The following is a 55,829-nucleotide window of genomic DNA, read 5'->3' on the forward strand; positions in this document are numbered from 1 at the left end:
ATGGAATCATGCGTCATCACATAGATGACACGCTGTCCCATGAGCGCGGAAAGCCGCATAGCGCCGCGTGCGTAGTCCGAGAAGACCAGAAACGTGCCGCCATAAGGAACCGCTCCACCATGCAGCGCGATGCCGTTCATCGCCGCCGCCATGCCGTGCTCGCGTATGCCGAAATGAATGTAGCGGCCACTGTAGTCACCAGCCGAGACCGGTCTCAAGGTCTTGGTGATCGTCAGATTGGAGTGGGTAAGATCGGCCGAGCCGCCGACGGTAATGTCCGTCGCAGCATTGATGACTTCCAGCGCCATCTCGGATGCCTTGCGCGTGGCGACCTTCGTCGCCTGCTCGCCATGCGTCATCCGGAAATCCGCCAGTGCCTCGAAAACCGTTTCTGGCAGCGAGCCGGCCATCGCCTCTTCAAAGGCGGCACGGCGGGGATAGGCCTCAAGCCGCGCCTGCCACTCACGCCGGGCTCGCGCGCCCCGCGCCGCCACTTCCTCCCAACTGGACTTCACCGTCTGAGGGACGGTGAAGGGTGGAAATACCCAGCCGATATTGGCACGCGTGGCGGCGATCTCATCCTCTCCGAGCGGAGCGCCATGCGTCTTTTCGGAACCTTCGAGATTGGGCGCACCCTTGCCAATCTTGGTTCTGCAGGCAATGAAAGAGGGCCTTTTCGACTGCTGGGCCCGCAGGATGGCGGCGGCAACCATTTCGAGGTCGTGGCCATCGATGCTGCACGTCTCCCAGCCGGCCGCCTCGAAACGCTCGAGCTGATCCATCGAGGTTGACAGCGACGTCGGCCCGTCGATCGAGATCGCGTTGTCGTCCCACAGCACGATCAGGCGCGATAGCTTCAGATGGCCGGCAAGGTCCACCGCCTCATGGCTGATGCCTTCCTGCAGGCAGCCGTCGCCAGCGATAACATAGGTGAAATGATCGACCAGTTCGGCGCCGAAACGGGCGGCCATCATGCGCTCGGCGAGCGCCATGCCCACCGCCGTCGCGATGCCCTGCCCTAAGGGCCCGGTCGTCGTTTCGATGCCGGACGCATGTCCGTATTCAGGGTGCCCCGCCGTCCGGCTGCCCAACCGCCGGAACCGCTTCAATTCTTCAATCGGCATGTCTTCGTAGCCAAGGAGATGATGCAGCGCATATTGCAGCATCGAGCCGTGCCCGGCTGACAGCACGAAGCGGTCGCGGTCCGGCCAGTTCGGCATCGACGGATCGAGCTTGATGAAGCGGTTGAACAGAACGGTCGCCGCGTCGGCCATGCCCATCGGCATGCCGGGGTGGCCCGACTTGGCCTTCTGGACGGCGTCCATAGCCAGCGCACGGATGGCATTCGCCATTTGCCGTTCAGACGCAACGTCCTCACGCGTCATTGGTCTCACAGACTCTTGAATATTCATGGCATCCTCCTCATGACATGCGGCGCTTGCGCTCGATCAGCTGAAGGATCAGCGGCGTGAGAATGAGTTGCATCGCGAGATCGAGCTTGTTGCCCGGCACGACGATGGAATTCGCCCGCGACATGAAGGAGTTGTGGATCATCGATAAGAGGTACGGAAAATCGATGCCGCGCGGGTTGGCAAAGCGGATGACGAGCATCGATTCATCCGAGGTCGGGATCCACCGGGCGATAAACGGGTTCGACGTGTCGACGATCGGCACGCGCTGAAAGTTGATGTTGGTCTGCGAGAATTGCGGGATGATGTAGCGGACATAGTCCGGCATCCTGCGCAGGATGACGTCCATGATGGCTTCGGTCGTATAGCCACGGGTGGAACGGTCACGATGGATCTTCTGGATCCATTCAAGATTGATGACGGGGACCACGCCGATTTTCAGGTCCGCATGCTGCGCGAGGTTCACCTTTTCGGTGACGGCGCAACCATGCAGCCCCTCGTAAAAGAGGAGATCACTTTCGGGAAACGTCTCCCATTCGGTGAAAGTGCCGGGAGAGGCGCCGTACTGTTCGGCCTCCTCCTCGTCGTGCACATAGTGCCGAGTCCGCCCGGTGCCCTTGCGGCCATACTCTTCGAAGACAGATTCCAGTATTTCCAGTTCGTTTGCCTCGGCATGGAAATGCGTGAAGTTCGGGTTCCCCTTTTCCTTCTCCTCGGCGACCTTGATCTTCATCGCTGCACGATCGTAGCGGTGAAAGGCATCGCCCTCGATGAAGGCCGCCCGGACCTTTTCCCGGCGGAAGATCTGCTCAAAGATGCGTTTGACGGACGTCGTGCCCGCCCCTGAAGAACCGGTGATGGAAATGATCGGGTGTCTGGCGGACATGAAGTGTCTCCGTCCTAAACGCGAAACAGGCTGCGATGACCGAAGAGCGGCGCACGCTCGCCGATCATGCTCGGCTCGGTGTGATAGCGACCGATTTGCTCGACCTCCTTTGCCGCACCGAAGACCAGCGGCACGCGTTGATGCAGGTCGATGGGGGTGAGATCGAGGATGCGGCCGACGGTGTCGGTCGCCGCGCCGCCTGCCTGCTCAATGAGCATCGCGATGGGGTTGGCCTCGTAGACCAGGCGCAACCGGCCACGGGCATAGCCTCTGCGCGCATCGGCGGGGTAGAGGAACACGCCGCCGCGGATCAGTATGCGGTAGGCCTCGGCCACCAGCGAGGCGATCCAGCGCATGTTGAATTCCTTGCCGCGCGGCCCTTCCGAGCCCTTCAGGCAATCGTCGATGTAGAGGCGAACTGCTTCGTCCCAATGCCGGTAATTCGAGGCATTGATGGCGAACTCCTGCGTCTTTTGGGGAATGCTCCGGCTCTCGTGAGCCTGAACGAAGGTTCCGAGCCGTGTGGAGTACACGAAGACGTGGGTGCCGCTGCCACGGGTAAAAACGAAGGCAAGTTGCGGTCCGTAAATGAAGAAGCCTGCCGCAAGTTGCGCGCTCCCCGGTTGAAGAAACGTAACCTCCGGCGTTCGGGCGGCGTCGCCGACGACCGGCAGAATCGAGAAAATGGTGCCGATCGAGACATTGGTGTCGATGTTGGACGAGCCGTCCAGCGGATCGATGGCAAGGGCGAGCGCGGCTCCGCCGTCAAGGAGAACAGGGCTGTGGCTCTCTTCCGACCCGTAAAGGGCCACCGGTGCATGGCGCACGGCCTCCAGGAACACCTCGTTGGTATGAACGTCGAGATTGCGCTGGTAGTCACCGTCGGCGTTGCTTCTGCCGTTCAGTCCCGCGAACGAAACGCCGAGGGTTCCGTAGTTGATTGTGGAATGGATTGTTCTCGCCGCAAGCGCCAATTGCCGGACGGTTTCACGAACCGCTGTGTGCAGGTCGTCTCTTTCACCTACGTGGGATGCCAGAAATGCCTCGAGCGTCGGAGCAGTCATCGTTTCCTCCCGCCGGCAAGCCGGCCTTCCCTCCTGGAAGCCCAGGCGGCAGGGGTATAGTGACCGCCTGGGCGATTTAGTAAATTTTATTGTATTTACATACTTGCTAAGAATTTTTAATGTCTACCCATGCTCAACGTCACTTTAAGACAGCTCCGCGCGCTTCAGGCGATCTACTCGTCGGGGAAAATATCCAGCGCTGCCAAGGAATTAGGGCTGACGGCGCCGGCTGTCACACTGCAGCTCAAGCAGATGGAGGAAGAGGCCGGAACGGTGCTCTTCGACCGGACTGCCGATGGCATGCGTCCGACTGACGCAGGACTGGCCTTCATCGATGCGGCACAGGCCATTAGCGAGCGGCTGCGCCTTCTCCAGGACGAGGTCGACGCGATAAAGGGTATTCGGAAGGGAACCCTCAGGCTCGGCGTCGTATCGACGGCGAAATACTTCGCGCCCCAGTTGATGGCCGGCTTCATGAAGGAATTTCCCGATATCGAGATGACTTTGGCGACGGGCAACCGGCAGGAGACCATTGCCAACCTGAAGAACCACGCGGTCGATATCGCGCTCATGGGCCGCCCGCCGAAGGATGTGCCGGTCCGCGCCATGGTCTTCGGCGACCACCCTCTCGTCATCGTCGCGCGGCCGGACCATCCGCTGGCTGGTCTCCGCGACATTTCCAAGAAACGGATTGCCCAGGAGCATTTCCTCATCCGCGAACGCGGGTCGGGGACGCGTGTATCGTTGGAGATCTTTCTAGGCGAGATACCAGGCCGTCTCGACAATCTTGGCACGGAGATGGGCTCGAACGAGACCATAAAGCAGGCCGTGATGGCGGGTCTGGGCATTGCTTTCATTTCCGCACATACGGTCGCTTCCGAACTGGAAACCGGGCGGCTTGTCATCCTGGACGTCGTTGGTATGCCGATCAGGCGGCAGTGGTTCTCGATCAGCCGCTCGGATCGAGTGAAGTCTCCCGCCATGTCCGTCTTCGAGAGTTTTCTTCTCGATAAGGGCGCGATGTACCTGCCCCTCTTGAGCACGCTTTACCCCGATGCCGCTTATGAGAAAGACGGCACAACCCGGTAGACCTCGCGGCCTGCCGGGCTGCGTCGTACGCGCCTGGAGGAGAAGCAGCAGATGTCATTCTGCCTGGACAGGCTCTCCACTGGCCGCCCAGCCCGGATGCCGCGGCAGCCCGTCCTCGGGGATTGTCAGCATGGGATGCTTGGAGTTGACGAAGACCCAACGGTCCGGCTCCGCTCCAACCTCCGCATCGCGATCCAGCGTCGGGACGTGGATAAGGAGGTGATCTGGGAAGGCGTCCACATAAAGAAACATGTGGCAGCCGCAATCTTTGCAGAAACGGCGGTGACAGGTTGGTTTCGTGTCGTAATTGCGGACTTTCTCCTCGCCTGCCGTTATCCTGAACGCGCTGCGTTCCACCACCGCGATCAAGGCAAGCGCACCTCCGCAAGTATCGGTACAGTCGGTACAAAGGCAGTAGTGAACTTCGGCGGGCGTGGCATTGTATTCATAACGCACCGGATTGACATCACACCGGCAGCCACCTTTCGCTAGAATAGCCATGTTTCCTCCCTACACTCGATAGCGTGAACGATTTTCAGAGCCAAAGAGCGGCCTCCCCCCGCATTGGCAAATCTTTCTCGCCCGGGCGTGAATTTGAATCCGAGCAATTTGATTTATGCCAATACACAGCCCTCATCACGACAGCGCCGTGAATCTAGAAGCTTTTTCTCTTATTAAATCTGATCGATGTTAGGAGAATGCTATTCTCCCTGATTTTCTTCAGCAATAGTACTTAGGTGCCTCGCTAGGCATGAAGGCCGCGGCTTTCGTGAGCCGCATCTGGCTGTCTTCTCCAGTCCATTGCATCAGGGGCGCGGGCTGCTCGAGGTCGAAGTAGGGCCGGCCTATGAGAGCGTTGACGATGACCGCGCTGCGCCAGGCCATCAGGCTCAGTTGCGGCTCGGGTCAAGCCCGAGGATGACGAATAGCTGACAAGTGGCGGCAAGACGCCAACGTTGGTGATTAGCGCAGCCATCTCCCCCTTCGTCATCCTCGGGCTTGACCCGAGGAGCCATGCCGTGACTCGTCCACATTCCGGAATGGGTCCCGGACAACCGCAGCTCACGCTCCGGCTTCCGGGATGACGCGCGCGTTTGAGGGGGACGCTCGGCCTCCTCTGCTAGGAGGGGCATGCGAAGGCGCTGGTGTCTTCGCCCCCTACAGATTGCGGATGAAATCCGCCACTTCCGCCTCAAGCTCCCTCGCCCTGGCTTCCGCTTCACGCCGGCGGTCCGTCAGATCGGCGATCTGGTTCTCCTCCTCTTCGAGCATGGAGACGTAGCGCTGGCCGAGGGTGCTGTCGGCGGGGACGGCGGCGAGGTTGTCGCGGATGCGGGCCTGGCTGTCGGCAGCGCGTTTGAGGTCGCGCTGGATGTCGTCCACCTCGCGCGCGGCCTGGGCAGCCTGTTGTCTCAGTTCGGCGAGATCGGCGAGTTTCGATGCCGTGTCCGGGTCGGCGGCGGCGCCCGACCAGCCGAACAGCGCATCGGCATCGGCATCGAGGAGGGCAAAGATTTCCGTGTCGCTTCGCTCGGCGGTGGCGACGACCTCGGCCTTGCCTCCGGCGGCGATTTCCACTCGCAGCCGGTGATGGGTCGGGGTGGCGCTTTCCAGGGCCTCGGAGGAGAAGCGCCAGCCGTTGCGGCGGGGGTGCTCGATGATCAAGGTGCGTGGCGCGTCGGCAGCGCCCTTAACGGAATAGGTGGTGACCAGGCGGGAAAGGCGGGTGGCGCGCACGGTTCCGTCGACGAGAGAGATCCGGCTGACGGTCTCTTGCGGCCGCGACTGGGTGGTTACTTCCACCTTGCGGTCGGCGGCGAAGCTCGCCATACGGCTTTCGCCGGCGGGCAGGCCGGTGAGCTGAGCGTCGCCGATATAGCCGTCCCGGTCGTCATAGACGGTCAGGAGGCCGGGCGGCAGGCTAGCGGCGGTGGCATTTTCCAGAAACAGGGCAGCGACGGGATGGCTTTCTTCTCGCTCGGGCTGGAAGACAGAAACCCGCTCGGCCGGCACCTCTTCGTCGACGAAAGGCACGGAGAGGGTCTGACCGGCGGGAAGATCGACGAGAGAAGGCAGGCGATAAGTTGCCGTCGTTTCGCCTTCCTGCGCCACGGCGCGGCCTCTTGGGGCGGATGCTGGCATCTGGGGCGCCATGGCGGCTTCGGGCGCGGCCAATGCGTGCTGCCGCATGTCGAAGCCTGCGGCCCCGTCTTCTTCGGCCATGGGTATGGCCTTGGCGGTGTCCGGCCGCGGCGGCGTGGCGCTTCCCGCCGCGACAGGAACCTCCGGCCTCTGGTGCCAATAGCGCTGGTGCAGGCGCTGAGCGAGCGTGACCGGGGCGCCAGAAGAGAGGGTGAGTGCGACGTCCTGCCAGTCCTCGCCGGTGGCGTTCTCCACCACCGCCCAGGCCTGCAGGCGGGCGGTGCCGTCCCCGCCGGTCACCAAACGGTAGGCGGTCTTCCACACGGGCGCGGGCACGACATAGGAGAGGCCGACGGCGCGATCGCCCTCGCCCGACAACTCGATCGCGATCGAACGGATGTCGTCGGTGCGGCCGCGGCCGCTGACGCTTGCAGCCTCGCGCACCTTCTCGCGCATCGCCTCGTCGAGGATGTCGAGCACGGAGTCGGTGCCCAGGTTCAGGACTTCGATGTCGCCGGAATCGGTCATGACGGACAGGATGCGCTCGGTGCGGAACGAGTCGCCCTCCCCGGCCTGCCGGGTGCCGACGCCGAGAACGACGCCTTCAACCGTGCGACCGCCCGAGGATGCGCGGACGTGAACGCCTTGCAGGGACGCCGCAAGATCGGGAAGCGACCCCATCTCCTCCGGCGTGAAGGGCAGGCGCCGGAACGTCTCCTCGACCGGCGACAGGCCATCCAGCGTCACCGCGCCGATGGTACCGGCCGGATCGCGGACAACGAGGCTTTTCAGGATGTCGTCGACCTGCTCGAGGGGGACGTCTATGCGCAAGGTGTCCGAGCCGTCGACGGGCGCGCTGCGGTGGATTTCAGCCAGGCCGCCGGAGGAGAGTGTGATGGCCTCGATCCGGCTGGCGGATGCCTCGGCTGCCATTAGGGGCGGGGTGAGCGCCAGTAAAATGGCGGTGGCGCCCACCATGAGCGGCCGTGCCGCCGGCGTAAATGGGCTTTCCAGCTTTCTCATCGTCTCCTCCTTGGCTGATGCCGGGTTTATTTAGTTGACTTGCATCGATTAGGCACTCTCCCCCCGCGAATGCCGTCTGCCTGTTCCCACAGATGATATTGGTGGGGATTTTTTGAGACAGGCGGCGAGACAGAGGAGGGGTGAAAGCGTCAGTAGGTGGTGCGGCCGCCGGAGAGGTCGAAAACGGAGGCGGTGGTGAAGCTGTTTTCCTTGGAGACCAGCCAGGCGACCATGGCGGCGGCCTCGTCCACTTCCAGAAAGCGGCCGCGCGGAATACGCACCAGCATGTATTTGATGAATTCCTTGGTGAGCGTGTCGAGGATGCGGGTGTTGGCGGTGGCCGGTGTGATGGCGTTGACGGCGATGTCGTGTTTCGCAAGTTCCTTGCCGAGCGACTTGGTGAGGCCGATGACGCCGGCCTTGGCGGCCGAGTAGGCGGAAAGATTGGGATTGCCTTCCTTGCCGGCGACGGAGGAGATGTTGACGATGCGCCCGTAGTTGCGCGCCTTCATGGAGGGGATCACCACCTTGTTGACGTAGAAGGTGCCGTTCAGGTTGATCTCGACCACGCGGCGCCATTCATCCGGGTCGTAGTCCTCCAGCGGTGCGTTGCCGCCGGCGATGCCTGCGGAATTGACCAGGATGGAGACCGGGCCGGCCTCTCTCTCCACCTCGGCGTGGACACGCTCCAGGGCCGGAAGGTCTGTGATGTCGACCCTCTTACTTGATGCTGAGGGACCCAGTGCCTTCGTCGCCTCTTCGAGCAGATCGGCGTTCAGGTCCCATAAGCTCACGCGGGCGCCGGAATCGATCAGCCTTTTGGCGATGGCGAAGCCGATCCCTTGCGCGCCGCCCGTTACCACGGCCACCTGGCCTTCGAGGTCTATTCTGTTCATGTCTTTTCCGTTCGATGGGTACTGAATTCAGGCGAAGTGAGGTCGCTTCCTATTCCAGATGAAACATTTTCCGGAGGGGCACCTGAACCGGCTCGTTGTCGGGCAGGGTCTCCATGATGTCGGCCATGTGGTCCCACCAGCGGCGCACGATCTCGTTCGTGGGCAGGGTGTCCATGGTGTGACCGTCGGTGCGCGTCAGGATGGCGAAGAGGTGGTGGGTCTCTTCATCGAGCCAGATGGAATAGTCCGAGACGCCGGCCTCGCGCAGGAGGGCGGCCAGCTCCGGCCAGATCTCGTCATGGCGGCGTTTGTATTCAGCGGCCTGGCCGGGGTTCAGGTTCATGCGAAAGGCGAATTTCTCGGGCATCCGCTTCCTCCCTGTTGCAGATATCGATGAGCGGCGCGGCACCGGACAGGCCGAGACCCTGGAGCCTTTCATGCCACCGGTTTGCCAGCTTGGCAAACGCGTTGGCCTTCGTGCGCGTGCCCGTCGGGATGACGCATCGACGCTGTGCACTGTGGCCTTGTGGGCATAGTGCATCCATCAGGAAGGCGTTATGGTGCGCGGCGATGGCGGAGAGCCACTGTGTGGGGCAGAAGAACGTCATACCGCCAGAGAAGGACCGGAAATGAACCAAAACTACGATGCATATGCCGTTGCCATCATCATTGCTTTCGGCGCGCTCATCATCGGCGGGCTAATGGCCGCGGCGATGGCCTACGGGCAGCGCGACGCCTTCTTCTTCGCGCTCGGCGCGGCCGCGGCGGCATGGATATCGGGTTATGCGGTGTTTCTGGACCGGCCGCGCACCTTCATGACGCTGGTGGGGCTGTCGGTGGTGATGGCGATTGCTTCGACGCTGGTGTTGGCCTTCTGACAAACCGCGTAAGATCGGATCATCGTTTCGCGGAATCGATGACCCGATCCGACCCTTTGCTTTGTAGCAATTCCGAACGGAAAGCCGGTTCCCACTTTTCTGGAATTGCTCTAGCGCGGGGAGATGACCGGCTGCACGAGGTTGGCCATGAGGCGGAAGGCGCCGGGGACGAGCTTGTCGAGCTGGTGGTGTAGGGCGAGGCTCGTGTGGGTGTGCTGGCCGTCGTCGACGCGGGCGGTCAGCAGCGAACCCTTCAGCGGCGCCTCGCCGGCGTCGTGCATGGCCAGGAGCGGCGTGTAGGCGCCGTCCCATTCGGAGGCGAAATAGAGGCCGCGCTCCTTGTCCCAGCCTGCAAAATCTTCCGCATCGATGGTGTTGGGGCCTTGCAACAGGCTGTGATCCGGGGCGAGGAACGCGACGGGCGAAGCCGGCTGGGTGACGCGCCAGCGTAGCGACGGCGTGCCGATGACGAGGCGGCGCGGCGGGGTTCTGTCGGGCAGCCAGCCGTCGCGGGGGCGGTGATAGAGGGTGACGAGATGGCCGCCCCCTTCCACCCATTCGTGGAGCCGCCGCGTGGCGGCTGCGAGGTCGGGGCGCAGTCCGAAGGCGAAGATACCGACGACGATGGTGGTGAAGCGGCCGAGATCGCCGCGGAGGGCCGCCTCGTCCAGATCGGTCACGTCGAGCCCCATGCGCTTCAGCCAGAGGCCGACGCGGTCGGCGCCGCCGCCCACGTAGCCGATCCGGGCGCCTTCCGGCAGCCGCAGGTCGAGCGCCAGGACATCGAGGTTCTGCGGAGCGATGAAGCGGGTGCGGCCGATGTGAGGATAGGTGATGGGGGTCTGGCGCCAGGCCTGGGCGCCGTTGACGGTCGCCGGGAGGGTGTAGCGGCCGGGGCCAAGGTTTGGGGCGATGTCGATCTCCAAGCCGTCGGCGGTCGGCGTCGCTGCGATGCCGGGGAGGCTTGCCAGATCGAGCCAGGCTTCGACGCCTTCGACGCGGGCGCGAATGGTGGCCCGCTCCGGCGCGGCGTGGGTGGAGACGACCAGCGCATCGGGCGACAGGACCAGCGAGTGGGCGGGCACGATATCGAGCGGCTGCTCCGGATCCATGAAGATTTTTATGTTGCGGCCGCCAATTTCGGCGGTGAGCGCGACGCGGGCCGTGCCGCCTCCCAGAAGGCTGGAGAAGGCGGGCGGATAGGCATTGGCGACCGGAGCGTCCGGCGAAACCTTCAGCGGGAAGCAGGTGACGGGACCCTGGCGCGCCGGAGTGCCGCTTGAGATGTGGTCCGGCAGGACGGGGGTGATGTCGACGGCGCTGGGCACTTCGGTAGGCGTGAGATGCACGTGGAGGGTGCCGCAGCCGCCGGGGGTGAGCGCAGCGGGTTCCGCCCATACGGTGGCCGTTATGCCGGCCGCGACAGCGAGTGCGGCGTCGATCTCGGCAAGCTTGCGGGCCAGGCGGTGGCCGATGCGCTCCTTCTCCTCTTCCGAAAGGCGAGCCTGGGCAGTCTCGATGTGGCGTGCGGCGGCGGCGAGGGCCGGGATGATCCCAGCCTGGCGCGGGAAGGCTTCAAGCGCTTCGTCGATGCGGGCCCGGGCGGCGCGAAGCTCGGCTCCGGTTTCCCTGCCGAGGCCGGCGGCGAGGTCGGTGAGCGTTGCCGGCAGATGGTCGCGGATGTCGGTCTCGGTGCCCTTACCGCCGCGCTTCAGGTGCAGGGACCACGTGCTCTGCGGCTCGGGGCGCCACTCGCCCATGCCCTGGGAGGCGTGGCAGGCGCGTGACCATTCGCCGATCTCGTCATAGGCGGCACCCGTTGCCATATCGACGCCAGGGGCGCTGACGGTGACGGTTGCACCCGGCGGCGGGACCTCGTCATCGTAGGTGCCGCCGCCGCCGGACCAGGCAGGGAGGTAATATTTGCCGACTTGCCAGGGGGTGAGGCCTTCGGCCAGATGCTCCGGATAAGCATTCGGGTCGGCGGCGCGTTTGACGGCTTCTTCCGCGGCTTCGGTCATGGCGCGGTGGTGGCCATGCTGGCCGGGCACGTCGAGGAAAGTGGGGATGACGATGTCGGGCCGTTCGGCGCGGTAGGCGCGCACCAGGCGCTCGACGATGCGCTCGCGCCCCCAGCGCGAAAGCGTATCCTTGCCGTTCTTGGAAAAGCCGAAGTCGTGCACCGGGTCGTCCGGGCCGTGGCCGAGCCACACGATGTCGCCGTCCAGCGTGCGTGCTGCCTCCTCCATCTCGCGGGTACGCAGGACGCCCAGCGCGCCCGCGCGCTCCAGCCCAAGTCTATTCTGACCGCCCTCGCCGCGCGTCGAGCAGGCGACGATGACGCGCATGCCGAAGGCGAAGCGAAATGCCGCCAGCATGCCGCTTTCCTCGTCGTCGGGATGGGCGCCGGTATTCATGACGGTGAGCGTTGAGGTTAGCCGGCTCAAGGCGCGGTGCAGCTCGACCAGGGCAGGACGCTCTTTCCGTCGTTGCAGGCGCTCGCGGGCGGTCAGCATGGGGGCGTGTCCTCGTGTTGCGGGTGTTGAGCGACGCTCAGATGCGGTGAGACGGTGTCGAGCAGCGGCAGGGCGGCGGCACCGAGGGCGGCCGTCAGCTGCCCGGTCTGACCGCGGATGACGCGCGGCAGCGCGCGCGCGCTGCGCGTGGCGACGGAGACCGGCAGCGGCTCCAGCGCTTCGATCACCGCGTCGAGCACGGCATCGGGAAGGCCGCCGCCGAAGATGATGGTCTCGGGGTCGAAGATGTTTTCCAGCATTGCCACGGTGGGTGCGAGATAGTCTGCGGCCTCGGCAATCCAGTCCATCATGACCGGGTTGCGGGTGTCATAAAGGTCTTGCAGCGCATCGATGGTTGCCGCCTCGTGGCCGGCCGCGGCCAGGCGCTCGCGCAGGGCGAAGACGGAAGCGAAGCGCTCCAGCGCGCTGTCGGGGCCGTAGGTGCCGTGGCGGTTGCGCGGGGCGATGCCGATGTGGCCGATCTCGCCGGCATTGCCGAAAGCGCCGCGCAGCGGCCGGCCATCCTGGATAACGCCGAGGCCGAGACCGACGCCGAAATAGAGGTAGCAGAAATTGGTGATCTGGCGTCCGGCACCGTAAAGCCGCTCGCCGACGGCGGCGGCGGTGGCATCGTTGTCGAAGGACACCTGCTCACCGGTCGCCTGAGCGATCAGCGGAAGGGGGTCGACGCCGGTCCAGCCGGGTAGCGTGGCCGGACCGACGGAACTCATGCCTTCGATCTCAAAGGGACCGGGCATCACCACGCCGATGCCCAGCAGGCGCTGGGTCGCCCTTCCCAGCGTGCCGCGCAGGCTCTCGATCTCCCGCGCGACCCGGCCGGGGACATGCCCCGGATCGGTGTGCTCCAGCGGGCTGATGGACTGGGCCTTGAGGCCGCCCGACAGGTCTAGCAGGACGGTGACGATATGATCGGCGGCGACCTCGACCCCGGCGGTCAGCGGGCCGTCCGGGTTGACGGCGAACTGAATGGGCGGCTGTCCGCGCCCGGTGCGCAGGCGGCCCAGCTCGATCAGCAGGCCTTCCTCGGTGAGTTCCTGGACGATATTGGCCACCGCCTGCGGCGTGAGGTGCGCGTGGCGGGCGATCTCGGCGCGGCCGAGGTGGCCGTTGGTGCGGATCACTTCCAGCACCACGCGCCGGTTATGCGCACGGTTGCGCTCGGGATTGCTGCCGATCGCCCCGCGCCGGCGATGGATGCCCTTTCGCCGAATGTCCATGCGACGCTCTCCGAGGCTTCAACTCCACCGGCAGGCTATTTTCCCCGATAGAATAACTCAAGTAGATTATTTTATTGACAAGCACGGCTTGCTGCGATGACCTTGAGGCTTGGAACGGCCGGACTGCCGTTTCGAAGGGGAATAATCCGCCGCGGCCGATGGGAGTCGACGGCGAGCACAAGGAGGATTGTAATGCGCAGCAGGACAAGGCTCGCCGGGCTCGTTGCCGGCATCAGCTTGCTGGCCATGGGTTCGGCACAGGCGGTCGAGATCGAATATTGGCAATACGTCTTCGACAGCCGGGTGAAAGCGATGGACCAGCTCATCGCCAATTTCCAGGAAGCCAACCCGGATATCACCGTTAAGCACGTCACCTTTCCTTATGCCGACTACCAGACGCGTGTCGTGGCGGCGAAGGTTGCCGGGCAAGGCCCGGACGTGGTGCAGCTCTTCTATGGCTGGCTCGATAACTTCGTCGCCGGCGAGCTGATCCAGCCGCTCGACCCGGAAGTCTTCCCGCACGAAGAAATCGAGAGCGAGTTCTTTCCTATCGTCTCGGCGATGAAGCGCGACGGCGACTATTACGGCCTGCCGACGGCCGTGCGCTCGCTGGCTCTGTTTTACAACAAGGCGCTGTTCGAGGAAGCTGGGCTCGACCCGAACAAGCCGCCGCAGACGCTCGATGAGCTTGTCGAGGCGGCTAAGGCCACCGTCAAGCACGACGGCAGCGGCAACATCACCTCCGAGGGCATCACCGTCGAGATGGGCGGGCAAGACCACCATTGGTGGCGTGAGGTGCTGGTCCGTCAGTTCGGCGGTGAGCCCTATTCGGAGGACGGCACGAAGGTCGCCTATGACGACGAGGCAGGCCTTGAGGCGCTGAAGTTCCACAGCGGTCTGCAGACCGAGCTCAATGTCGGCCAAAACGGCTTCATGGACGAAGGCCAGGCCGCCTTCCGCGCCGGGCTCGCGGCCATGACCATCGACGGCACTTTCCGTCTCGGCTCGTTTGCCGAAAACCCTTTCGAATGGGGCGTGGCCGAACTGCCCGCCAATGCCGACGGCATGCGCTCCAACTATTCGAGTTATTTCGCCAATGCTATCGGCGCTCTTGCCGAGGGTGAGGAGCTGGAGGCCGCGCAGAAATTCCTCGCTTACATCTCCTCGCCGGAGGCGATGGAAATCTGGCTGGAGACCGTGGGCGAGCTACCGGCGCGCAAGGAGGTGGCGCTGACGGAGGAGAATCTTTCCGATCCCACCTACGGGCCGTTCCTGCAGGGACTGGAATACGCCCACACGACGCGTTTCGTCGATGAAGCCGCGCAGCGCCAGGCGATGATCGACATGGAAAACCGCATCTTCCTCGAAGGGCAGGATCCGGCGGAGGCGCTGGCGCAGGCCGCGAAGGAAGAGCAGGCCATCCTCGACAAGTTCTACAACAAGTAGAGCCACAGAGGCCGTGGCCATGACATCGGTCGCCACACAGCCAGGCCCGGCGCCTGACGCCGGGCTTTGGGACCGCCTATCGATCCGTACCAAGCGGGTGCTGTGGGCCTGGGCCTTCCTCACTGTGCCGATCATCTTTTATGCCGGCATCCGGTTCTACCCCACATTCCAGGCCTTCTGGCTGTCGCTGACGGACTGGGACCTGTTGAGGCCGGCGAGCTTCATCGGCCTTGACAATTACAAGACGCTTTTCTCCGACCCGCTGTTCTGGCGGGTCTTCCGCAACACCTTCGCCTACCTCATCATCGGCACGCCGGCGAGCCTGGTGATCGCCTTCGTGGTCGCCTACTATCTCGACCGAGTGCGCTTCATGCACGGCTTCATCCGGGCGCTCTATTTCCTGCCGTTCCTGACCACCGCTGCAGCGATGGCCTGGGTGTGGCGGTGGTTCTACCAGCCGGTGCCGATCGGCGTGATCAACGGATTTCTGCAGACGGTGGGCCTCCCCGCGCAGCCATTCCTGCGCTCGGTCGACCAGGCGCTGCCGGCCATCATGGTGACGGCCATCTGGGCGGGGCTCGGCTTTCAGATCATCATCTTCATGGCTGGCCTGCGCGCCATTCCCACGACCTACTACGAGGCAGCGCGCATCGACGGTCTAGGGGAATGGGCGATCCTGCGCAAGATCACGCTGCCGCTCCTCAAGCCCACAACGGTGTTTCTCGTCGTCTTCTCCTCGATCGGCTTCCTGCGCATCTTCGATCAGGTCTATAACATGACGACCAACGACCCCGGCGGGCCGTTGAACTCGACCAAGCCGCTGGTGCTGATGATCTACCAGACGGCGTTCTCGTCCTACGACATGGGCTATGCAGCCGCGCAGACGGTGGTGCTGTTCACCATCCTGCTCGTCGTCTCGCTCATGCAGCTCTGGGTGCTGAGGAACCGCGCATGAGCACGATGGCCGTCCCCACTACCGAGCTTGCCGCCAACCGGCGCGACATTCGCCCCGGCCGCATCATCACCTGGACGCTGCTTCTGATTGGCGGCGTCCTTATGGTCACGCCGCTCCTCTACATGTTTTCGACTTCGCTGAAGTCGGCGGGGCAGGTCTACGACCTGCGCCTCATCCCAGCGCAGCCGACGCTCGACAACTATATCGAGGTGCTCTCCGACGGCCGCTTCCTGCGCTGGTTCGTGAACTCGACGCTGGTGGCGGCGGCGGTCACGCTCTCCAACGTCTTCTTCGATAGCCTGGTGGGCTATACGCTGGCGAAGTTTAAGTTCCGCGGCCGCTACTTCATCTTTCTCGCCATCCTTTCGACGCTGATGATCCCGACCGAGATGCTCGTCATCCCGTGGTATCTCATGTCGAGCCAGCTCGGATGGCTCGACACCTACTGGGGTATCATGTTCCCCGGCATGATGACGGCCTTCGGCACCTTTCTGATGAAGCAGTTCTTCGAGACGGTGCCGGACGACTTTCTGGAAGCGGCGCGCGTCGACGGGCTCAACGAGTTCACCATCTGGTGGAAGATCGCCATGCCGATGGTGACGCCGGCGATCTCGGCGCTTGCCATTTTCACGTTCCTGGGCAACTGGACCGCCTTCTTCTGGCCGCTGATCGTCACCACCAGCCGCGAGCTCTACACGCTGCCGGTGGGGCTTTCGAGCTTTGCGGTCGAGCAGTCGATCCAGTGGGAGATGATCATGACGGGGGCCGCACTTGCCACCATTCCCACGCTCATCGTGTTCCTGGTGCTGCAGCGGTATATCGTGCGCGGTGTCATGCTGGCGGGGCTGAAGGGCTGAGATGAGCGACGACCCGCGCAAGACCGACAAAAGCAGCTTCCCCGATCCGGTCTACAAGGAGACGGTGCTCAAGCCTCTCTTTGACGGCGCCAAGGCGCATCATGTCGAAGGCTTCCGCGCCATCGACCGGGCGCATCTCGTGATGCTGTCGGAGACGGGGATCCTGAGCGACGAGCAGGCGGCGGCGATCGCCAAGGCACTGATTGAGATTGACCGCGATGTCGACGTCTCGAAACTCGCCTACACTGGCGAGGTGGAGGATTTCTTCTTCCTGATCGAGAAAGAGTTGAAGGCGCGGCTGGGACCGGATTTAGCCGGCCGGCTGCATACGGCGCGCTCGCGCAACGACATCGACCACACGCTCCTCAAGCTGGCGCTGAAGGAGCGGATCGATGTGCTGCTGGACAAGGCGCAGGCGCTGCTGGAGGCACTGATGGAGGCGGCCGAGCGCGAGAAGGAAACGCTGATCGTTGCCTATACCCATGGGCAGCCGGCGCAGCCAACGACCTTTGGCCACTATCTCTCGGCCGTCATCGAGGTGCTGACGCGCGATATAGAGCGCGTGCACGAGGCGCGGAAGATCGTCGATCTGTCGCCGATGGGGGCGGCGGCCATCACCACGTCGGGCTTTCCCATTAACCGGGCGCGCGTGGCGGAATTGCTGGGCTTTTCCGCGCCGCTGGAGAATTCCTATGGCTGCATCGCGGCGGTGGACTATGCAACCGCCACCTATGGAGCGCTGGAGCTGATGTTCCTGCATCTCGGCCGGCCGATCCAGGACTTGCAGTTCTGGACGAGCTTCGAGGTGGGGCAGGTCTATGTGCCGAATGCGCTGGTACAGATCTCCTCCATCATGCCGCAGAAGCGCAACCCGGTGCCCATCGAGCACCTCAGGCACCTGGCGAGCCAGACGTTCGGGCGGGCGCGGGCAATGCTCGACGTGATGCACAATACACCGTTCACCGACATGAACGATTCGGAGGGCGAGACGCAGGCGATGGGGTACCAAGCCTTCAAGAGCGGGTATCGGGTGCTCGACCTTCTCGCCGCCGTCGTTTCGCAGATCAGGATCGATCCCGCGCGGGTTGAGACAAATATCCGCCGCTCCTGCATCACCGTCACCGAGCTTGCCGACAGTCTGGTGCGCCGGGAGGGATTGTCCTTCCGCGAGGGGCATGAGATCGCGGCGGCGGCGGCGCGCGCGGTGGTGGCCGTGGATAGGGATTTGGCGGCGGACGGTTATGCGGCTTTTGCCGAAGCCTTCGCCAACGCGACGGGGCGGGCGACGGCGATTGATGAAGTGATGTTTGCCGAGCTGGTCTCGCCCGATTATTTCGTCGCCGTTCGCACCCGCTTTGGCGGGCCGGCGGCCGAGCCGCTTGGTAGCGCGTTGGCTGGATACCGGGAGAAGGCGCGGGGCTTTGCCACGCGGGCGCGGGAGAACGCCGAGCGGCAGGCGGAGGCGGCGCGGCGGTTGCAGGAAGAGTTCACCGCATTGACGGAGCGAAGCTGATGGCGCGGATCGAGCTTAACGGTCTCACCAAGAAATACGGTCAGGTGCTCGCCGTGCAGAGTATCGATCTTGCCATCGACGATGGCGAGTTCGTCGTCTTCGTCGGCCCGTCGGGCTGCGGAAAGTCGACGACGCTGAGGATGATCGCCGGGCTGGAGGATATTTCCAACGGCGTGTTGAGGATCGCTGGCGAGACGGTGAACCAGCGCGAGCCCAAGCAGCGCAATGTGGCGATGGTGTTTCAGAACTACGCCATCTATCCGCATATGACGGTCGGCCGGAACATCGGCTTCGGGCTCTATACCTCGAAGCTTTCGAAGGCAGAGAAGCAGGAGCGCATCCTGGAGACCGCGCGCATCCTGGGGCTCGAGGACCTGCTCGACCGGCGGCCGGCCGCGCTTTCCGGCGGTCAGCGCCAGCGCGTGGCCATCGGGCGGGCGATGGTGCGCGATCCGGTGGCGTTTCTGTTCGACGAGCCCTTGTCCAACCTCGACGCGCAGCTGCGCTCGGCGATGCGTATCGAGATCAAACGGCTGCACCAGCGGCTCGGCACCACGGTCGTCTATGTAACGCACGACCAGGTGGAGGCCATGACCATGGCCGACCGGATCGTCGTGATGCGCGACGGGCGCATTTTGCAGGTGGGCACGCCGGTGGAGCTCTACGAGAACCCGGTCGACGTGTTCACGGCGCGCTTCATCGGCAGCCCGGCGATGAACCTGGTTCCCGGCCGGATCGAGGATGGGGTGCTGGCGCTTCCGGGAGCGAAGCTTTCCGGCATCGATGCAAGCGAGATGTCCGGTGGGGACGTGCTGGTGGGTGTGCGCCCGCACGATCTGGTGATCAGCGACGGGGGTGGCGATGGCCTTGCCGTCTCCGGCCTCGTCACGGCCGCCGAACCCTTGGGTTCAGAAACGCTCGTGCATCTCGATATCGCCGGTACGGAGGCCATCGCGACCGCGCCGGGGAGGGTCATTCCGGCGGTCGGCAGTACGGTGAAGGCGGTCGCCGCGCCCAGTTCGCTCTACCTCTTCGACGCCAAGACGGAGCGGGCGTTGGGCCGGCTATGATGTTGCAGAAAACAGACCGCGAGGCCATCGTCAGCCTCGGCCGCATCTATTGCGATTTCGTCTTTACCGGCCTTGACGGCATGCCGCGGCTCGGCCGCGAGCTTTTCGCGGAGGAGATGACGCTGGCCGCCGGCGGGGGCGCCTTCATCACCGCCGCGCATGGCGCCGCTCTCGGGCGGCCCACGGCGCTGGTGGCGCGGCTTGGGACGGACGCGCTCTCGCAGGCGATCGAGCCGCAGCTGGCGCTGCCGGGCATCGATCTGCAGTTTCTCGATCGGCATCCTTCCGCCGGGCCGCAGGTGACCGTGGTGATGGTCGAAGGCAAGGATCGGGCGTTCCTTTCCCGGCGTGCCGGGCCGGCGGAGCCGGCTACTCTTGCCGCAGCGCTTTCCTGGCCAATGGCGCGGCACCTGCATATCGCCGAATATGCGACCCTTGCCGAGATGCACGACGTTGTGCGCCAGGCGAAGGAGCGCGGCCTTTCCGTCTCGCTCGATCCGAGCTGGGACGACACGCTTATCCGCGATCCGTCCTTCCTCGATCGCTGCGCCGGGGTCGATGTGTTTCTGCCCAATCTGGAGGAGGCACGGGTGCTGACGGGGAGAGAGCCGCCGGAAGAGGCGCTTCAGGCGCTGTCGGCCCGGTTCCCGCTCGTGGCGCTGAAGCTCGGGGCCGAGGGCGGGATGCTGAGCGTGGGCGGCGAGGTTTGCGTGCTTCCTGCCCGGAAGGTTCGCGTTGTCGATACGACCGGTGCGGGGGATGCGTTCAATGCCGGGCTGTTGGATGCTTGGCTTGACGGCAGGAGCCTCGAGGCCTGCCTTTCGGCGGCAATCGCCGCGGGCACGCGCTCCGTGCAGGCCGCCGGCGGGGCTGCTGCGGTGTCGTCCTCGGTCAGGGCGAGCTGAGGCGAGCGAGCGCTTGCTGGGGTGGAGTCTTTCTTCGGCTTTGCCGGACCCCGAACTCGCATCATTTTCCCCCCTTCGACGAGCTCAGGGGGGATGGAAAGGTGCTACACCAGCATCCCAAACGGGTTCTCCACCAGCCGCTTGAAGGCGGAAAGCAGTTCGGCGCCGAGCGCCCCGTCGACGGCGCGGTGGTCGGTCGACAGCGTCACCGACATGATGGTGGCGGGCTTGATCTCGCCGTCCTTCACCACCGCCCGCTCTTCGCCCGCGCCGACCGCCAGAATGGTGGCGTGCGGCGGGTTGATGACGGCGGCAAAGTCCTTGATGCCGTACATGCCGAGATTGGAGACCGCCGTCGTGCCGCCCTGATACTCCTCCGGCTTCAGCTTGCGGTTCCTGGCGCGGGTCGCGAGATCCTTCATCTCGTTGGAGATCGCCGACAGGGTCTTTGCCTCGGCCCGGCGCACGATCGGCGTGATCAGCCCGCCGGGAATGGCCACAGCCACCCCGACATCGGCATGCTTGTGTTTGACCATGGCGCTCTCGGTCCACGAGGCGTTGGCGTCAGGCACGGCCATCAGCGCCAGGGCCATGGCCTTGATGATGAAATCGTTGACCGACAGCTTGTAGGCCGGCTTCTCGCCGTCCTCGGTCTTGACCATGGGGGCGGCGGCATTGAGCTGCTTGCGGAGCGCCAGCAGCGCGTCGATCTCGCAGTCCAGCGTCAGGTAGAAGTGCGGGATGGTGGACTTCGCCTCGACCAGGCGGCGGGCGATGGTCTTGCGCATGCCGTCGTGGGGCACGAGCTCGTAGGAGCCTTCCTCGAAGAGCCTCAAGACCTGCTCGTCCGACATGGGCTTGGGCGCCGGGGCCTCGGGCGCCCGGGCGGCGGGCGCTTTCGCTGCGCCGCCGGAAATCGCCGCCTCGACATCGGCCTTCACCACGCGGCCGCGCGGGCCGGAGCCGGAGACGGCGGCAAGGTCGATGCCGGCTTCCTTGGCAATGCGGCGGGCGAGTGGAGAGGCACGGACGCCCTTTCCTTCCCCCTTGCGGGGAGGGTGGACAGCCGCCGTAGGCGGTTGGACGGGTGGGGGTGGTGAAGGTCGCGCGCCTTCCTCGGAAGTCGGCACGCGATCGCCACCACCCCCCTCCGCCCGCTTCGCGGGCACCTCCCCCGCAAGGGGGGAGGAAGGTGTGGCTTCGCCTTCCGCGTAAATCCACGCTACCGCCTGGCCGACGGGGATATCCACGCCCTCCTTGCCGGAGATATCGCCGACGATCCCGCCTGCCGGGGCGTCGATCTCCATGGCTGCCTTGTCGGTCTCGATCTCGAACAGGAGGTCGCCCTTTTCGACGGCCGCGCCTTCCTCGACGTGCCAGCGCGAGATCCGCCCTGTCGCCATGTCCATGTCGACTTTCGGCAGGATGACCTCCACGGGCATTGCTAGCGCGCCCCTCTCACGAGATCGCGGGCGGCGGCCACGATGTCGGGCACCTGGGGCACGGTGGCCCTTTCGAGTTCCGGGTTGTAGGGGATTGGCGTTTCGGCACCGCCCAGGCGGACGATGGGTGCGTCCAGAAAGTCGAAGGCGTCGCTCTCGGCGATCATGGCGCTGACCTCGGCGCCGATGCCCAGTGTCTTGACGCCCTCGTAGACGGTGAGCAGCCGGCTTGTCTTCTTGACGCTGTCGATGACGGTCTCGCGGTCCATCGGGCGGACGGTGCGAAGGTCGACGACCTCGACATCGATCCCCTCCCCTTCCAGCGCTTTCGCCGCCTCCAGCGCCTTGTGCACCATGATTGAGGTGGCGACGACGGTGAGATAGCGACCCTCGCGGCGAATCTCGGCCTTGCCGATGGGCACGGTGTAGTGCCCCTCCGGCACAGAACCCTTCATCTTGTAGAGAAGCTTGTGCTCGAAGATCATCACCGGGTCGGGATCCTCGATCGCGGCGAGAAGCATGCCCTTGGCATCGTGCGGTGTCGCCGGCTGGATGACCTTGAGGCCGGGCACGTGGCCGAGCCAGGCTTCAAGGCTCTGGCTGTGCTGGGCCGCCGCGCCCGTGCCGGAGCCTGCCGGAAAGCGCATGACGACGGGCACCGAGACGGCGCCTCCCAGCATGAAGCGCATCTTGGCCGCCTGGTTGACGATCTGCTCCATGGCGAGCGTGGCGAAGTCGGAGAACTGGAATTCGAAGATTGGCCGCATGCCGGTGACGGCAGCACCCACGGCGACGCCGGCGCCGCCGAGCTCGGAAATGGGCGTATCCATCACCCGCTCTTCGCCGAAGCGGTTGACGAGATCGCCCGTGACCTGGAAGGCGCCGCCATAGACGCCGATATCCTCGCCCATCAGGAAGACGCGCTCGTCCGCCTCCATGGCGAGCGCCATGGCCTCCTGGATCGCCTGTGCGTAGCTCAGTTCACGCAGCCGAGCGACCATTACGCGGGCTCCGTGTAGACGTATTGCTCGAGGTCGGTGGTCTCGGGAGACGGGCTTTCCTTGGCAAATTCGATGCCTGCCGCGATCTCCTTCGCCGCTGCCGCGCGCACGACGTCGATCTCGTCCTGGCCGAAAATGCCCAGCGCCTTCAATTCGGCCTCGTAGAGGGCGATGGGATCGCGGTTGGTCATCCAGTCCTCGATCTCGTCCTTTGTGCGGTAGCGGTTGCGGTCACTCTTGGAGTGGCCGCGATAGCGGTAGGTTTTCGATTCGATCAGCGTCGGCCCCTCGCCCGCCCGCGCGCGCTGGACGGCCTGGTGGGAGGCCTCCGCCACATCCGACAGCACGTTGCCGTTGACGATCACGCCCGGCATCGAATAGGCGGCCGCGCGCTCTGCGATGTCCTTTACGGCGGTGGAGCGCTCGGCGGAGGTGGACATGCCGTACTGGTTGTTCTCGCACACGAAGACGACCGGCAGCTTCCAGATGGCGGCCATGTTGAGCGCCTCGTGGAAGGCGCCCTCGTTGTTGGCGCCGTCGCCGAAGAAGCAGACGACGACCTTGCAGTTCTTGAGCTGCTTGGCCGAGAGCGCGGCGCCGACGGCGATGGGGATGCCGCCGCCGACGATGCCGTTGGCGCCGAGATTGCCCTTCGACACGTCGGCGATGTGCATGGAGCCGCCGCGGCCGCGGCAATAGCCCGTGGTCTTGCCGAAGAATTCGGCGAACATCCTCGCTACGTCGGCGCCCTTGGCGATGGAGTGGCCATGGCCGCGGTGGGTCGAGGTGATCTGGTCGTCGTCGGTGAGCGGCAGGCAGATGCCGACTGCACTAGCCTCCTGGCCGATGGACAGATGCATCGTGCCGTGGATGAGGCCGCGCATGTAGGACTCTTCCGCCCCCTCCTCGAAGAGGCGGATGAGATGCATCTTGTAGAGGGCCTCTTTCAGGGCGTCCTTGTCATGGTGACGGTAGAGGAAGGGCAGGTTGGCGCCGGCCTCGGCCGCTCCGGCGCTTGCGCGCGTCGCCATGGTCAGCCTCCCGTGGTTTCGATAACGAGCTCGTCCTGCCTTGCGCGCAGTTCGGCTATCTTCGAGCCGGGCGCGAGAGCGGCATTCGCGTGGGTGATGAGCTCGCCCTTGGCGATGGGCGCCGTGACGGAGCCGCCCTGGAGGAGGCCGCAGGGAACGGCGTTGGCGCCGCGCGCCTCCTCGGCCGTCATGATCCAGGCGCGGTAGCAGTATTCGCCGATGGCATCGAGCGTGTCGCCGGGCTTCAGGTCCTTCTTGGCCACGGCACAGACTTCCGCCACGGGGCGCGACAGCGGCACCATGTCGGCCTTGCCATAGAGGACGACCCGGGCGCAGGTGAGCGGCACTTCCAGCGAGGTGAGATGGTAGGGGCGGTGGAAGGTGAAATAGGGACCCTTGCCCATCTTCAGGTCTTCCATGCGCTCCGATATGCGCGGATGCGACATGTCGGCGACCACGAAGACGCCGGGGGCGACGCCCTTGCCGATGGAATAGTCGACGACGCCGATGCGAGAGAGTACGCCGCCATCCTTCTGAGGGATCAGTGTCGAGGAGAGCTCGCCCAGCGTGGCGGCTGGACCGTGCATACCGGGCTTGTCCGGGACGAGGCCGGTGGCGTTGGCAATCGCGGCCATCTCCACCATCGTCTTGGAGCCGTCGACGAACTCGACCAGCATGCGCGGGTTCATGTTGCGGCGCTCGGCCTCTTCCCGGTAGGCATCGGGCGTGGCGTCGATGTTGAGCGGGTTATTCTTGCCCTTGCCGGCGGCGACGATGGGGTGGCCCATGGCGGAGACGAATTCGATCAACTCCATGCAGGAGGACGGCTCGTCGCCGGCGCCGAGCGAATAGGTGACGCCCAGGCGGTCGGCCTCGCTTTTCAGGTAAGCGCCGATGGTGACGTCGGCCTCGACGTTCATCATGACCAGATGCTTGCCGTGCTCCATGGCGCGGAGGCCGATCTCGGCACCGACGGAAGGCACGCCGGTGGCGTCGACCACCACGTCGATGAGATCGTTGCCGATGACGAGATCGGCGTCCGCCGTCGCCGCAACCTTGCCCGCCTCCATGGCCTCGCTCATCGCGGAAGCGCTGGAGACCTCGAGCGCATGGCCCGCTTCCCGATAGGCGATGTCGACGGCCCTGGTTGCGGCCGGCAGGTTCAGTTCGGCGATGGCGCCGATCTCGATGCCCGCCATGTGGGCGACGCGGGTGACGATGTCGGTGCCCATCTCGCCGGAGCCGACGAGGCCGATGCGGATCGGCCGGCCGGCCTTCTCCCGCTCCGCGAGATCGCGCGCAAGCCCGATCAGGGCAACGTTCGTGGCCATTCTGTCAGTCCTCCCGGAAACTGCGTGGTTCCCTCCTGACTATGGAACATATGTTTCAATGTCAATACGATTGTCCATATTGTAGGTAGATGCACGCTGGCGTCGCTGCGCCCGAAACGGCGGTGGGAGAAGTCGATGCTAGAGGGGGATCCATGGAGATGGATCAGCCGTCCCTTAGGATTGGCGGCGTCCTTCACACCCCTCTGCCCTGCCGGGCATCTCCCCCACGAGGGGGAGATTGGCCGTGGCGGCGACCTTCGCCAATCATCAGCGTTGCAGAAGAAGCGCCCAAGCGAGCGGTCAGCGCAATCTCCCCTTGTGGGGGAGATGTCCGGCGGGACAGAGGGGGGCGCGAAGGGGGCGCCTGCATATCCGTCCGCCTGATCGGCGGCGTCAGTTGAGCGAAACCCGCTCGCCCGGCAGATCGAGGGAGAAGGCCGGGATATCTACGTCGAAGGTCGCCCCACGCGCGTTCTGCATCGTATAGCGCCCCGCCATGATGCCGGAAGACGTCGTCAGCGGGCAGGCGGAGGTATATTGATAGCTGTCGCCGGGCTCGAGCTCGGGTTGCTCGCCTATAACACCTTCGCCCTGCACCTCCTGCACGCGTCCGAGCCCGTCGGTGATGTGCCAGTAGCGCAGAATCAGCTTAACCTTTTCGCGGGAAAAATTGGCGATCGTGATCTGATAGGCCCAGACATAGCGGCATTCCTCCGGGTCCGATCGCTCGGGAAGGAAGAAGGGCTCGACACACACTTCTATATCGTGGGTTATCGCTCGGTACATGGTTCCGCCCTGCCGCTCGCTGCCTCGCAAGGCTCTGACGACATTGTGACAGGTGATATGTATCCGGCAAGGCTATAGGTCAATTTGGGTAAAGACCGGGCAGGAGAGAAGGGTGATAGACGGTTGGGCTAGACGCAGGCTGGAGCCAGTTCTTGCCATGCTGGCGGTAAGGTTGGCGGCAGTAGGCGTTTCGGCCAACGCCGTGACGGTATCGAGCTTATTTGCCGGCCTCGGCGCCGCAGCGGCCATCGCCAGCGGCCATTTCTGGACTGCGCTTGCGCTCATCGTCCTGAGCCGGCTGGGCGACGGGCTGGACGGCGCGGTGGCGCGCATAAGGGGCAGCACGGATTTCGGCGGCTATATCGATATCGTCTTCGATTTCGCCTATTACGGCGTCATTCCTCTCGGCTTCGTCCTCTACGATCCCGGCGCCAACGGCATGGCCGGTGCGTTCCTGCTCTTTGCCTTTTACGTCAACGGCGCGAGCTTCCTCGCCTATGCGGTGCTGGCGGAAAAGCGCCGCATGAAGACGCTGGAGCGGGGCGAGAAGTCCTTCTTCTTCACGACCGGGCTGGCGGAAGCCGGCGAGACGCTGATCGCCTTTGCGCTTGCCTGTTTGTATCCCGGCTGGTTTCCCCTCATCGCCTATGTCTTCGCGGCGGTCACGCTCTATACGGCGGCGGCGCGTGTGGTGCTGGCGGGGAAGGTGTTTCGGTAAAGCGTCCTACTTCTCGGCTATCGGCTTGAGGATGCGGCGGCGGCGCTCGGCGGTGCGGCCCTGGACGATGCGGACGCGCTTGACGCGGCGCGGATCGGCATCGAGCACGTGGAACTCGAAGCCGGGGATCGCCTGCACCACCTCGCCGCGCGCCGGCACGCGGCCAAGCGTGTTGAAGATCATGCCGCCGATCGTGTCCACGTCCTCGGCGTGCTCGCCGGCGCCGAAGCCGTCGCCGATGGCCTTGGTCACGTCATCGATCTCGGCGCGCGCGTCGACGACGAAGATGCCGTCGCCCGTCTGCTCGATCATCGGCTCGTCTTCGTCGTGTTCGTCCTCGATGTCGCCGATGACCATCTCGACGATGTCCTCCAGCGAGACGAGACCGTCGGTGCCGCCATATTCGTCGATGACGAGCGCCATCTGCGTGCGGCTGGCCTGCATGCGCGCCATAAGGTCGGAGGCGAGCATGGACGGCGGCACGAAAAGCAGCGGCCGCATGATGCTGAGCTCCTCGATGGTGCGGCCGAGATCGACATTGGCGAGGTCGAGCGGCTGGGCCGCGCTCTTGCGGCCGCCGCGCCCCTTCTTCTGGCGGGAGGTGCGGATGAGATGGGCCACCACGTCGCGGATATGCACCATGCCGCGTGGGTCATCGAGCGATTCGGCGTAGACCGGCATGCGCGAATGGGCTCCGCGCTCGAAAATGTTCAAAAGCTCGCCCAGGGTCGTGGAGAGATCGACCGCCTCGATGTCGGCGCGCGGCACCATGACATCCTCCACGCGCAACTCGCGCAGGCGCAGGATGTTCTGCAGCATCGCCCGCTCCCCCGCAGAGAAGGGAGCCGTGTCGGCTGTGTGTTCGTGGAGCACTTCGGCAAGATCGTCGTGCAGGGACGAGCCGTTGCGCACTCCCAGGAAACCCGCGAGCCGTCGAAGAAACGTTGGTCGGGTCTGGGCGCGTCGAGGCGGTCTACTCGACCCCTCTTCTCCCTCCGCGGGAGTACCGCTTTCGCCGTCCGGCGCGCGCTCGGCGGCGATCATTGATGTATCCGTCATCGTCTTTCAGTCGTTTCACCTACACAGTTATGCATAGGGATCGCCAATGGCAAGGCCCTTCAGGATGCGCCTTTCCAGGCTTTCCATCTCCTCCGCCTCCTGTCCTGTCTCGTGATCATAGCCCGCGAGATGAAGAAAACCGTGAATGACAAGATGGGTCAAATGATGGTCGAAAGCCTTTCCTTCCGCGTTGGCCTCGCGGACGATCGTCTCGCGGGCGAGCGCGATATCCCCCATATGCGGTGGCGTGCTAGGCGGCGCCATGCCGGGCGGAGCGGGGAATGACAGCACGTTGGTCGGCTTGTCCTTGCCACGGAAGCGAGCGTTCAGGGTGCGGATGTTTTCATCGTCCGTGAAAAGGATGCCGAGCGTCTGGCCGCTGCCGGCACCCGTTGCGGCGGCGGCGGCTACCACCGCTTCCTTGGCCAGTCGCTGCAACGCCTCCTCCGCCGGCCAGCCATCAGCCTCCACCGCGATGTCGATGGCGATATCGGGGGGCGGCGACGGCTGTCGGTCAGGCATCTTTCCTGGGCGACGGTGAGCCGCCGGGCATCTTGCTGTCGTAGGCTTCGACGATAGCGGCTACCAGCGGATGGCGCACCACGTCCTTCTCGTTGAAGCGGACGGTGACGATGCCCTGCACATCCTTCAGCACCTGCAACGCCTCCACGAGGCCCGACTTGGTGTTCGGCGGCAGGTCGATCTGGCTGGGGTCGCCGGTCACGATCATGCGGCCGTTCTCGCCCAGTCGCGTCAGGAACATCTTCATCTGCATGGGCGTGGTGTTCTGCGCCTCGTCGAGGATCACCACGGCGTTGTTGAGCGTGCGCCCGCGCATGAAGGCGAGCGGGGCAATCTCGATCACGTCGGCGGCGAGCGCGCGCTCCACCTTGTCGGCTGGCATCATGTCGTAGAGCGCGTCGTAGAGTGGGCGCAGATAGGGGTCGACCTTCTCGCGCATGTCGCCGGGCAGGAAGCCGAGCCGCTCGCCCGCCTCGACCGCCGGCCGCGACAGGACGATGCGGTCGACCATGCCGCGCTCGAGCAGCATGGCGGCGTAGGCGACGGCCAAAAAAGTCTTTCCGGTGCCCGCGGGCCCGATGCCGAAGACGAGCTCGGAGCGCTCCAATGCGCGCATGTAGGCGTCCTGGTTGGGCGAACGGGCGTAGACCGTACGCTTGCGCGTGGTGATTTGGGCTGCCGCGAGCTTTCCCTTGCCTTCCATGGTGGGGAGGCTCAACTGATCATCGGCCGCCTGCGCCAGGCGCACCGCGCCGTCCACCTCGGAAGCCGAAAGCTCCGTGCCGCCCTGCACGAGGTCATACAGATAATCGAGCGCCCGGCGCGCCTGCTCGGCGGCGATCGGCTCGCCCTTGACGGCAAGCTGGTTACCCTTGGAATGGATGTCGACGCCCAGCTTCTGCTCGATGCGCGCCAGGTTCTCATCGAACGGGCCGTACAGGACGCCAGCAAGCTTGTTATTGTCGAAGGTCAGCACGATGTGCGCCATGTCGGACGCCCCGGAGGGCGTATTCTTCAACTGCGTGCCAGCCGTCAAACGTGTTCCTCCTTCGAGGTGGCCACTCGGGCCTTGCCTAAATCGATAGACCGCACCGGATCGGCAAACAAGCTGTTGGGGCCCGCCTGCCTTATTCGCACTTCCACAATATCGCCGATTTCGCCGGCCCCGTCATCGACAATCACCGGCTGCAGCCAAGGCGAGCGGCCGACAAGCTGGCCCGCCTCGCGGCCGGGCTTCTCCAACAGAAGATCGATGGTCGTACCGACGAGGCTTTGAGCAAACGAGCGCTGCTGCTCGGTGAGCAGGGCTTGAAGCCGCTGCAGGCGCTCGTTCTTCACGGCCTCGGCCACCTGGTCCTTCATGTCCGCGCCGGGCGTTCCCGGCCGCGGCGAATACTTGAAGGAAAAGGCCTGTGCATAGCCGACCTCGCGCACGATGCGCATCGTGCCCTCGAAATCCGCATCCGTCTCGCCGGGAAAGCCGACGATGAAATCGCCCGACATGGCGATGTCGGGGCGGGCGGCGCGGATCCGATCGATCAGGCGTAGATAGTCCTTGGCCGTATGGCGGCGGTTCATGGCCTTGAGGATTCGGTCCGAGCCGGCCTGCACTGGTAGGTGCAGATAGGGCATCAGCTTCGGCAGATCGCGGTGAGCGGCGATCAGCGCATCGTCCATGTCGCGCGGATGGCTGGTCGTGTAGCGCAGCCGCTCGATGCCGGGAACCTCCGCCAGGCGGAAGAGAAGCTCCCCCAGGCCCCATTCGCGCCCGTCGGCGCCCTCGCCATGCCAGGCGTTGACGTTCTGGCCGAGCAGTGTGACCTCGCGCACGCCGGCCTCGGCCAGCCGCTCGGCCTCGGCGACGATCTGACTGACCGGCCGCGAGACTTCCGAACCCCGCGTATAGGGCACCACGCAGAAGGTGCAGAACTTGTCGCAGCCCTCCTGCACAGTAAGGAAGGCGGTGACGCCGCGGCTCCGGACGGCCTTGCGCTCGGGCGCCGGCAGATGCTCGAACTTATCCTCTATGGCGTAATCGGTCTCGACGATCTTCTCGCCGCCCCTCGCCCGGCTGACGACGGATGGCAGGCGGTGGTAGGTCTGCGGACCGATGACGAGGTCGACCGCCGGCGCACGGCGCAGGATCTCGCGCCCTTCCGCCTGCGCGACGCAGCCGGCCACGCCGATCACCGTCTCGCGGCCGTTCCTGGCGCGCTCTTCCTTGAGCCGGCGGATGCGGCCCAGCTCGGAATAGACCTTTTCCGCCGCCTTCTCGCGGATATGGCAAGTGTTCAGGAGCACGAGGTCGGCGTCCTCGATCGCTTCCGTCGGACGATAGCCATCGGCCGCCAGCGCATCAGCCATGCGCTGGGAATCGTAAACGTTCATCTGGCAGCCATAGGTCTTGACGAAGACCTTCTTGGGCGCAGCACGCGCCGCGCCCGTCTCGGGCGCTTCCTCGTGGCTGATAATCTCCGGCGTCGCATTCTGTTCCATGCCGGTTACCTAGCGTCTTTGGAGGTCAAAAAACAGACGGTTTTTGTAGGCCGCCGCGTTCACTTTACGCCTCGCGCCGGCGCAGCGCCGCCACGAACATCCGCCGCACTTCGTTTTCGGCGGCGCGGGCCACCGACTTGCGGTCCGATTCCGCGCAAAACGGGATCGGCTCGCCGAAGCGCACCTCGACATCGATCACGCCTGCGCCGAGCATGGTCCTTAGATGCGGGATGAGCGCAGTATCGCCGATCCAGGCGATGTCTCCCCGCTCGCGCTGGTCGAGAGGCAGGCCATTTTTGCGCATATAGGCGATGGCTGCCGGCTGCACCAAGACGCGCTCTGCCTTGAGCGCACCGAGCGCGAGCTGCGCGGCGCCGAAGAGCGTGGACTTGAAGGGCAGAACGCGGCTTCCGCCCCCGGTCGTGCCCTCGGCGAACAGCACCATCGGGTCGCCGTCCGCTAGACGCGCGGCGATCTCGCGCATCTGCCCGGACGAGGCGCGCCTGCGCTCGCGCTCGACGAAGACGGTGCGCTGCAGCCGCGCCAGTGGACCCATCACCGGCCAGGACCGAACGTCCGACTTGGCAATGAAATTCATGCCGCCGATCGAGCCCAGCACCATGATATCGGTCCACGAGATGTGGTTTGCCGCGATCAGCAGCGGCCGCTCCGCCGCCACGGCGCCCTTGATATGCACGCGAATGCCCAGCACCTTGAGGATCAGCCGATGCCAGAGCTGCGGCGCCATCCCATCGCTCCACCAGCCGGTGCGCAGCGCCAGCGCCTGCGCGAGCGCCAGTGGCACGGTGCCGGCCGCCACAAGCAACAGCGCGCCGGCGAGGCGGATTGTTGGGAGGGCAGATTTGTTGCGCACGACGCCTTACCGTAAATCCCGCCGCATAACGAGGGCGTCGGTGCGGGCTGCGGCGTTGTTCTCGTAGTAGTGGGGGCGGCGTCCGACTTCGCGGAAGCCGAGGCGGCGATAGAGGGCGATGGCCGGCTGGTTGTTCTCGTCCACTTCCAGGAAGAGCGCCTCCGCGCGTTCGGCATGCAGGGTGCGCAGCACGGCGTCCAGCAGCATGCGGCCGAGGCCGCGGCCGCGAAGATGGCGGGAGACGGCGATGGTGAGGATCTCCGCCTCGCCCGCTGCCAGCCTGGCCAGAACGAAGCCGGACGGCTTTGCCCAGGCGGCACCCACCTCCATGGCGACGAAGCCAAAGACGGTGTCCTGGGCGATCAGCGCGGCGAATTCGTCGCCCGTCCATGGACGCGTGAAGTCCTCCGCATGCAAAGCGGCGATCGCCTCGCTGTCCTCGCTTTCTAGCGGGCGCACAATGAAGTCTCTCCGCCGGAAGGGGGTGAAGGAGAGCGCCATTACCGGTCTTTCAGGGGAAGGGCGAAGGCAGCCTGCGGCTTGGCGTCCGGGGCGCGCAGATAGAGCGGTTTCGGTTTTTCGCCGGCGGGGCGCCCGGCAGCAATGCGGGCGTAGAAAAGGATATCCGCCGTCGCCCTTTGCGGCCCCATGTCGAAAGCGCCGCCCGCTGCCTCGGCGACCAAGCCCGCCGCATCGCCGGCGAGGACGGGGCGCTCGGCGCGCGCGATCTCGGCGACTGCCTCGACGGTGGCCAAAGCCGGCCCCTCGACACAGGCGCCGGCTGCATCGAAACGGGCTGTGGCGAGACTTTCCGCTCTGTTACCGGTGACGGCGAGTATTGCGCGATGAGGGAAGGATTCGCGCGCTTCGGCTGCCAGCGCTTCGAGCGTGGTGACGCCGATGGCCGGGACCTTCAACGCAAGCGCCAACCCCCGCGCGGCGGCCACGCCAACGCGGACCCCGGTGAACGAGCCGGGGCCGACGGAGACGGCGACGGCATCGAGTGCGTCATAGGGGACGCCGGCGTTTTGCAGCGCACTGCCGATGACGCTCATGACATGCTCGGCGTGGCCCTTGCCAAGGTCGAGTATCGCCCTGCCCTTTTCCCTATCGGCGATGGAATCGTAGACGCAGGCTGCGCAGAGGGCGGCCGCGGTGTCGATGGCGAGGATGTTCATTGCTGTTTTCTGCAGGTGGCTCGGGCCTCTTCAGCCTAATTCCAGCGGTAGCCGGAGGCGCGGCAGAAGCCGGCCCGCTATGGAGCCCGAAGGCGACTGTCCCATCACGGCTGCCCCCATCCTTTCGTAGAAAGCCGCCGCGCCAGGGTCCGAATCGATCACGATCTCGCACGCACCATGGCTCTTCGCCTCCGCCTTCGCCCATTCAAAGAGCCTCCGTCCGAGGCCCCTTCCGTGACACTCCGGCTCAACAAACAGCTTTTCCAACTCCGCACGTTCCCCGGCGATGACGACTTCGGCCAGCCCGACTGGTATTGCACCGTCTTCGGCAACGACCAAGCCGGAGCTGGTGGGATCGACCGTCAACTCGTTGCGGCAGGCCTCTATGAAAGCCTCATCATAACCGTGCACCGCCTTCGCGCGCAGGCAGAGCGACGTCAAAGCGGAGCCTTCATCAGGCCGTGGAGGTCTTAGCTGCATCCCCGTGCCCATCCCGTGCCTTCTTTTCCAGCCGGTGCGCATGCAGAATCGGCTCCGTATAGCCATTCGGCTGCTCGCGCCCCTTGAAGACGAGGTCGCAGGCGGCCTGGAAGGCGATGGAGGCATCGAAGTCCGGCGCCATGGGCTCGTAGTTCGGGTCGCCCTCGTTTTGCCGGTCAACCACCTCGGCCATGCGCTTCATGGTCTCCATCACTTGTTCGCGGGACACCACGCCGTGATGCAGCCAGTTGGCGATGTGCTGGGAGGAGATGCGGAGTGTGGCACGGTCCTCCATCAAGCCGATGTCATTGATATCCGGCACCTTGGAGCAGCCGACGCCCTGGTCCACCCAGCGCACCACGTATCCCAGGATCCCTTGCGCGTTGTTATCCAGTTCACGCTGGATTTCCTCGGGCGTCCAGTTGGGTCTGACCGCCACGGGTACGGAGAGGATATCGGAGAGCTTGGCGCGCGGGCGGTTCTTCAGGCTTTCCTGGACCACCTTCACGTCGACCTTGTGGTAGTGCGTGGCATGCAGGGCGGCGGCGGTGGGCGAAGGCACCCAGGCGGTGTTGGCGCCGGCTTTCGGGTGGCCGATCTTCTGCTCCAGCATGGCGGCCATCAGGTCGGGCATGGCCCACATACCCTTGCCGATCTGCGCATGGCCGGAAAGGCCACATTGAAGGCCGATGTCGACGTTCCAGTCCTCATAGGCCTTGATCCAGGGCGCGCCCTTCATGTCACCCTTGCGGATCATTGGGCCGGCTTCCATGGAGGTGTGGATCTCATCGCCGGTGCGGTCGAGGAAGCCGGTGTTGATGAAGACAACGCGCTCGGAGGCTGCGCGGATGCATTCCTTCAGGTTGATAGTGGTGCGCCGCTCTTCGTCCATGATGCCCATTTTCATGGTGTTGGCGCGCATGCCGAGCGCATCCTCGACGCGGCCGAAGAGATCGACTGCGAAAGCCACCTCCTCCGGTCCGTGCATCTTCGGCTTCACCACATACATGGAGCCGGCACGGCTGTTCATATGGCGGCCGTTGGGGCCGATGTCGTGGAGGGCGATCATGGCGGTGAACATGGCGTCCATGACACCTTCGGGCACCTCGTTGCCCTCGCGGTCGAGGATCGCGGGGTTGGTCATCAGGTGGCCGACATTGCGAACCAGCATCAAGGAGCGGCATTTGACGGGGAAAGGCGAGCCGTCGGGCGCGGTGTAAGTGAAATCGCCATAGAGCTTGCGCGTAATCGTCTCGCCGCCTTTCTCGAAGGTTTCGGTCAGGTCACCCTTCATCAACCCGAGCCAATTGCGGTAGACGAGGACCTTGTCCTCGGCATCGACGGCTGCCACAGAGTCCTCGCAGTCCATGATCGTCGTCAGCGCCGCTTCGAGGTTGATGCCGGCAATGCCAGCGGGGTCGGTCTTTCCTGGGCCGTAGTCGCGGTTGAGAAGGATTTCGATACCGAGACCGTCGTTGACAAGAAGGATGTGCCGCCAACCGCCCTCGCCTTCGGCATGGCCTGCATATTGCCCTGATTGTTTCAGGGAAACGGTGCTCCCTGCGGTCGAGAGCCGCAGGTCCTTGCCGGCCTCAATCCCGGTCACCTCTGCCCACTTCGCACCATCGAGCGGCGCCACCTCGTCAAGGAAAGCCTTCGCCCAGGCGATGACCTTCTCGCCGCGTTTCGGGTTGTACGCCTTGCCGCGCTCCGCGCCGCTCTCCTCTGGGATAGCGTCGGTGCCGTAAAGGGCGTCGTAGAGCGAGCCCCAGCGGGCATTGGCGGCGTTTAGCGCATAGCGCGCGTTCATCACCGGCACGACGAGCTGCGGGCCGGCGACTTGAGCGACCTCGGGATCGACATCCGAAGTCGTCACCTGGAAATCCGGCCCCTCCGGCAGCAAATAGCCGACCTCGCGCAGGAATGCCTCGTAGACGGCCGGATCGCCCGGTGCGCCGTTTTCGCGGTACCAGGTGTCGATCCTCGCCTGCATCTCATCTCGCGCGGCAAGCAGCGCCCGGTTCTTCGGCGAGAGCGCATGCACGATGTCGGACAGCGCATACCAGAAGGTTTCCGCGTCGACGCCGGTGCCGGGAAGCGCTTCCTCCACCGTAAAATCATGCAGTGCACGGGCGATCTTCAGCCCGTTGATCTCGACGCGATCGCTCATCCGCAACATCTCCGTAGTGCTCGCCTGCCCGCGGTTTGACCACGGCGGAGGCGAGGGGTCAATTGGTCATCCAGCTATGCGCGGGAAGCGTCTGCCATGTAGCGTGGGAAACCGAAATTGAGAAGGCCGCTCCGGAACTCTGCCGAAGCGGCCTTCCTGCACTCAGCCCTGCGAGGAGAGAGCTTTTCCACGTTAGTTCTCCACCCCTACGAGCGACGTAACACCGCAATGACATCAATAGTACCGCGGCGCCGGGTCCGCGACGTCGGGAACTGGATCGTCGCCCTGGTCGCTCGGCTGAACGGCCTGTGCCACCGAAACATCCGGGTCTGCCGGAAGCGGCGGCCTCACGATCGTCGGCCCGGTTATGGCGCCGGTGGTGATGCCTTCATCGCCTAGTCCTTCATCCTGAGCGATGTCCGGTGTAGGCGAATCGTTGGCATCGCTGGGCTTAAAGCCGTCCGCCGCGTCTATTCCGGTATCGAGGAACGGCACCAGCGGTGTGGGCTCAACGGCGCCTGTTGTAAGGCCGGTATCGACGTCCGGCGCCTCAACCGCGGCAGTCGTGCCCATATCCAAGCGCTGATCCATGGCGCTGGCAGTTATACCCGTGTCGCCCAATTCGTCATCCTGAACGATGTTCGGGGTAGGAGAATCGTTGACATCGCTGGGCTCAAAGCCGTCCGCCGCGTCTATTCCAGTGTCGAAAAACGGCTCGAAACCCTGGGCATAACTGGCACCCGCGGTTAGCAGGGCCCACGCCGAGGTAGCGGCGATGATCTTATGGATACGCATTTGTCTCCCTTTCCTTTTCGTTCATTGCGCCTTGCATACGGTTAACGAAAGGCCCGGATTCCGAGTTCCGCACGCGTTTTCACGTCTAAGTGAGGCAAGGCGTCGCGCTGTCACCGTGGCGGGCACCGCTTTCGGCGTTGATGCGCAGGGCGTGTTCAGCTATGTAGGCGCGGCGCGCTTCCGGGCTTTTGGCCCGATCAAGCCCTGCACCCGTAGCTCAGCTGGATAGAGCGCTGCCCTCCGAAGGCTGATGTCAAGGGGCCAGCGGAATTTGAGGAGACGAAAAGAGGTAGTAGGAACAAGGATTTGCGAGGTCTTCGTTCTTGCCTTTCAACTCGCGAAAAGCTCACGTAAGCACTGCGTAAGCAGTTGCGACACGGTAAGCACCCATAGCTCAGCTGGATAGAGCGTCGCCCTCCGAAGGCGAAGGTCTCAGGTTCGAATCCTGATGGGTGCGCCATTTTCCATTGAAACTCAATAACTTAAGCTGCCGCTGGTTGCCGCATCAGCGTGCGGCGCCGGAAAACATCACGGCATTAGTCGGGATTGTGATTGGCGCGAATTGGCGGCCTACCTCGGCATGTTTCTCGGCCCCTCGCACGACCTTGCGTTCCAGAGAACGCAACGTCGATCGACCGCTGGCCGACAGGATTGGATGGCGCGTTGCAACTGCAGGCAGATTCAAATCAGGAGGGCGCGCCCATCATAACTTGTCGCCGGACGGCCGACCCTTGAAGCCGCATTGCGATGGGCGCAAGTTGAATGCACGGTGTCATCAACAGGCCCCGTTTGGCGACTTACCCTCGGCATCTAACCAATCGATCGGGCAGAGGCCGTGACCTAGCGGGTGCCGTGGCCAGCCTCATCAACATGCAAGCCCTCGAGCAAAGCCCGGAAGCTCGAGGGGCGGCGCCTCCAGAACATTGTGGCCTGACAGATCCTCTGTATCGAGATCGGAGATGAGATGAAATCCGAACCGTTACGGCACCTCAAATACGCCCTATAGCCATCGGCGGCGGCCACCTTGCCGCAAAGGGAAATCTTCGATCCCGGATTTCGGTTTGCGCATATTAGTTCTCTTCATTATTTGGCGCTGGTTCTTTCCATGCAGAATTTGTGTACGGATCGTCTTGCGGTTTAGACCGGTTCGAGGTGATAGGCCACGCAGGGCTGGTCCAGTCGCATTCCGCCCTTCACCGGCTTACCTAGAGCCTTGAAACGGCGCTCCATTTCAGGGCGCATTGCCGAAACCTGAACATTCTGTGACGGATTCATGCGCAGGAGGTCGTCGACAATCGTCTGAAAGTCAGGAACGACACGGCCGATTACGTACTCCTCGCGGGACAGCAGCTTCCATCCCTTCCCATCCAGACTTTGAAGCAGTTGGTGGGCATGCCGTCGTGTCGCTCGCTCGTCCTCAACCGGCAGGACCACTTCACTCATCGGACCATCAGGCAAGGGATCGACAATGTGGAGCCGACCGTCCGGCAGAAGGCTACGCTTCGCCTCGTCGATTGCCTGGATCCGGAAATCCTCCGGCACATGGTGGAAGCTGAACAGAAAAGTGATGAGGGCCGCGCCGGATGCGCTTGCGGGCAGTAATTCGCCTCGCCCTTCCGAAAAGGAGACGCCGGCGGCCTCCTGCCCTGCGCTGCGGGCGCGTTCGACGAGTTGGAAAGTGACCTCCAGCCCGAGTGCGCGCCAGCCTCGAGAAGACAAAGCGCGCGTCGAAGAACCATCGCCGCAGCCGACATCGACGGCCAACGCACCGGAAATCGGCGCGACGAGCCGATGAAGATGCAAAAGATGCGCTTCGATATCTGAATGCATATCCCTCTCACCGTCGTTAGGCGGAGCCTGGCTTGATCAGCCAGGCTCCGCCGCGCCGCTCGCGCCTAAATTGCCCTGCACCGCATCAGTCGAAATCGATGCTGATCAAGAAATCGTCCGGAAAGGGCGTGCCCTTGCCGCTTTCGAGCTGTGCCTTGAGGCTGAACAGGAAGCTCGCCCATTTGGTGCTGCAATGGTTCATGAAGTCCACCGGTTCCCGCCAGCCCTGATGCTTGAAGCGAAGGGTCGTTCCCTCGCCTTCCGGCGACAGGTCCCAGATAACCTTGGTGCCGATCCACTCCTTCGGCCCATCCGCCACTTCCCATACGACACGTTTCGCCGGCTCAAGTTCGAGCACCTTCATGTCGAAGAAGCCGCGTTCGCCGAAGCGGAACTTGATCACGCTGCCGATCTCGGAGCGCCCCGTGGTGTCGCTCGTCCACCAATTGGAAAGTTTGTCGATGGACGTGAGCGCGCCATAGACGCTGGACGGCGGTGCGTTGTGGATGCCAACGCGATGTAGAATGTCGAACATTGTAAGTCTCCTTCATGGATTGGCGCCGCGTTTGGGTCGGTGGTGTCCACTGGAGCCATGAGCAGCGGGGTTTCAGCCCGTACTTGTGACGTTCCACCCGTCGGACCGGCCGGGTGGACGCGGATTGTCAATGACCTTTCGGCTTGGCGAAGACGTCGAGACCGCTCCCGGTTTCCAGGTAGGATTTCAGGCTGGAAAGGACGTGTGGCTAACCTTTGCTGATGCCGATCGCCATGCTGCTTCCGGCCACGAGTTCGTCATGGGTGACCGTCAGCCGCGCCATATCCTCGTATTCTTCAATCTCGTAGGTCACCCGGCTGTAAGCCGCCGGATCGTCAGCCCGCGAAGCACCCGCCCAACTGGTGACGAGACGGATCGGCGGTGAGCCCTCGATGACCTCACCGACTATTTCGACGCTGCGTTCATCATTGGCGCGGATGTGTTGCCAGTTCGATCCCGGTTTCCAATCGGAAACATTCTCGTGGCCCCAATAGCGCCTAGCGAAATCCGGTTTCGTAATGGCCTCGAACACCTTCTCCGGTGTCGTTCGGACATAGGTCACGTGGACAAAGCTGGTTGTCTCGTTGGTCATTTTTCTCTCCTTCAAATTCATTTTTCAGACCCCGCCGGCCTTGCCTCAGGCAACGCCCAGCCTGAGCGGCGGGTCGATCTCCGTTGATCAGCGGTCGGTACTCGTCGACGAGATCGGCGGCGATTAGCGTCTGCAGCCTGCTGGCTCTCGATCCAGGTGCCTGACCCGTTCCAATCACGCTCGAAGCCCATGTCGGCCAGAAGGAGATCGGGGTACCGGGCAAATGCCTGGAGTTTGCGACGGCGTTGGACGTCGGCAAAACGAGAACCGACTGCCGTTGCCAGCGCGCGTAGCGAAATTGCGAAGGTTCGCGTGCGTAGTGGCGCAGTGCCGACGTCCCCATAGGCGTCGGAAAATGCATGATTGATGCTCACAGTGTATTCCTTCCTGATCCCTTGTCGGGTGACTGTCGGAAACCCGTTTCCATAGCAGTACCCTGCCAATCGACCGGCTGGACAACAAACGAATATTCGTCGACAATGCGTGAGCAAAACTAACAGGCGAGCTATGGCCCGAGTACTTCCACCGCTCACTGCATTGCCCGGATTCGATGCGGCGGCACGTCATCTCAGCTTCACCAAAGCGGCCGCTGAGTTGAACCTGACGCACGGCGCCATCAGCCGCGCCATCCGCAACATCGAGGAGAGGCTTGGCATAAAGCTTTTCGAACGAGGCACGCGATCCGTAAGCCTGACGCCAGCGGGCGCCGCCTACGCGGCCGAGATCGGCGCAGCTCTCGATCGGATGAGCGCCGCAACGATTGTCGCCACGGCCCCACGTTCGGCAGGCGTTCTCAATATAAGCACCTCGGACGCCTTTGCCGGTCGCTGGCTGGTGCCGAGGTTCCACCGCTTCCACCGCGCTCATCGGGACATCGACGTGCGCATTTCAACCTCGGGGCACCTGGCCGATTTCGTCAGAGACGGCATCGACATCGCCATCCGCTACGGCGGCGGGGAATATGAAGGGGTGGTCTCGGAGTTTCTGAGTGAGGTCGAGGTGTTCCCGGTCTGCAGCCCGGAACTCTTAAAAGGCGATCACCCGCTCAAGCAGCCAAGTGACCTGAAATACCATACGCTCATCCACGACGGCTTCCCGATCGACTGGGCACTCTGGCTTCAGCGCGCCGGGGTGACCGACGTCAATCCCAGCAAGGGAGTGAGCTTCGAGTCCGGCTCCCATGCCAGTGAAGCCGCCGTGCATGGGGAAGGCGTACTTCTGGGCCGCAGCGCCCTCATCTCCGACGATCTCGCTTCAGGCAAGCTTGTGCGCCCCTTTCACCACAAGATGCTGGCGACCTCGAAATATTACATCGTCTACCTGCCCGGCGCGCTGCGCCAGCGAAAGGTCCGGGCATTCCGCGACTGGCTGGTGGAGGAAATGGCGGCCGACCGCAAGCGCGAGGAGGAATGACCCTAGCCCAGCGCTCCAAACCGCCGGCTAGCCACGCGCGTTCTCGGAGGGCAGTTTTGTTGAGTGCCTTCATCCCAACCCCAATCAGAGCGGCCGCGCCATGTGCTTGGCCAACCGCCACAACGCTTCCGTGATGGCCGGTGCCGCGGCGGCGATCATGACCCGCTAACCGGAAGAGGACACATGGAACGCGCGGATATCGCCACGTTGGCTGGGCCCGACTGGGACGCACTCGACGCGACCATCACCGGTCGAGTTGTCCGTCCCGGATCGCCTGACTACGACCTCACGTGCAAATCGCAGATCGCCCGCTTCGATGCGGTGCGGCCGCAGGCCGTCGTTTTCTGCAACTCGCTTGAAGACGTCGCCGCCGCCATCGCCTTCGCAAGGCGTCACGCCATTCCAATGGCTCCGCGCAGCGGCGGGCATTGCTTTGCCGGGCATTCCTCAAGCGAGGGTATGGTGATCGACGTCACGCTCATGTCCGCCGTCACAGTATCGGACGGACTCGCGACCATCGGCGCCGGCGCACGCCTCGACAACGTCTACGATAGATTACTCGAACACGGTCTCACCATTCCGGCCGGGTCCTGCCCAACAGTGGGCATTGCCGGGCTGACGCTCGGTGGCGGGCTTGGTATTCTCGGCCGCACTTATGGGCTGACCTGCGATAGTCTGGTGGCGGCGCAGGTGGTCCTAGCCGATGGGCGCATCGTGACCTGCGATGAACGGCGCGAGCCGGATTTGTTCTGGGCGCTCCGCGGGGCCGGCGCTCGCAATTTCGGCATCGTCACCGAGTTGGTCTTCCGCCCGATGGCGCCCCCTTCCGCCACCGGCTTTCAAACCTTTTGGCCGCTGTCGCGCGTAGCCGATCTCGTCTTCGCTTGGCAGCAATGGTCGCTGAACGCACCAGACGCGCTCGCTGCCAGCCTGGTGCTGACGGCAGGCGGCGACCCCGCAGGGCCGCCGGTGCTCAAGGTCTTCGGCGCCATGCTCGGTACCGAGGCGGAAACGCTGGACCTTCTGGACGAACTGGCGAACAACGTCGGGGTCAAGCCGACATCGACGTTTGCCCGATCCATGACCTATCGCGAGGCCAAGCGTTACCTCGCCTCGCTGGGCGAATCCGAGTTCGCGAAGGAGCCAACGGGGGCTGGGCATGCCTACAACAAGTCAGAATTCTTCCGCACGACAATACCGAAAGACGCCGTCGCGGCCTTGGTGGAGCACCTGACGACGGACCGCATCGAGGGCCAGTCCCGAGAGCTGGATTTCAACCCCTGGGGCGGCGCCTACAACCGGGTCGATGAGACGGCGACGGCATTTGTCCACCGCAACGAGATTTTCCTCCTGAAGCATACGGCGGCTGTCGCAGCCGAGGCGAGCGCGGACGAGCGGAAGACAACGCAGCAATGGCTGGATCGCTCATGGGAGCTTGCGCGCCCCTGGGGTACGGGTCGCGCCTACCAGAACTTCCCCGACCCTGACCTCGCGGACTTCGAGACGGCCTATTATGGCAGCAACCGCGAGCGACTGGTTGACGTTAAGCGCAAATACGACCCCGAAAACTTCTTTCGCTTCAACCAGTCCATCGGAAGAGGCTGAGGCGCCTTCCGACAGCGCGACGGGAAGAGCGCACTCCCGTGATTACGAGACCTCAATCAAAACTTCGCTCTTGGGTTTTCGCCGCCGAGCAACTGGCCCATGAATCACATCGGGTCGGACTGGTTGATAGCCGCGGTAGACGTGACGGGAGGAGCGGGGACCGATGCTCACGAACGAGCCGAAGCATGCTCTCACCCGCCACCTGACGGTCCATGGCTGGCACGGCAACCTCGAAACGGTCACTGAAACGATCGGTCCGGGAGAACCAAAGCGTACCGCTCTCCAGCAGCTGCATGAACCGCTCAAAGTTTTGATATCGCCATAGTGACGCGCCATCCGGTGGCGCACTCAAGTTAGGATCATCTACGTGAATCATCGTTTCCCAAGGTCGCCAAAGATAATCGATACGGCCCTACCTCCAAAAAAGATCACGCATCTAGTGAGGGACATCGTAGGAACGAAGGCGTATGCCAGCGACATTGCAACGACGGCTCTTAGCGCGTAGCTGACCTTCATTGGCGGCTGCTTGTGGCCCGAGGGGGATATTGATCGCCTCCAAAAGCGCGATACCTTTTGACCTGAGCCCCTAGATCTCCGCCAGATTTGGTAGAGTCCGACGTCGCAATTGGTGTGCTCCCCATTGCGCCCTCATCAGGCGCTAGAGTTTTCCGGCCTTGATCAGCAACACGGGCTGGCTGCGTGTGCCGATTTCATGAGGGCGGAAGAGTTCGGGGCGGCTATTCAAGCTGCCGAGCAACGAGACAGGTAGTATCTGAAAATCCAACGAACATCACATTCAGGCAGTTGGCGGACAATATGCAAACATGTACCTTCCGGCCCGCACATATGGGTGGGACTCAGCTGAAACATATGAAGAAAACAGCTTCGACCTACCCCGTCGTACCAAGGTCGCTGTCTTCACGGACAAGGATCTCTGCAAGCTCACCCCCTTGGATGAGCGGATCGTCGGAATGGACAATCACACGGCTGTGCGCCAATAGGCGCGGCTTGCCGGATATGCACGATCCGACACCGGCGCCCCCACCGACGGTAACGGCCTCCGTGAGCGTGCCGGTGAATTCGTTATCGAAGGGCGAGATCGTGCGGATTGTTGAGCCGAACGCAATCTCACCCCGGCGCTCCAGCCATGCGAGAAGCGCCGTTGTCCCCGTGCCTGTGGGACCCTGACAGATGACGCCTGGATCCATATAGACTGCGACACGTACGCTCTGCCCATTCGAGGCATCTCGGTTTGTCTTGCCGGCTAGCAACGCAAGTTTAAGCGGCGGCATGGCGCCGTGCACCGGGTGGTGGAGCTCCTGGCGCGCAGCAACCGGAAGGAAGGCGTTGAAGAACCGTGTCAGTTCCGGGACGGGAGTTCCCACCGGATCGAGGCCCACATCCGCACCGGCAACAACGGCATAGAAGACGCCTCCATAGACAAGACTGTAGCGGACCGAACCCCAACCCTCGACATCGGCAAGATTCTCCTCGACGGCAACAAAGCCAGGCAGCGCATCATAGGCAACAGATTCCAGTTCTCCCGAACGACGAGTTACATTCAGTCTGGTAATCCCTCCCGGTGTCTCCAGCGCAAAGGTCCGTTCTTCATCTTCGAACGTCAGTCGCCCGGTCTCGGCCAGGGCTGCGATTGTGCACATGGCATTGGAGCCGGAGAAATCCGGATAGCCCATAGTGCCCATGATGATCAGCCCGGCATTCGCTTCAGAATCGGAAGAAGGAACGACCAGATTGATGCATTGAGAGGGATTGCCATAGGGCGGGTTGATAAGAAGGCGGCGCAGCCCATCGGCGCGGTGTCGAAGGAAGCGCGCGCGGTCAGCTACGCTGCCTTCTGGCAGATTGCCCACGCCCCCGATCACGACGCGGCCGACATCGCCACCGGCATGGGCATCAATGACATCGAGAATTTGGCGTCCTGCGGATTCATCCATGCTTGTACTCGTTCCGTAATCATTGCGGCAATCCAGTGCGAGAACACCGACTGGCATCTCTCGGGTTTGAACGCCGGGTGGCCAAATGCCGCGTCAGCGGCTTCGTTCAATTCTGAATGTAGATTGGACCTAGTCGGAGAAAGACCGTGTCAAACCGGGGATGATTGGCCAAGGCGTCGGCCAATCATCATCGCGGTAGGTTCGGGCTCTGTTATTGTTAGTCTGCATCCGCCAAACACAAAACGTCGCGATAGGCGCAGAGGTCTTTGACCAGGTCTGTTTCCCTGTTGAGGATGTCTGCCTTTTCATCCACGCCGACCATGTGGATAAAATAGCTTTGCTCATCGATTCCCTGTCGCTCGATGAACGGGTTCTGGAGGCTTGCCGGGTCAGCCAGGTCCGGATGCGCGCCGATGTCCTGATTTGACACACCGGGAGCGTAAGGCATGAAATGGGGCAGCGATAACGTAATCACTTCAAGGTCCGGCGGCCCGATCGTGCGCTGAACAGGGGCAACCATATAGGACATGCCTGCACGCTCCGGCACCTGATATGTTCCATCTTCCCATCGCCGCGCAATGGTCGATTTCAGCTCTTGCGGCCCCATGCCTTCAGCGCGAATCCTCGCCGCTTCCATGATGACGTGCAGGTAGGTAGATGTCCCGGCCGCGTCGTAGCAAAGCGGGATGTAGATATCGTCCCGGAAATCGGCCATCTCCCAAACCGTTCTCTGAACGATGCAGGTCACGCCGCTTGTTCCTTCGATGGCCAGTTCATACCCTTTCTCCGGGTCGAGGAGGTAGATCGTCGCCTCTTCCCTCAGTTGGGGCGGAAGTGCGCTGAGCGCGAAGCGTTTCTCGAGTTCAGCGGGCATTTGCTCCAGTGTCGTGGGTTGCTCCTGAGCGATCGCGGAGGCCGCCCAGGCCGTCAGCATGATCGTGCCGATAGTGGCAAGATGCTGGGCCAGGCCTCTGCGGGCGCGTTTCGAGCGATGAGATGAACGGATTGATGTCTTGGTCATGTGATTATCCTTGAATGAGGGTACCGGACCACCGGCGGCAATGCGATGAGTAGGCCGGGTAGAGATTGCAATCTGTGGGGGATTGGTTCTGGCCCGCTTGATCAGGCCGGTGGCCCTTTCTCCAGGACGGTCAGTTCCGGATCGTGCCGGTCCCAGCCAAGGCCCCGGCTGCCATAGGTCATGAGGGTTGGGTGAAACCGCGTCGGATCGTCAAGACCGCCGGGGTGGATTGCCGTGATTTCCGGATTCGCAGCAAATGTGACATGGGTTGGTGTGCCGCAGGTCTGGCAAAAGGCGTGGATCTTCTCGTTGCCACTGTCACCGGCAATGCGCCAACTCCGCGGCTCGCCAGTCACGGTGACCGCACCAGCTCCGGCGAAGACGACGTAGGATGAATGGCCTGTGCCGCTACGCATCTGGCAATGCCGGCACTGGCAGTGAAGTTCGGCAACCGGCTCGCCAGTTGCCTCGTAACGGATGGCGCCGCACGCGCAGCCGCCTGTATAGGTCCTCTGGTTCATTGGGTAGCTCCTTTTTTTCTGGATGATTGGCACTTGGCTCAGAGATCCATGCCCTGGCCGGTTTCGAGAAAGGACTTCATGCTCGACAGCACGAGCGGCCAGCCCTTGCCGATGCCCTTTTCCATGCCGCTGCCGGGCTGAAGCTGGTCGTGCGTCACAACCAATTTGACCATCCCGCCGTCAGTTTCTTCGATCTCGAAGGTGACGCGACTCTCTTCGTTGGGATCGCCGGCCTTGGATGCTGCCGGACCCGACCAACTGAACGATTTATGGACAAAATCGCCCAATTGGCTGTAGCGACAGGAGGATCAATCAATCTCGATACACACCTTGCCGAAGTGCTTTCCTGATCCGTAATGCGCAAGCGCGGCGCCGATGTCCTCCAGCGGAAAACAGCGATCGATGACAGGCTTCAATTCGTTTGCAGCGATTGCACGGATCATGTCCTCCTGCTCCGAGCGGTTCCCGACCTGGATTCCGCTGACGCGAATTTGGTTCGCGAACAGGGCGGGGATGGAAACCTCGCCGGCGAAACCGGTAAGGACACCAATCAGGGCGATATGACCGCCCATGCGGCAGGCCTCGATCGACTGCATTATCGTCGCCGGTCCACCGACCTCGACCACGTGATCAACCCCGCGCCCGTCCGTGAGCTCTTTTACCTTCCCACCCCAGTCGGGAATTGTCTTGTAGTTGATGACGTCGTCAGCACCGAGTTGACGGAGTTTCGCCAGCTTTTCTTCCGACGACGAGGTGGCAATCACCCGTGCCCCGGCCATTTTTGCGAATTGCAGCGCGAATATGGAGACGCCGCCCGTACCGAGAACCAGAACTGAATCGCCGGGTTTCACCTGGCCATGGGTCACCAAGCCCGACCAGGCGGTAACCGCTGCGCAAGGAAGCGTCGCTGCTTCCACGTAGGTGCAGCCGGCCGGTGCCTTCGTAAAGCAGCGGGCAGGCCTGCAAACAATTTCGCTGGCGTACCCATCAATGGTTTCGCCCGGAATATCCAGTTTGACAGCCGGTGTGGGTTCGCCTCCCGACCAGAGCGGAAAGAAGGTACTGACGACGGCATCGCCGACATTGAAGGCGTCGACGCCTTCTCCAATCGCAATCACTTCGCCAGCGCCGTCGTTCAGCGGAATGCGTCCATCAGCGGATGGTATGACGCCACGCATCACCATGGCGTCATGAAAGTTTAACGAGCAAGCCCGTACTCTGACCAGCACCTCGCCCGGCCCTGGTTCTGGATGATCTTCCTCAACCAGTTTGAGGTTTTCGGGCGCCGCCGGTGCCTTGAGCCTGACAAGTCTCATGTTCGTGTCCTTTGTAATGGCCGAGTGGCATCAAAGAGGTGGCCGACCATCGGCACTGTTTCAGTATTTGTTGCCATGCTGCGGCGCGTAGCCTGTTTTTCTGGATGATCGGCATTTGGCTCAGAGATCCATGCCTTGGCCGGTTTCGAGGAAGGACTTCATGCTCGACAGCACGAGCGGCCAGCCCTTGCCGATGCCCTTTTCCATGCCGCTGCCGGGCTGAAGCTGGTCGTGCGTCACAACCAATTTGACCATCCCGCCGTCAGTTTCTTCGATTTCGAAGGTGACGCGACTCTCTTCGTCGGGATCGCCGGCCTTGGATGCTGCAGACCAGGTGATAACCAACCGCCGCGGCGGATCGGTTTCGATGACCTCGCCAACGATCTCGACAGGCCGTTCCTCGTTCGCACGAATGTGTTCCCACTTCGCGCCCGGTGTCCACTCGGAGACGTTCTCGTGGCCCCAATAACGACGGGCAATCTCGGGAGACGTGATTGCCTCGTAGACCTTTTCCGGCGTCGTGCGGATATAGGTGACGTATACAAAACTTGCTGATTTATCTGTCATGTTGTCGGTCCTTTCGAGTTCCTGTTTCAAGTCGTGCAAGAGGGTGAGGCGCTCCTGTTCGAACTTGCGGACCCACCGCTCGTAGACGTCATGCAGCGGGACGGGGTTGATAAAATGAAGCTTCTCACGTCCGCGCCGTGTCGTGCTGATGAGGTTCGCCTCCTCGAGAAGCCCCAGATGCTGGGTCACCGACTGACGCTTCATGTCCATGACGTCGCAGAGTTCACCAAGCGTCTGCCCGTTCCTTTGGTAAAGACGGTCGAGCAGTCTCCTGCGGCCTGGGTCGGCCAACGCCTTGAATACCTTGTCATCGTCCATCGGATTTTCCGTCATGACGCAACAATATGCAGGTATTCGACTGCATGTCAAGAGCAGGCAAACACCTGCCTATTGGAATGAAAACCCATTTGGCTCCTTTAATATTCAGAAGCCCCAACGCTCTTAGGGTGTTTTTTCAGACCCTTCCGGAACTGGCCCAGGGTGGCTCGCCTGCAAGCGACTCCATTGAGAGATGGGCCGGCCGTTGCGACGAAACGGATGATTGGTTTCGCCCCAGTGCTGTGGCCAGCCGGTGGGTGAGTCTTCAAAGTCCTCCTGCCGCCCATAGACGGTCAGGTCGAGCAGACGATAGCTGTTGTCCATCGCCTCGACGCCGCGACGGGTCGTCCAATAGGTCTCGAACACGTCGGAGCCGCGCCTCAAGTAGCAGACGAGGTGCATCATCCCGATGCGGCGGCCGACCAGCAGCGTGTCAAGCGACTCCTTGGCCGAGTACCAGGGCATCTTCCAGCCCATGAAGTCGCGGTATCGGACGCTCTCTTCGTATGGGCCCTGGCAGAAGGTGGCGTAGGTAACGTCACGCGAATGGAAATGGGAAAGCTCGCGAACCTGAGTGGTGAAGAAGGTACAGCCTTCACATTGCTCCGGCGCGGGCCGGCCTTCGTGCCACATGTAGTAATAGGCAATGAGCATCTGGCGCCCTTCGAAGGCGTCCAGCAGCGTCAGCGTCCCGTGTTCCCCGACTAGCGGCGTGGATCCGTCCACTGCAACCATGGGAAGCCGTCGGCGAGAGGCCGCAATGGCGTCACCTTCTCTCGTGTGGGACTTCTCTCGCACTCGCAATGCGTCCAATTCTGCTTGGAACGTGGCGCGATCAACGACTTCAGGGGTCGCAAAATCTGCCTTGTTGTTGGGCATGGTCGTCTCCTTTCGAGTTTCTGAATGAAAGTGGAAAGGGGCGGCTTTGGCGATCGTCGCACCCACATACACACTTAGCGGGGGTGAATGCCGAGAGGTCGCCGCGCTTGCGGCGCTTGAGGATAAGAAGACCGGCAACCACGATCAGTGTCGCTCCGACGATTGTCGCGCCATATGGGACATCGCCGAATACGAAATAGCCGACCGCTGCCGAGCCGATCAGTTCGACGTAGACGAGCGGGGAGAGGGTCGAGGCATCGGCGAAACGAAACGCCGCAATCGACAGGAAATGGCTGATCGCCGAGAGTACCCCGAGCGCCGCAAAAAAGACGAGGGCATCCCACCCCGGCGTGGACCAGGTCAGGACGGCTTGTGGTGTCAGGAGAACTGTTCCGACGACGCACTGAAACGCCAGCGTCTTGACCGGATCGCTTGCCTTCGAGGCCTGCCGGGTGGCGATGAGATAGAGTGCGAAGAACAGTCCGGCGCCGAGCGCCAGAAGGATGCCCGGCTCGATGGCGCCTCCTGGGCGCAAAATGATGATAGCCCCCGCGAAGCCAAGTACCAGGCTCGCGATCTTTGCCGGTGTCACGCGTTCCTTCAGCACGACGGCAGCAAGCGCGACCGCGATGATGGGCCCGACGAAATAGGCGCTGACGGCAGTGGCCAGCGAAATGGTGGCAATTGACAGAAAGAAGAGTGTCATCGCGGTGACGAGGAAGACCGTCCGCAGGGCATGTGAGGTGTGTCGTTCAGCCGGGAAGATGTGTCGCCCGCGCATAGTCGCGGCAACCGGCAGGACGATCGCGCTTGCGACGGCGTATCGCGCCCAGGCAATGAAGAGTGGTGAGTAGCCGGCACTCAGATATTTTGCGATCCCGTCCACCAACGGGATGGTGAGCATAGCGGTCGCCATAAGCGCGATGCCGAGCGTGGGGCGAGTTTGATCTGTGGTGGCGACCGATGCCATTCGCGCCGCGCCTAGCGATAACCGGTCGTGTCCGCCGGCTTGCCGGGGTCCTGAATCTCGACAAGATAGCGCCAGGCATCGGGTTGCGAGCCGTCGAGATCGGTGAATCCATAGACTTGCGCCAGGCCACCGCTCGACAGTGACTGTCCGTTCCATCGGGCCCGCTCCGGATCGGCCGCGAGGGCTGCAACGGCGCGGCCGACGAAGCGCGGCGTCTCGGAAATCGCGAAGTGCGGAATCTTTTCGGTCGCGTCGCGCCAGTTCTCCTCACTGACGCCGAAAGCCTCCAGCATCATCTCGGAGCGCAGCCAGCCCGGCGTCAGCGAAACGGAGGTGGCACCGTGCTTTTCAAGATCCCTTGCATGCGCCCAGGCCATCCGGTTCACCGAAACCTTGGCGAGGTCGTAGAAGGGGTTGTTGCGATAATTCTGCGCGTTGTACGCGGCCGTCCCGTCGGTGACCTCGACCAGCAGTCCTCCCGGCTGTTCGATCATGAGCGGCAACGCATGATGCGCGGTAATCAGATGCGTGCGCACCCCGAGATCGAGCAGGCGCAACCCGTTGTCGAGATCGTGCTCCCAGACCGGTTTGTTCCACTCGAACAGTTTCTCGCCACCCCAGACATCGTTGACGAGGATATCGAGACGGCCATGATCGCGCCGGATCCGGACAATCAGATCTTCGACGTGTTCGGACACGAGATGGTCGACCTGAACGGCAATGCCGTCGCCCCCGGCGGTGGTCACCAGTTCCGCGGTTTCCTCGATGCTTTCCGGGCGGGCATACTCCGATGGCTGCGACCGCGTCGTTCGCCCGGTCACATAAACGGTCGCACCCGCCGCGCCGAGTTCGATTGCGATGCCACGGCCGGCGCCGCGAGGGACCGGCACTCCGACCCTTGCTTTTGAATCGAAAAGACGGTGAGCGATCGGCGATTGGCGCCGCTCAGGCGGTCGCGGCCTCGCGATCGATCAGAGCCCGCTTGCGCTCGACACCCCAGCGATAGCCGGAGAGCGCGCCGTCGCTCTTCACCACCCGGTGACAGGGGATCGCGACCGCCAGCGCATTCGCCGCGCAGGCTCCAGCGACAGCGCGCACCGACTTGGGCGCGCCGATCCTTTTCGCAATGTCAGCATAAGTTGCAGTCGTGCCCGCCGGGATCTCGCGCAAGGCCGCCCAGACGCGCTGCTGGAACGCGGTGCCGCGGACGTCGAGCGGAAGATCGAGGCCGAGCCCTGGGGCCTCGACGAGACCGACCACGCGTGCCACCAGATTCTCGAACTCGGCGTTGCCACCCGTCAGGCGTGCCCGCGGAAAACGGTCCTGCAGATCGCGAACGAGCATGTCCGGATCGTCGCCCAACAGGATTGCGCAGACGCCTTTCTGGCTCTTCGCCACCAGGATCGAGCCCAGCGAGCATTCGCCGACCGCGAAGCGGATCTCGGCATTGGCGCCGCCGGCGCGATAGTCGGTCGGGGTCATGCCGAGCATCTCGCCCGACTTCTCGTAGAAGCGACCGCTGGAATTGAACCCGGCGTCGTAGATCGCGGCGGTCACCGTCTCGCTCCGCTCGAGCTCTTCGCGAACCTTGCCGGCGCGATGGGCTACAGCATAGTCCTTGGGCGTGACGCCCGTGATCGACTTGAACACGCGGTGGAAATAGCCGGGGCTAAGGCGGGCCGCCTTGGCAAGTTCATTGAGCGGTGGAATCTCTTCGGCCTGCTCGATCAACCGGCAGACGCGCGCGACGATCTCGGCGTTCTGAACCTCGGCCGAAGGCTGGTCGGGCTTGCAGCGCTTGCAGGCTCTGAAGCCTGCAGCCTCAGCATCGGCGATGCTATCGTGGAAGCGGACGTTCTTCGGGTTGGCGGTCCGCGACGGACACGAGGGGCGGCAATAGATTCCAGTGGTGGCGACGGAATAGTAGAACTGACCGTCCATCGACCGATCGCGCGCGAGAACACGCGCCCACCGCGGGTTCCGTTCGGTGGCAGCTGCCACCGAATTCGATCTTTCTGTCGCGAGCGTGTTCATGGTCGAACCTTCCCGACTTCTTTGTCTAAGGCCCAAGTTAATGCTCCCTGGCACTACCCGCACTCCGGCTCTTGCTTTCGAATCGAAATAGGGTCGGCGAAGACGGAATACGAGCGCAATGCCGATCAGCGTAGTCGCGTCACGCCGGAGTCGTTGGCAGCGATGCCCCAGAAGCCGTCGAACCATCGGCCGACGATGGCTTTGTTGTCCTATTCCTTCGACATGATGAATTCCTTATATGCTGCCGTTGTTTCGGGGGAAGGCCCTTCGGGTGCTACATGTCCGCTGGTCCTGGGCGAGGCTACGCCTCGCAGAAGCTGAAAAACTCCGTTTGCTGCTCTAGAACCGAAATGACGGTGGATCGGTCACCCGGCATTCGCTACGTCCGGCGGGACCGTTCCTCGTGTCTAGGTCCGGTTAATCGACACGCCGCCGTCGACCAGCAGCGCAACGCCCGTGATGAAGCTCGATGCGTCGGATGCCAGGTGGAGCGCCGATCGCGCAATCTCCTCGGGCTGCGCCAAACGCTTGAGCGCGTGGAGCCCCTCGATGAAGGCTCGCGTGCCCTCGGGAGCGCCTGGCAGGTTGGCGTGATTGGCCGGCGTATCGGTGCCGCCTGGAAGGATCGCGTTCGCCCGGATCCCCTTGACGCCGAACTCGGCAGCCAGCACCTGCGTCAAGCCGACGATCCCTGCCTTGGCGGCGGCATATGCGCCCGTGCCTGGAAAGCCGACGGTGTTGCCGACGAAACTCGAGGTGAACACAATGGAACCACCACCGCGCTCGATCATCGCCGGCACCTGGTACTTCGCACCAAGAAAGGCGCTGGTGAGGTTGGTGTCTATTGTGTCGCGCCATCCGGCTAGCGACAACTCAGGCACCGGCCCCATCTCGCCGCTCGAACCGGCATTGTTGAAAGCGATGTCGAGGCCGCCGAACTGGCTGACCGCCGTATCGACCAGAGCCTTCGCGTGGGCCTCGTCTTTCACGTCACCCGCAACGGCGATCGCTTTTCCACCGGCCTTTTCGATTTCGCCGACCAGCGCGTCGAGCTCGGCCTTGCGGCGTCCCGCCACAACGACCTTGGCGCCCTCCTGTGCGAACAACTTCGCAGCCGCATAGCCGATACCTGAACTTGCTCCGGTAACAATGGCGACTTTGTCTTTAAGTACGTTCATAATTTAACCCCTGGTCAACTGTTCTGTCCCCAGAGTGATGCCACTTTGGATTTCCAGCGACACTCCGCTTGTTGCTTTCCAATCAAATGACATTGTCGCAGCCATCAGTGTCTTCGTTGTGCAATGCGCACTTGGCGAAGCGCTGGTTGCCGCGCGGAACCGCAGCCGGAAGGTGGGGAAGCCGAACGCATCGAGCAGGAAAAGCTGGCCCAAAGCAGATGCAAAAGGCTGCCCCTCGGATCGACAAGCGGGCTATCGCCTACTTGGCGGACTCTCAATATTCCCCGGTCTCCACGTCGAGGATGAACCGGCTCACGAGGGCTGCGCATTCTTCGTGATGGGTTTCCAAAAGCTGGTGTCCGCTGTCGAAGACGTGCATCTCCACGGTATCGAGCGTGCGATGGTAGGCCATGATCTCGTTGATATCGAAGAAGGGGTCGTGTCTTCCCCAAAGCACGAGGCACGGCGGCTGGTGTTCGCGGTGGTACGCGTGAATGGCCGGAAAGCGGGCAATGTGCGACCCGTAGTCGGAGAAGATCTTGAACTGGATGTCCATGTTCCCGGGCCTTGACAGCCAATCCCAGTCGAGATGCCAGCCATCCGGAGGGTAGAGACGCGCAATGCGCGCCGGTTGCTCTCCGACGTACTGGTAGCGCGTTGTCTCGAAATTCATCCAGTCGGGCAGCTTGGCCCTGTTCGCCTCGCTGGGATCGGCAAAGAACGCCTTCGGCGCGTCCCAGGCCGGCCCCAGCCCCTCCTCATGGCTGTTACCGTTCTGGACGACGAGGCCAAGGATGCGCTCCGGCCGGCGCGTCGCGAGATGGTAGCCGACGGGGGTGCCGAAATCGTGGACATAAAGGAAGAACCTATCGAGGCCCAGCGCCGCAAGGAACGCCTCGATCGTGTCGGCAATGTTCTCGAACGTGTAGTCGTAGGCATCGGCGGACGGCACGGAGGAATAGCCGAAACTGGGCAGATCCGGCGCCACGACGTAGGCGGTTTCCGCCAGTGGCTCGATGATGTTGCGATACATGTAGGATGAGGTCGGATAGCCGTGCAGCAAGAGGATTGCTGGCCTTTCCGGGTCTCCAGCATGGCGATAGAAGATGTCCAGGCCCTCGACACTGACCGTCTCGTGGCGGGTCTTGTGGCGATAATTCCGCATCTTGATTCTCCTTCCTGCGTGATGGGAGCAGCGTCTGGCTGAGAAACCGGATAGCGTGTTAATATCGGTTAGTTCCACAGTAACTGGATAACAGCTTAATAGGGGTTAGGTTCCGTGGCGAATGCAGAGACGGAATGGGTGCCCGAGCACTTCATCGGCGGGCATCCCGCCCTTGACCTTTCGAATGCGGTATTCGACCGCCGGGTGCCCGCGCCCGATAACGAGCTGCTTAAATCCGCCCGTGACATCGGAAACTGGTTCGAGGCATCGGGGCTAGCCGGTGTTCGCGAGGCCGCGGCGATCGCCAGCATAAAGGGCGAGCCGTTCGTCGAGGCTATCCACGCGGTGCGGGAAGCATCGGCCCAGATCTTCGGGTCGATCGCCACGAAGGAGCCGCCAGCGGCGGAGGCACTGGGCTTCCTTTTCGAGTGCGCCGCAAGCGGGCTTGCCGGTGGCGCAGTCGATCTCATCGACACGACACCCGACCTCGCGCCAGCCCGGTGGCGGGATCCGGACGCTGTGACCGCCGTCCTCGCCATTCTCGCGATCGAAGGATTTTTCACCCTGCCGCGCGAAAGACTACGGTCCTGCCCACGCTGCGGCTGGCTGTTTCTCGACACGTCGCGCGGCGGCAAGCGTCGCTGGTGCAACATGCGGGTCTGCGGCAACCGCGAGAAGGTTTCGCGCCATAGGGAACATACCTAAGTGGAACTCCGAAGGTAGAGGTCTCAGCTTCGGTGATCGAGGCCAATGTCGCACGGCTAACGGCGCGCTAAGCCATCCTGAAGCGTGCCGAAGCAGTGTCGCCTATTCCACGATTGCGATCGATTGGCCGACCACGATCTCGTTGGTCGTCGAGGCACAGGTCTGCATGGTCGAGTTACCCGTGAAGTTCACGCGGTCGGCGATAATCTGCGTGCAACCGCCTGCAACGGTCGAGTTGCCGGTGAAGTCGATCGTGCCTGTCGGCGTGTATAGCGCCCCTTCAAGCCTCGACTCTGAGTTGCCGGTCACCTGATGGTTCAAACCCGTCGAATCGCGACTGCCGAACAGGAGCACGCCGGCATAAGGGCCGGTGGTCGGAGCGGAAAGATCGATGTCGCCGTTGCCGGTGAGCTTTGCCGTGGCAGAGCCGGTGAGGAGAAAGGTGACCCCGGTCCCCGTAAGAAACGCCCCCGCAGACACGGTGAACTCTCCTCCGTCGATGATATAGAGGCCGGGCTTGAGATCGATGGTGCCCTTGATGTCCAGCCCGCCGCAAAAACGGATCGCCTCCTGACCGGAGGGCAGATGGTCGAAGGTGTAGGTCGTGTCGGAGATGTAGGAGAGGTCGCGGCAGGGCAGTTGGTCGATCTCCATCCTGCCCGGCTCCGCGATGCCTGCAAGGGGATCGGGGGTGGGCGGCGCGTATTCCACAGCCCCGCTGCACCCCGTCAGCGTCAAACCAGTCGTCGTGACCGCGCCGCCCACCGTATAGACGCACTCGGTCGACATGAGTGCGCTGCCGTTCTTCATCAGGAACGCGTCCGATGCGCTGGAGTTGGAGACGACGCTGCATCCCGAAAGCTCGACGTCCGTGGACCCGGTCACGGTCACGGCACCCGAGGCGGACTTCGAAAGAGCAAGAACGCAGGCCTTCGAGCCGCCCTTGATCTCGGCAACCGCGCGCGCGGCGAGGAGCATCGGCTTGCCTGAAAAGATCGACGAAAACAGCCGCGCATGCGTTTCCGTGAGGTCTACGGATATCTTGCCATTTGCAGGGGTGGAGCCGGATAGCGGCCCAACTGAAATCGTGCCGATGTCCGGTTCGTAGCCCGTCCCGCTGGCGGTCCTGAGCGCGGCTGCTTCCACGGCCGTCTGATCGTCGCTGGCGCGATAGCGGACAGCGGCGGCGTAGACGGCGACGTCCGCGGCATGCTGCAGCTTGCGCTGTTCGAGATACCAGTAGCCTGATTCCGCACCAAGGCCGATCGCGCCAACAACGACGGGGAAGACGACCGCGGCAATGACGGCCACGGCACCCCGTTCGTCTTTTGTCACGGTGCGGAGAGTGCGGGAGAAACTCCCGCGGCCGATCCAGGAATGCCCGATCATCGGAATGTCCCATGCTCATGTGGTGCGGCGGATATAAAGGTTTTCACGCCGGTCCTCGATTCGGCC

At 63.3% G+C, this 55,829-nt stretch carries 53 protein-coding genes, 1 tRNA gene and 2 pseudogenes (1 of these 56 cut by a window edge); 14 read left to right on the forward strand and 42 right to left on the reverse strand.

All coding sequences use genetic code 11. The features are described 5' to 3' along the window. The 3 genes in view from tkt to N5A92_RS04575 are tightly spaced (at most 14 nt apart) and all read right to left on the reverse strand, a layout consistent with a single transcriptional unit that may run on beyond the window. Nucleotides 1–1,412, reverse strand: partial view of a transketolase gene (gene tkt / locus N5A92_RS04565; protein ID WP_260900683.1) — the 5' portion only. The gene continues 610 nt to the left of window position 1, outside the view; 1,412 of the gene's 2,022 nt are visible here — the first part of the coding sequence; it begins with the start codon at nt 1,410–1,412; its stop codon lies off the left edge, out of view. Between the two features lie 10 nt (nt 1,413–1,422). Next, nucleotides 1,423–2,295, reverse strand: coding sequence for a phosphoribulokinase (locus N5A92_RS04570; RefSeq protein WP_260900684.1), 873 nt, complete (start codon nt 2,293–2,295; stop codon nt 1,423–1,425). Between the two features lie 14 nt (nt 2,296–2,309). After that, nucleotides 2,310–3,359, reverse strand: coding sequence for a class 1 fructose-bisphosphatase (locus tag N5A92_RS04575; protein WP_260900685.1), 1,050 nt, complete (start codon nt 3,357–3,359; stop codon nt 2,310–2,312). 129 nt (nt 3,360–3,488) lie between these two features. Here N5A92_RS04575 and N5A92_RS04580 point away from each other — a divergent pair, with 129 nt between their 5' ends. Then, the gene (locus N5A92_RS04580; protein WP_260900686.1) at nt 3,489–4,448 is read left to right on the forward strand and encodes a LysR family transcriptional regulator; all 960 of its coding nucleotides are present in this window, start codon (nt 3,489–3,491) and stop codon (nt 4,446–4,448) included. Nucleotides 4,449–4,502: 54 nt separating this feature from the next. On the opposite strand, the gene N5A92_RS04585 is transcribed toward N5A92_RS04580, so the two are convergent. From N5A92_RS04585 to rhaM, 5 genes and pseudogenes are all read right to left on the reverse strand, one after another. Then, nucleotides 4,503–4,949: a GFA family protein gene (locus tag N5A92_RS04585; RefSeq protein WP_260900687.1), complete on the reverse strand. Its 447-nt coding sequence runs from the start codon at nt 4,947–4,949 to the stop codon at nt 4,503–4,505. A 219-nt stretch (nt 4,950–5,168) separates the two neighbouring features. Continuing rightward, nucleotides 5,169–5,351, reverse strand: a pseudogene (locus tag N5A92_RS04590) (hypothetical protein); the annotation flags it as partial. A 255-nt stretch (nt 5,352–5,606) separates the two neighbouring features. Then, nucleotides 5,607–7,613 carry a DUF4139 domain-containing protein gene (locus N5A92_RS04595; RefSeq protein ID WP_260900688.1) on the reverse strand — a complete coding sequence of 669 codons (2,007 nt, stop codon included), beginning with the start codon at nt 7,611–7,613 and terminating at the stop codon, nt 5,607–5,609. Between the two features lie 149 nt (nt 7,614–7,762). Then, nucleotides 7,763–8,509, reverse strand: coding sequence for an SDR family NAD(P)-dependent oxidoreductase (locus N5A92_RS04600; RefSeq protein WP_260900689.1), 747 nt, complete (start codon nt 8,507–8,509; stop codon nt 7,763–7,765). A 49-nt stretch (nt 8,510–8,558) separates the two neighbouring features. After that, nucleotides 8,559–8,876, reverse strand: a complete 318-nt coding sequence (rhaM, locus tag N5A92_RS04605; protein ID WP_260900691.1) for an L-rhamnose mutarotase — start codon at nt 8,874–8,876, stop codon at nt 8,559–8,561. A gap of 190 nt (nt 8,877–9,066) precedes the next feature. Between rhaM and N5A92_RS04610 the strand changes: the two genes are divergently transcribed. Beyond that, a complete protein-coding gene (locus N5A92_RS04610; RefSeq protein ID WP_260900693.1) occupies nt 9,067–9,387 on the forward strand; it encodes a hypothetical protein in 321 nt (106 codons plus the stop codon). Nucleotides 9,388–9,497: 110 nt separating this feature from the next. Here N5A92_RS04610 and N5A92_RS04615 read toward each other — a convergent pair whose 3' ends face one another. Both N5A92_RS04615 and N5A92_RS04620 read right to left on the reverse strand, forming a co-directional pair. Further along, nucleotides 9,498–11,903, reverse strand: coding sequence for a PIG-L family deacetylase (locus N5A92_RS04615; RefSeq protein ID WP_260900694.1), 2,406 nt, complete (start codon nt 11,901–11,903; stop codon nt 9,498–9,500). Further along, nucleotides 11,897–13,141 (reverse strand): ROK family transcriptional regulator, encoded by a 1,245-nt coding sequence (locus N5A92_RS04620; protein ID WP_260900695.1) that lies wholly within the window; start codon nt 13,139–13,141, stop codon nt 11,897–11,899. Before N5A92_RS04620 ends, N5A92_RS04615 begins: the two co-directional genes overlap by 7 nt. Nucleotides 13,142–13,333: 192 nt before the next feature. On the opposite strand from N5A92_RS04620, the gene N5A92_RS04625 reads away from it, so the two are divergent. The 6 genes from N5A92_RS04625 to N5A92_RS04650 are packed head-to-tail and all read left to right on the forward strand — an operon-like array spanning nt 13,334 to nt 19,887. Then, complete coding sequence (locus N5A92_RS04625; protein WP_260900697.1) at nt 13,334–14,587, forward strand: extracellular solute-binding protein; 1,254 nt, start codon at nt 13,334–13,336, stop codon at nt 14,585–14,587. 19 nt (nt 14,588–14,606) lie between these two features. Next, a complete protein-coding gene (locus N5A92_RS04630) occupies nt 14,607–15,542 on the forward strand; it encodes a carbohydrate ABC transporter permease (protein WP_260900698.1) in 936 nt (311 codons plus the stop codon). Between the two features lie 5 nt (nt 15,543–15,547). Next, nucleotides 15,548–16,399: a carbohydrate ABC transporter permease gene (locus N5A92_RS04635; RefSeq protein ID WP_260901002.1), complete on the forward strand. Its 852-nt coding sequence runs from the start codon at nt 15,548–15,550 to the stop codon at nt 16,397–16,399. A 1-nt stretch (nt 16,400) separates the two neighbouring features. Continuing rightward, on the forward strand, nt 16,401–17,912 hold the full coding sequence (argH, locus tag N5A92_RS04640) for an argininosuccinate lyase (protein WP_260900699.1): 1,512 nt from the start codon (nt 16,401–16,403) through the stop codon (nt 17,910–17,912). Beyond that, a complete protein-coding gene (locus N5A92_RS04645; RefSeq protein ID WP_260900700.1) occupies nt 17,912–18,982 on the forward strand; it encodes an ABC transporter ATP-binding protein in 1,071 nt (356 codons plus the stop codon). The genes argH and N5A92_RS04645 overlap by 1 nt, the downstream gene beginning before the upstream one ends. 2 nt (nt 18,983–18,984) lie before the next feature. After that, nucleotides 18,985–19,887, forward strand: a complete 903-nt coding sequence (locus N5A92_RS04650) for a carbohydrate kinase family protein (protein WP_260901003.1) — start codon at nt 18,985–18,987, stop codon at nt 19,885–19,887. A gap of 104 nt (nt 19,888–19,991) precedes the next feature. Here N5A92_RS04650 and N5A92_RS04655 read toward each other — a convergent pair whose 3' ends face one another. The 5 genes from N5A92_RS04655 to apaG all read right to left on the reverse strand — a co-directional run bounded on the left by N5A92_RS04655 (nt 19,992) and on the right by apaG (nt 25,478). Beyond that, nucleotides 19,992–21,329: a pyruvate dehydrogenase complex dihydrolipoamide acetyltransferase gene (locus tag N5A92_RS04655; protein WP_260900701.1), complete on the reverse strand. Its 1,338-nt coding sequence runs from the start codon at nt 21,327–21,329 to the stop codon at nt 19,992–19,994. A 2-nt stretch (nt 21,330–21,331) separates the two neighbouring features. Next, on the reverse strand, nt 21,332–22,330 hold the full coding sequence (locus tag N5A92_RS04660; protein WP_260900702.1) for an alpha-ketoacid dehydrogenase subunit beta: 999 nt from the start codon (nt 22,328–22,330) through the stop codon (nt 21,332–21,334). Further along, nucleotides 22,330–23,361, reverse strand: a complete 1,032-nt coding sequence (locus tag N5A92_RS04665; RefSeq protein WP_313958381.1) for a thiamine pyrophosphate-dependent dehydrogenase E1 component subunit alpha — start codon at nt 23,359–23,361, stop codon at nt 22,330–22,332. The genes N5A92_RS04660 and N5A92_RS04665 overlap by 1 nt, the downstream gene beginning before the upstream one ends. A 2-nt stretch (nt 23,362–23,363) precedes the next feature. After that, nucleotides 23,364–24,692, reverse strand: a complete 1,329-nt coding sequence (locus N5A92_RS04670) for an NAD(P)H-dependent oxidoreductase (protein ID WP_260900703.1) — start codon at nt 24,690–24,692, stop codon at nt 23,364–23,366. 393 nt (nt 24,693–25,085) lie between these two features. After that, the gene (gene apaG, locus N5A92_RS04675; protein ID WP_260900704.1) at nt 25,086–25,478 is read right to left on the reverse strand and encodes a Co2+/Mg2+ efflux protein ApaG; all 393 of its coding nucleotides are present in this window, start codon (nt 25,476–25,478) and stop codon (nt 25,086–25,088) included. 112 nt (nt 25,479–25,590) lie between these two features. Between apaG and N5A92_RS04680 the strand changes: the two genes are divergently transcribed. Next, entirely contained in the window at nt 25,591–26,196 is a 606-nt protein-coding gene (locus N5A92_RS04680) for a CDP-alcohol phosphatidyltransferase family protein (RefSeq protein ID WP_260900705.1), read from the forward strand. A 6-nt stretch (nt 26,197–26,202) separates the two neighbouring features. Here N5A92_RS04680 and N5A92_RS04685 read toward each other — a convergent pair whose 3' ends face one another. From N5A92_RS04685 to N5A92_RS04730, 10 genes are all read right to left on the reverse strand, one after another. Continuing rightward, entirely contained in the window at nt 26,203–27,255 is a 1,053-nt protein-coding gene (locus N5A92_RS04685; RefSeq protein ID WP_260900706.1) for a hemolysin family protein, read from the reverse strand. Between the two features lie 27 nt (nt 27,256–27,282). Next, a complete protein-coding gene (gene ybeY / locus N5A92_RS04690) occupies nt 27,283–27,777 on the reverse strand; it encodes an rRNA maturation RNase YbeY (RefSeq protein WP_260900707.1) in 495 nt (164 codons plus the stop codon). Further along, a complete protein-coding gene (locus N5A92_RS04695) occupies nt 27,770–28,765 on the reverse strand; it encodes a PhoH family protein (protein WP_260901005.1) in 996 nt (331 codons plus the stop codon). Before N5A92_RS04695 ends, ybeY begins: the two co-directional genes overlap by 8 nt. A gap of 44 nt (nt 28,766–28,809) precedes the next feature. Then, nucleotides 28,810–30,273, reverse strand: a complete 1,464-nt coding sequence (gene miaB, locus N5A92_RS04700; RefSeq protein ID WP_260900708.1) for a tRNA (N6-isopentenyl adenosine(37)-C2)-methylthiotransferase MiaB — start codon at nt 30,271–30,273, stop codon at nt 28,810–28,812. A gap of 64 nt (nt 30,274–30,337) precedes the next feature. Then, nucleotides 30,338–31,147, reverse strand: coding sequence for a lyso-ornithine lipid O-acyltransferase (gene olsA / locus N5A92_RS04705; protein ID WP_260900710.1), 810 nt, complete (start codon nt 31,145–31,147; stop codon nt 30,338–30,340). Between the two features lie 6 nt (nt 31,148–31,153). Further along, nucleotides 31,154–31,648: a ribosomal protein S18-alanine N-acetyltransferase gene (gene rimI / locus N5A92_RS04710; RefSeq protein ID WP_260900711.1), complete on the reverse strand. Its 495-nt coding sequence runs from the start codon at nt 31,646–31,648 to the stop codon at nt 31,154–31,156. Next, nucleotides 31,648–32,325: a tRNA (adenosine(37)-N6)-threonylcarbamoyltransferase complex dimerization subunit type 1 TsaB gene (gene tsaB, locus N5A92_RS04715; RefSeq protein WP_260900712.1), complete on the reverse strand. Its 678-nt coding sequence runs from the start codon at nt 32,323–32,325 to the stop codon at nt 31,648–31,650. The genes rimI and tsaB overlap by 1 nt, the downstream gene beginning before the upstream one ends. Before the next feature lie 30 nt (nt 32,326–32,355). Further along, a complete protein-coding gene (locus N5A92_RS04720; RefSeq protein WP_260900713.1) occupies nt 32,356–32,766 on the reverse strand; it encodes a GNAT family N-acetyltransferase in 411 nt (136 codons plus the stop codon). A 13-nt stretch (nt 32,767–32,779) separates the two neighbouring features. After that, a complete protein-coding gene (locus N5A92_RS04725; protein ID WP_260900714.1) occupies nt 32,780–34,975 on the reverse strand; it encodes a malate synthase G in 2,196 nt (731 codons plus the stop codon). Nucleotides 34,976–35,209: 234 nt separating this feature from the next. Next, nucleotides 35,210–35,770 carry a hypothetical protein gene (locus N5A92_RS04730; protein WP_260900715.1) on the reverse strand — a complete coding sequence of 187 codons (561 nt, stop codon included), beginning with the start codon at nt 35,768–35,770 and terminating at the stop codon, nt 35,210–35,212. Nucleotides 35,771–36,153: 383 nt separating this feature from the next. On the opposite strand from N5A92_RS04730, the gene N5A92_RS04735 reads away from it, so the two are divergent. Beyond that, nucleotides 36,154–36,230: transfer RNA gene (locus N5A92_RS04735), tRNA-Arg, on the forward strand. Between the two features lie 677 nt (nt 36,231–36,907). Here N5A92_RS04735 and N5A92_RS04740 read toward each other — a convergent pair. From N5A92_RS04740 to N5A92_RS04750, 3 genes are all read right to left on the reverse strand, one after another. Continuing rightward, nucleotides 36,908–37,600, reverse strand: a complete 693-nt coding sequence (locus N5A92_RS04740; protein ID WP_341850066.1) for a class I SAM-dependent methyltransferase — start codon at nt 37,598–37,600, stop codon at nt 36,908–36,910. Between the two features lie 85 nt (nt 37,601–37,685). After that, nucleotides 37,686–38,135 (reverse strand): SRPBCC family protein, encoded by a 450-nt coding sequence (locus tag N5A92_RS04745; protein ID WP_260900719.1) that lies wholly within the window; start codon nt 38,133–38,135, stop codon nt 37,686–37,688. A gap of 208 nt (nt 38,136–38,343) precedes the next feature. After that, complete coding sequence (locus N5A92_RS04750) at nt 38,344–38,727, reverse strand: SRPBCC family protein (protein ID WP_313958382.1); 384 nt, start codon at nt 38,725–38,727, stop codon at nt 38,344–38,346. Nucleotides 38,728–39,234: 507 nt separating this feature from the next. Here N5A92_RS04750 and gcvA point away from each other — a divergent pair. The 3 genes from gcvA (at nt 39,235) to N5A92_RS04765 (ending at nt 42,070) form a co-directional block, all read left to right on the forward strand. Beyond that, nucleotides 39,235–40,140 (forward strand): transcriptional regulator GcvA, encoded by a 906-nt coding sequence (gene gcvA / locus N5A92_RS04755; RefSeq protein WP_260900720.1) that lies wholly within the window; start codon nt 39,235–39,237, stop codon nt 40,138–40,140. A 183-nt stretch (nt 40,141–40,323) separates the two neighbouring features. Beyond that, nucleotides 40,324–41,745: an FAD-binding oxidoreductase gene (locus N5A92_RS04760; RefSeq protein ID WP_260900721.1), complete on the forward strand. Its 1,422-nt coding sequence runs from the start codon at nt 40,324–40,326 to the stop codon at nt 41,743–41,745. A gap of 163 nt (nt 41,746–41,908) precedes the next feature. Further along, entirely contained in the window at nt 41,909–42,070 is a 162-nt protein-coding gene (locus N5A92_RS04765; protein ID WP_260900722.1) for a hypothetical protein, read from the forward strand. Nucleotides 42,071–42,635: 565 nt separating this feature from the next. Here the strand turns inward: N5A92_RS04765 and N5A92_RS04770 are convergent. The 13 genes and pseudogenes from N5A92_RS04770 to N5A92_RS04830 form a co-directional block, all read right to left on the reverse strand. Beyond that, nucleotides 42,636–43,757 carry a proline racemase family protein gene (locus N5A92_RS04770; RefSeq protein ID WP_260900723.1) on the reverse strand — a complete coding sequence of 374 codons (1,122 nt, stop codon included), beginning with the start codon at nt 43,755–43,757 and terminating at the stop codon, nt 42,636–42,638. A 160-nt stretch (nt 43,758–43,917) separates the two neighbouring features. Further along, a complete protein-coding gene (locus N5A92_RS04775) occupies nt 43,918–44,721 on the reverse strand; it encodes a hypothetical protein (protein ID WP_260900724.1) in 804 nt (267 codons plus the stop codon). A gap of 101 nt (nt 44,722–44,822) precedes the next feature. Beyond that, nucleotides 44,823–45,242, reverse strand: coding sequence for a GFA family protein (locus N5A92_RS04780; protein WP_260900725.1), 420 nt, complete (start codon nt 45,240–45,242; stop codon nt 44,823–44,825). A 38-nt stretch (nt 45,243–45,280) separates the two neighbouring features. Continuing rightward, a complete protein-coding gene (locus N5A92_RS04785; RefSeq protein ID WP_260900727.1) occupies nt 45,281–45,529 on the reverse strand; it encodes an SRPBCC domain-containing protein in 249 nt (82 codons plus the stop codon). 21 nt (nt 45,530–45,550) lie between these two features. Beyond that, entirely contained in the window at nt 45,551–46,558 is a 1,008-nt protein-coding gene (locus N5A92_RS04790; RefSeq protein ID WP_260900729.1) for a zinc-dependent alcohol dehydrogenase family protein, read from the reverse strand. 120 nt (nt 46,559–46,678) lie between these two features. Beyond that, on the reverse strand, nt 46,679–47,125 hold the full coding sequence (locus N5A92_RS04795; RefSeq protein ID WP_260901006.1) for an SRPBCC family protein: 447 nt from the start codon (nt 47,123–47,125) through the stop codon (nt 46,679–46,681). A gap of 12 nt (nt 47,126–47,137) precedes the next feature. Next, nucleotides 47,138–47,443 (reverse strand): annotated as a pseudogene (locus tag N5A92_RS04800) (ArsR/SmtB family transcription factor); the annotation flags it as partial. Between the two features lie 123 nt (nt 47,444–47,566). Further along, nucleotides 47,567–48,322: a DUF899 domain-containing protein gene (locus tag N5A92_RS04805; protein ID WP_260900730.1), complete on the reverse strand. Its 756-nt coding sequence runs from the start codon at nt 48,320–48,322 to the stop codon at nt 47,567–47,569. Then, the gene (locus tag N5A92_RS04810; RefSeq protein ID WP_260900731.1) at nt 48,288–49,292 is read right to left on the reverse strand and encodes a DMT family transporter; all 1,005 of its coding nucleotides are present in this window, start codon (nt 49,290–49,292) and stop codon (nt 48,288–48,290) included. Before N5A92_RS04810 ends, N5A92_RS04805 begins: the two co-directional genes overlap by 35 nt. Before the next feature lie 11 nt (nt 49,293–49,303). Further along, nucleotides 49,304–50,182, reverse strand: coding sequence for an SDR family oxidoreductase (locus tag N5A92_RS04815; RefSeq protein WP_260900732.1), 879 nt, complete (start codon nt 50,180–50,182; stop codon nt 49,304–49,306). 55 nt (nt 50,183–50,237) lie between these two features. Next, the gene (ada, locus tag N5A92_RS04820) at nt 50,238–51,326 is read right to left on the reverse strand and encodes a bifunctional DNA-binding transcriptional regulator/O6-methylguanine-DNA methyltransferase Ada (RefSeq protein ID WP_260900733.1); all 1,089 of its coding nucleotides are present in this window, start codon (nt 51,324–51,326) and stop codon (nt 50,238–50,240) included. A 407-nt stretch (nt 51,327–51,733) separates the two neighbouring features. Further along, nucleotides 51,734–52,504, reverse strand: coding sequence for an SDR family oxidoreductase (locus tag N5A92_RS04825; protein ID WP_260900734.1), 771 nt, complete (start codon nt 52,502–52,504; stop codon nt 51,734–51,736). Between the two features lie 274 nt (nt 52,505–52,778). Further along, the gene (locus N5A92_RS04830) at nt 52,779–53,669 is read right to left on the reverse strand and encodes an alpha/beta fold hydrolase (protein WP_260900735.1); all 891 of its coding nucleotides are present in this window, start codon (nt 53,667–53,669) and stop codon (nt 52,779–52,781) included. 114 nt (nt 53,670–53,783) lie between these two features. Between N5A92_RS04830 and N5A92_RS04835 the strand changes: the two genes are divergently transcribed. After that, entirely contained in the window at nt 53,784–54,374 is a 591-nt protein-coding gene (locus tag N5A92_RS04835) for a CGNR zinc finger domain-containing protein (protein ID WP_260900737.1), read from the forward strand. Between the two features lie 102 nt (nt 54,375–54,476). Here N5A92_RS04835 and N5A92_RS04840 read toward each other — a convergent pair whose 3' ends face one another. Then, on the reverse strand, nt 54,477–55,763 hold the full coding sequence (locus tag N5A92_RS04840) for a pilus assembly protein TadG-related protein (protein ID WP_260900738.1): 1,287 nt from the start codon (nt 55,761–55,763) through the stop codon (nt 54,477–54,479). Between the last annotated feature and the right edge of the window lie 66 nt (nt 55,764–55,829).

It is taken from the genome of Chelativorans salis, assembly GCF_025336525.1.
GTDB lineage: Bacteria > Pseudomonadota > Alphaproteobacteria > Rhizobiales > Rhizobiaceae > Chelativorans > Chelativorans salis.

Coding starts and splice junctions, on each gene's coding strand:
- N5A92_RS04570 (WP_260900684.1), bottom strand. CDS start 2,295: ATGTCCGCCAGACACCCGATCATTTCCATCACCGGTTCTTCAGGGGCG.
- N5A92_RS04575 (WP_260900685.1), bottom strand. CDS start 3,359: ATGACTGCTCCGACGCTCGAGGCATTTCTGGCATCCCACGTAGGTGAA.
- N5A92_RS04580 (WP_260900686.1), top strand. CDS start 3,489: ATGCTCAACGTCACTTTAAGACAGCTCCGCGCGCTTCAGGCGATCTAC.
- N5A92_RS04585 (WP_260900687.1), bottom strand. CDS start 4,949: ATGGCTATTCTAGCGAAAGGTGGCTGCCGGTGTGATGTCAATCCGGTG.
- N5A92_RS04595 (WP_260900688.1), bottom strand. CDS start 7,613: ATGAGAAAGCTGGAAAGCCCATTTACGCCGGCGGCACGGCCGCTCATG.
- N5A92_RS04600 (WP_260900689.1), bottom strand. CDS start 8,509: ATGAACAGAATAGACCTCGAAGGCCAGGTGGCCGTGGTAACGGGCGGC.
- rhaM (WP_260900691.1), bottom strand. CDS start 8,876: ATGCCCGAGAAATTCGCCTTTCGCATGAACCTGAACCCCGGCCAGGCC.
- N5A92_RS04610 (WP_260900693.1), top strand. CDS start 9,067: ATGGTGCGCGGCGATGGCGGAGAGCCACTGTGTGGGGCAGAAGAACGT.
- N5A92_RS04615 (WP_260900694.1), bottom strand. CDS start 11,903: ATGCTGACCGCCCGCGAGCGCCTGCAACGACGGAAAGAGCGTCCTGCC.
- N5A92_RS04620 (WP_260900695.1), bottom strand. CDS start 13,141: ATGGACATTCGGCGAAAGGGCATCCATCGCCGGCGCGGGGCGATCGGC.
- N5A92_RS04625 (WP_260900697.1), top strand. CDS start 13,334: ATGCGCAGCAGGACAAGGCTCGCCGGGCTCGTTGCCGGCATCAGCTTG.
- N5A92_RS04630 (WP_260900698.1), top strand. CDS start 14,607: ATGACATCGGTCGCCACACAGCCAGGCCCGGCGCCTGACGCCGGGCTT.
- N5A92_RS04635 (WP_260901002.1), top strand. CDS start 15,548: ATGGCCGTCCCCACTACCGAGCTTGCCGCCAACCGGCGCGACATTCGC.
- argH (WP_260900699.1), top strand. CDS start 16,401: ATGAGCGACGACCCGCGCAAGACCGACAAAAGCAGCTTCCCCGATCCG.
- N5A92_RS04645 (WP_260900700.1), top strand. CDS start 17,912: ATGGCGCGGATCGAGCTTAACGGTCTCACCAAGAAATACGGTCAGGTG.
- N5A92_RS04655 (WP_260900701.1), bottom strand. CDS start 21,329: ATGCCCGTGGAGGTCATCCTGCCGAAAGTCGACATGGACATGGCGACA.
- N5A92_RS04660 (WP_260900702.1), bottom strand. CDS start 22,330: ATGGTCGCTCGGCTGCGTGAACTGAGCTACGCACAGGCGATCCAGGAG.
- N5A92_RS04665 (WP_313958381.1), bottom strand. CDS start 23,361: ATGGCGACGCGCGCAAGCGCCGGAGCGGCCGAGGCCGGCGCCAACCTG.
- N5A92_RS04670 (WP_260900703.1), bottom strand. CDS start 24,692: ATGGCCACGAACGTTGCCCTGATCGGGCTTGCGCGCGATCTCGCGGAG.
- apaG (WP_260900704.1), bottom strand. CDS start 25,478: ATGTACCGAGCGATAACCCACGATATAGAAGTGTGTGTCGAGCCCTTC.
- N5A92_RS04685 (WP_260900706.1), bottom strand. CDS start 27,255: ATGACGGATACATCAATGATCGCCGCCGAGCGCGCGCCGGACGGCGAA.
- ybeY (WP_260900707.1), bottom strand. CDS start 27,777: ATGCCTGACCGACAGCCGTCGCCGCCCCCCGATATCGCCATCGACATC.
- N5A92_RS04695 (WP_260901005.1), bottom strand. CDS start 28,765: ATGGCGCACATCGTGCTGACCTTCGACAATAACAAGCTTGCTGGCGTC.
- miaB (WP_260900708.1), bottom strand. CDS start 30,273: ATGGAACAGAATGCGACGCCGGAGATTATCAGCCACGAGGAAGCGCCC.
- rimI (WP_260900711.1), bottom strand. CDS start 31,648: ATGGCGCTCTCCTTCACCCCCTTCCGGCGGAGAGACTTCATTGTGCGC.
- tsaB (WP_260900712.1), bottom strand. CDS start 32,325: ATGAACATCCTCGCCATCGACACCGCGGCCGCCCTCTGCGCAGCCTGC.
- N5A92_RS04725 (WP_260900714.1), bottom strand. CDS start 34,975: ATGAGCGATCGCGTCGAGATCAACGGGCTGAAGATCGCCCGTGCACTG.
- N5A92_RS04730 (WP_260900715.1), bottom strand. CDS start 35,770: ATGCGTATCCATAAGATCATCGCCGCTACCTCGGCGTGGGCCCTGCTA.
- N5A92_RS04740 (WP_341850066.1), bottom strand. CDS start 37,600: ATGCATTCAGATATCGAAGCGCATCTTTTGCATCTTCATCGGCTCGTC.
- N5A92_RS04745 (WP_260900719.1), bottom strand. CDS start 38,135: ATGTTCGACATTCTACATCGCGTTGGCATCCACAACGCACCGCCGTCC.
- N5A92_RS04750 (WP_313958382.1), bottom strand. CDS start 38,727: ATGACCAACGAGACAACCAGCTTTGTCCACGTGACCTATGTCCGAACG.
- gcvA (WP_260900720.1), top strand. CDS start 39,235: ATGGCCCGAGTACTTCCACCGCTCACTGCATTGCCCGGATTCGATGCG.
- N5A92_RS04760 (WP_260900721.1), top strand. CDS start 40,324: ATGGAACGCGCGGATATCGCCACGTTGGCTGGGCCCGACTGGGACGCA.
- N5A92_RS04765 (WP_260900722.1), top strand. CDS start 41,909: ATGCTCACGAACGAGCCGAAGCATGCTCTCACCCGCCACCTGACGGTC.
- N5A92_RS04770 (WP_260900723.1), bottom strand. CDS start 43,757: ATGCCAGTCGGTGTTCTCGCACTGGATTGCCGCAATGATTACGGAACG.
- N5A92_RS04775 (WP_260900724.1), bottom strand. CDS start 44,721: ATGACCAAGACATCAATCCGTTCATCTCATCGCTCGAAACGCGCCCGC.
- N5A92_RS04780 (WP_260900725.1), bottom strand. CDS start 45,242: ATGAACCAGAGGACCTATACAGGCGGCTGCGCGTGCGGCGCCATCCGT.
- N5A92_RS04790 (WP_260900729.1), bottom strand. CDS start 46,558: ATGAGACTTGTCAGGCTCAAGGCACCGGCGGCGCCCGAAAACCTCAAA.
- N5A92_RS04795 (WP_260901006.1), bottom strand. CDS start 47,125: ATGACAGATAAATCAGCAAGTTTTGTATACGTCACCTATATCCGCACG.
- N5A92_RS04805 (WP_260900730.1), bottom strand. CDS start 48,322: ATGCCCAACAACAAGGCAGATTTTGCGACCCCTGAAGTCGTTGATCGC.
- N5A92_RS04810 (WP_260900731.1), bottom strand. CDS start 49,292: ATGGCATCGGTCGCCACCACAGATCAAACTCGCCCCACGCTCGGCATC.
- ada (WP_260900733.1), bottom strand. CDS start 51,326: ATGAACACGCTCGCGACAGAAAGATCGAATTCGGTGGCAGCTGCCACC.
- N5A92_RS04825 (WP_260900734.1), bottom strand. CDS start 52,504: ATGAACGTACTTAAAGACAAAGTCGCCATTGTTACCGGAGCAAGTTCA.
- N5A92_RS04830 (WP_260900735.1), bottom strand. CDS start 53,669: ATGCGGAATTATCGCCACAAGACCCGCCACGAGACGGTCAGTGTCGAG.
- N5A92_RS04840 (WP_260900738.1), bottom strand. CDS start 55,763: ATGATCGGGCATTCCTGGATCGGCCGCGGGAGTTTCTCCCGCACTCTC.